The sequence below is a fragment of the Xanthomonas sp. NCPPB 3582 genome, from assembly GCF_041475735.2.
Lineage (GTDB): Bacteria > Pseudomonadota > Gammaproteobacteria > Xanthomonadales > Xanthomonadaceae > Xanthomonas > Xanthomonas codiaei.
The window spans coordinates 2,839,724-2,896,572 of sequence record NZ_CM192968.1; the positions used below are offsets into that span (position 1 = coordinate 2,839,724).

The 56,849-nt window shown below is 66.9% G+C and carries 50 protein-coding genes, 1 other RNA gene and 1 pseudogene (2 of these 52 running past the window's edge); 16 read left to right on the top strand and 36 right to left on the bottom strand.

The features are described 5' to 3' along the window. The 6 genes from rpfC to ACCQ05_RS12000 form a co-directional block, all read right to left on the bottom strand. Window positions 1-174 carry the start of a sensor histidine kinase RpfC gene (gene rpfC, locus ACCQ05_RS11975; RefSeq protein ID WP_372390428.1) on the bottom strand. 2,007 nt of this gene lie to the left of the window's left edge, so the window shows 174 of its 2,181 coding nt (coding positions 1-174); it begins with the start codon at window positions 172-174; its stop codon lies off the left edge, out of view. Between the two features lie 7 nt (window positions 175-181). Continuing rightward, window positions 182-805, bottom strand: a complete 624-nt coding sequence (locus ACCQ05_RS11980; RefSeq protein ID WP_372390430.1) for an RpfH protein — start codon at window positions 803-805, stop codon at window positions 182-184. Window position 806: 1 nt separating this feature from the next. Next, the gene (gene rpfG, locus ACCQ05_RS11985) at window positions 807-1,943 is read right to left on the bottom strand and encodes a cyclic di-GMP phosphodiesterase response regulator RpfG (RefSeq protein WP_372390432.1); all 1,137 of its coding nucleotides are present in this window, start codon (window positions 1,941-1,943) and stop codon (window positions 807-809) included. Window positions 1,944-2,083: 140 nt separating this feature from the next. Continuing rightward, entirely contained in the window at window positions 2,084-3,601 is a 1,518-nt protein-coding gene (lysS, locus tag ACCQ05_RS11990; protein ID WP_372390434.1) for a lysine--tRNA ligase, read from the bottom strand. 195 nt (window positions 3,602-3,796) lie between these two features. Further along, window positions 3,797-4,922 (bottom strand): peptide chain release factor 2 gene (gene prfB / locus ACCQ05_RS11995; RefSeq protein WP_104540895.1). Its coding sequence is split into 2 segments (ribosomal slippage): window positions 3,797-4,846 and window positions 4,848-4,922, totalling 1,125 coding nucleotides; the frame shifts between segments, so codons are not numbered across the junction. Window positions 4,923-5,201: 279 nt separating this feature from the next. Next, window positions 5,202-6,149: a LytTR family DNA-binding domain-containing protein gene (locus tag ACCQ05_RS12000; RefSeq protein ID WP_372390436.1), complete on the bottom strand. Its 948-nt coding sequence runs from the start codon at window positions 6,147-6,149 to the stop codon at window positions 5,202-5,204. A gap of 160 nt (window positions 6,150-6,309) precedes the next feature. On the opposite strand from ACCQ05_RS12000, the pseudogene ACCQ05_RS12005 reads away from it, so the two are divergent. Then, window positions 6,310-7,521, top strand: a pseudogene (locus tag ACCQ05_RS12005) (acyltransferase family protein). A gap of 185 nt (window positions 7,522-7,706) precedes the next feature. Next, window positions 7,707-8,744, top strand: a complete 1,038-nt coding sequence (locus tag ACCQ05_RS12010; protein WP_372390438.1) for a DUF1176 domain-containing protein — start codon at window positions 7,707-7,709, stop codon at window positions 8,742-8,744. Between the two features lie 929 nt (window positions 8,745-9,673). On the opposite strand, the gene recJ is transcribed toward ACCQ05_RS12010, so the two are convergent. The 7 genes from recJ to dapB all read right to left on the bottom strand — a co-directional run bounded on the left by recJ (window position 9,674) and on the right by dapB (window position 18,624). Further along, a complete protein-coding gene (gene recJ, locus ACCQ05_RS12015) occupies window positions 9,674-11,413 on the bottom strand; it encodes a single-stranded-DNA-specific exonuclease RecJ (protein WP_372390440.1) in 1,740 nt (579 codons plus the stop codon). Next, window positions 11,410-12,330 (bottom strand): phosphoglycerate mutase, encoded by a 921-nt coding sequence (locus tag ACCQ05_RS12020; RefSeq protein WP_372390446.1) that lies wholly within the window; start codon window positions 12,328-12,330, stop codon window positions 11,410-11,412. The genes recJ and ACCQ05_RS12020 overlap by 4 nt, the downstream gene beginning before the upstream one ends. Window positions 12,331-12,349: 19 nt before the next feature. Next, entirely contained in the window at window positions 12,350-12,814 is a 465-nt protein-coding gene (gene greA / locus ACCQ05_RS12025; protein WP_208622721.1) for a transcription elongation factor GreA, read from the bottom strand. Window positions 12,815-12,822: 8 nt separating this feature from the next. Then, on the bottom strand, window positions 12,823-16,065 hold the full coding sequence (gene carB, locus ACCQ05_RS12030; RefSeq protein WP_372390448.1) for a carbamoyl-phosphate synthase large subunit: 3,243 nt from the start codon (window positions 16,063-16,065) through the stop codon (window positions 12,823-12,825). A gap of 8 nt (window positions 16,066-16,073) precedes the next feature. After that, window positions 16,074-16,517 (bottom strand): DUF6973 domain-containing protein, encoded by a 444-nt coding sequence (locus ACCQ05_RS12035; protein WP_228961571.1) that lies wholly within the window; start codon window positions 16,515-16,517, stop codon window positions 16,074-16,076. Further along, entirely contained in the window at window positions 16,517-17,671 is a 1,155-nt protein-coding gene (carA, locus tag ACCQ05_RS12040) for a glutamine-hydrolyzing carbamoyl-phosphate synthase small subunit (RefSeq protein WP_228961570.1), read from the bottom strand. Before carA ends, ACCQ05_RS12035 begins: the two co-directional genes overlap by 1 nt. Window positions 17,672-17,907: 236 nt before the next feature. Beyond that, window positions 17,908-18,624, bottom strand: coding sequence for a 4-hydroxy-tetrahydrodipicolinate reductase (gene dapB / locus ACCQ05_RS12045; RefSeq protein ID WP_372390450.1), 717 nt, complete (start codon window positions 18,622-18,624; stop codon window positions 17,908-17,910). 683 nt (window positions 18,625-19,307) lie between these two features. Between dapB and ACCQ05_RS12050 the strand changes: the two genes are divergently transcribed. Beyond that, a non-coding RNA gene (locus ACCQ05_RS12050) (sX9 sRNA) lies at window positions 19,308-19,383 on the top strand. A 29-nt stretch (window positions 19,384-19,412) separates the two neighbouring features. Here the strand turns inward: ACCQ05_RS12050 and ACCQ05_RS12055 are convergent. The 6 genes from ACCQ05_RS12055 to ACCQ05_RS12080 all read right to left on the bottom strand — a co-directional run bounded on the left by ACCQ05_RS12055 (window position 19,413) and on the right by ACCQ05_RS12080 (window position 24,331). Then, window positions 19,413-20,132, bottom strand: a complete 720-nt coding sequence (locus tag ACCQ05_RS12055) for an MOSC domain-containing protein (RefSeq protein ID WP_372390452.1) — start codon at window positions 20,130-20,132, stop codon at window positions 19,413-19,415. After that, entirely contained in the window at window positions 20,129-21,331 is a 1,203-nt protein-coding gene (locus ACCQ05_RS12060; protein ID WP_372390454.1) for an aminotransferase-like domain-containing protein, read from the bottom strand. Before ACCQ05_RS12060 ends, ACCQ05_RS12055 begins: the two co-directional genes overlap by 4 nt. 78 nt (window positions 21,332-21,409) lie before the next feature. Next, window positions 21,410-21,910: a nuclear transport factor 2 family protein gene (locus tag ACCQ05_RS12065; RefSeq protein WP_372394059.1), complete on the bottom strand. Its 501-nt coding sequence runs from the start codon at window positions 21,908-21,910 to the stop codon at window positions 21,410-21,412. Window positions 21,911-21,970: 60 nt separating this feature from the next. Continuing rightward, complete coding sequence (locus ACCQ05_RS12070; protein ID WP_372390456.1) at window positions 21,971-22,225, bottom strand: DUF6587 family protein; 255 nt, start codon at window positions 22,223-22,225, stop codon at window positions 21,971-21,973. A gap of 1 nt (window position 22,226) precedes the next feature. Further along, on the bottom strand, window positions 22,227-24,086 hold the full coding sequence (gene feoB, locus ACCQ05_RS12075; RefSeq protein WP_372390458.1) for a ferrous iron transporter B: 1,860 nt from the start codon (window positions 24,084-24,086) through the stop codon (window positions 22,227-22,229). Beyond that, window positions 24,083-24,331 (bottom strand): FeoA family protein, encoded by a 249-nt coding sequence (locus ACCQ05_RS12080; protein ID WP_228961563.1) that lies wholly within the window; start codon window positions 24,329-24,331, stop codon window positions 24,083-24,085. The genes feoB and ACCQ05_RS12080 overlap by 4 nt, the downstream gene beginning before the upstream one ends. Window positions 24,332-24,445: 114 nt before the next feature. Between ACCQ05_RS12080 and ACCQ05_RS12085 the strand changes: the two genes are divergently transcribed. From ACCQ05_RS12085 to ACCQ05_RS12105, 5 genes are all read left to right on the top strand, one after another. After that, the gene (locus ACCQ05_RS12085; RefSeq protein ID WP_372390460.1) at window positions 24,446-25,243 is read left to right on the top strand and encodes an enoyl-CoA hydratase-related protein; all 798 of its coding nucleotides are present in this window, start codon (window positions 24,446-24,448) and stop codon (window positions 25,241-25,243) included. A gap of 55 nt (window positions 25,244-25,298) precedes the next feature. Then, window positions 25,299-26,195: a hydroxymethylglutaryl-CoA lyase gene (locus ACCQ05_RS12090; RefSeq protein WP_228961561.1), complete on the top strand. Its 897-nt coding sequence runs from the start codon at window positions 25,299-25,301 to the stop codon at window positions 26,193-26,195. A 124-nt stretch (window positions 26,196-26,319) separates the two neighbouring features. Further along, window positions 26,320-27,090 carry an SDR family NAD(P)-dependent oxidoreductase gene (locus ACCQ05_RS12095; protein ID WP_372390463.1) on the top strand — a complete coding sequence of 257 codons (771 nt, stop codon included), beginning with the start codon at window positions 26,320-26,322 and terminating at the stop codon, window positions 27,088-27,090. Window positions 27,091-27,217: 127 nt separating this feature from the next. Then, window positions 27,218-27,784 (top strand): elongation factor P-like protein YeiP, encoded by a 567-nt coding sequence (gene yeiP / locus ACCQ05_RS12100; RefSeq protein ID WP_104540915.1) that lies wholly within the window; start codon window positions 27,218-27,220, stop codon window positions 27,782-27,784. Beyond that, window positions 27,784-28,170: a hypothetical protein gene (locus ACCQ05_RS12105; RefSeq protein ID WP_372390466.1), complete on the top strand. Its 387-nt coding sequence runs from the start codon at window positions 27,784-27,786 to the stop codon at window positions 28,168-28,170. The genes yeiP and ACCQ05_RS12105 overlap by 1 nt, the downstream gene beginning before the upstream one ends. Before the next feature lie 548 nt (window positions 28,171-28,718). Here ACCQ05_RS12105 and ACCQ05_RS12110 read toward each other — a convergent pair. The 3 genes from ACCQ05_RS12110 to ACCQ05_RS12120 are packed head-to-tail and all read right to left on the bottom strand — an operon-like array spanning window position 28,719 to window position 32,336. Continuing rightward, a complete protein-coding gene (locus ACCQ05_RS12110) occupies window positions 28,719-30,593 on the bottom strand; it encodes a DUF7844 domain-containing protein (protein WP_506191522.1) in 1,875 nt (624 codons plus the stop codon). After that, window positions 30,590-30,883: a DUF2388 domain-containing protein gene (locus tag ACCQ05_RS12115; RefSeq protein ID WP_228964782.1), complete on the bottom strand. Its 294-nt coding sequence runs from the start codon at window positions 30,881-30,883 to the stop codon at window positions 30,590-30,592. The genes ACCQ05_RS12110 and ACCQ05_RS12115 overlap by 4 nt, the downstream gene beginning before the upstream one ends. A 34-nt stretch (window positions 30,884-30,917) precedes the next feature. Beyond that, on the bottom strand, window positions 30,918-32,336 hold the full coding sequence (locus ACCQ05_RS12120) for a D-2-hydroxyglutarate dehydrogenase (protein ID WP_228964781.1): 1,419 nt from the start codon (window positions 32,334-32,336) through the stop codon (window positions 30,918-30,920). A gap of 209 nt (window positions 32,337-32,545) precedes the next feature. Between ACCQ05_RS12120 and serA the strand changes: the two genes are divergently transcribed. Then, window positions 32,546-33,787, top strand: coding sequence for a phosphoglycerate dehydrogenase (gene serA, locus ACCQ05_RS12125; protein WP_104540921.1), 1,242 nt, complete (start codon window positions 32,546-32,548; stop codon window positions 33,785-33,787). 254 nt (window positions 33,788-34,041) lie between these two features. Here serA and ACCQ05_RS12130 read toward each other — a convergent pair whose 3' ends face one another. After that, window positions 34,042-34,626, bottom strand: a complete 585-nt coding sequence (locus ACCQ05_RS12130) for an NUDIX hydrolase (protein WP_372390468.1) — start codon at window positions 34,624-34,626, stop codon at window positions 34,042-34,044. Window positions 34,627-34,767: 141 nt separating this feature from the next. On the opposite strand from ACCQ05_RS12130, the gene ACCQ05_RS12135 reads away from it, so the two are divergent. The 6 genes from ACCQ05_RS12135 (at window position 34,768) to ACCQ05_RS12160 (ending at window position 41,628) form a co-directional block, all read left to right on the top strand. Beyond that, the gene (locus ACCQ05_RS12135; RefSeq protein WP_372390471.1) at window positions 34,768-36,240 is read left to right on the top strand and encodes an amino acid permease; all 1,473 of its coding nucleotides are present in this window, start codon (window positions 34,768-34,770) and stop codon (window positions 36,238-36,240) included. Between the two features lie 128 nt (window positions 36,241-36,368). After that, window positions 36,369-37,799, top strand: coding sequence for an amino acid permease (locus ACCQ05_RS12140; protein WP_372390474.1), 1,431 nt, complete (start codon window positions 36,369-36,371; stop codon window positions 37,797-37,799). A 694-nt stretch (window positions 37,800-38,493) separates the two neighbouring features. Then, window positions 38,494-39,147, top strand: a complete 654-nt coding sequence (locus ACCQ05_RS12145; protein WP_104540924.1) for a methylthioribulose 1-phosphate dehydratase — start codon at window positions 38,494-38,496, stop codon at window positions 39,145-39,147. A 34-nt stretch (window positions 39,148-39,181) separates the two neighbouring features. Then, a complete protein-coding gene (locus ACCQ05_RS12150) occupies window positions 39,182-39,748 on the top strand; it encodes a 1,2-dihydroxy-3-keto-5-methylthiopentene dioxygenase (RefSeq protein WP_228963240.1) in 567 nt (188 codons plus the stop codon). A gap of 2 nt (window positions 39,749-39,750) precedes the next feature. Further along, a complete protein-coding gene (gene mtnC / locus ACCQ05_RS12155; protein ID WP_104540925.1) occupies window positions 39,751-40,449 on the top strand; it encodes an acireductone synthase in 699 nt (232 codons plus the stop codon). Window positions 40,450-40,623: 174 nt separating this feature from the next. Beyond that, window positions 40,624-41,628 carry a C13 family peptidase gene (locus tag ACCQ05_RS12160; protein WP_372394063.1) on the top strand — a complete coding sequence of 335 codons (1,005 nt, stop codon included), beginning with the start codon at window positions 40,624-40,626 and terminating at the stop codon, window positions 41,626-41,628. Window positions 41,629-41,949: 321 nt separating this feature from the next. Here the strand turns inward: ACCQ05_RS12160 and ACCQ05_RS12165 are convergent, their stop codons facing one another. From ACCQ05_RS12165 to hisS, 11 genes are all read right to left on the bottom strand, one after another. Then, window positions 41,950-43,536, bottom strand: coding sequence for a calcineurin-like phosphoesterase C-terminal domain-containing protein (locus tag ACCQ05_RS12165; RefSeq protein WP_372390477.1), 1,587 nt, complete (start codon window positions 43,534-43,536; stop codon window positions 41,950-41,952). 390 nt (window positions 43,537-43,926) lie between these two features. After that, window positions 43,927-44,547 carry a bifunctional phosphoribosyl-AMP cyclohydrolase/phosphoribosyl-ATP diphosphatase HisIE gene (hisIE, locus tag ACCQ05_RS12170; protein ID WP_372390480.1) on the bottom strand — a complete coding sequence of 207 codons (621 nt, stop codon included), beginning with the start codon at window positions 44,545-44,547 and terminating at the stop codon, window positions 43,927-43,929. Beyond that, entirely contained in the window at window positions 44,537-45,313 is a 777-nt protein-coding gene (hisF, locus tag ACCQ05_RS12175) for an imidazole glycerol phosphate synthase subunit HisF (RefSeq protein WP_372390483.1), read from the bottom strand. Before hisF ends, hisIE begins: the two co-directional genes overlap by 11 nt. Continuing rightward, complete coding sequence (gene hisA / locus ACCQ05_RS12180) at window positions 45,307-46,041, bottom strand: 1-(5-phosphoribosyl)-5-[(5-phosphoribosylamino)methylideneamino]imidazole-4-carboxamide isomerase (RefSeq protein ID WP_372390485.1); 735 nt, start codon at window positions 46,039-46,041, stop codon at window positions 45,307-45,309. Before hisA ends, hisF begins: the two co-directional genes overlap by 7 nt. Continuing rightward, a complete protein-coding gene (gene hisH / locus ACCQ05_RS12185) occupies window positions 46,038-46,640 on the bottom strand; it encodes an imidazole glycerol phosphate synthase subunit HisH (protein WP_372390488.1) in 603 nt (200 codons plus the stop codon). Before hisH ends, hisA begins: the two co-directional genes overlap by 4 nt. Beyond that, entirely contained in the window at window positions 46,637-47,764 is a 1,128-nt protein-coding gene (hisB, locus tag ACCQ05_RS12190) for a bifunctional histidinol-phosphatase/imidazoleglycerol-phosphate dehydratase HisB (RefSeq protein WP_372390491.1), read from the bottom strand. Before hisB ends, hisH begins: the two co-directional genes overlap by 4 nt. After that, window positions 47,761-48,852 carry a histidinol-phosphate transaminase gene (gene hisC, locus ACCQ05_RS12195; protein WP_372390493.1) on the bottom strand — a complete coding sequence of 364 codons (1,092 nt, stop codon included), beginning with the start codon at window positions 48,850-48,852 and terminating at the stop codon, window positions 47,761-47,763. Before hisC ends, hisB begins: the two co-directional genes overlap by 4 nt. Next, window positions 48,849-50,144 carry a histidinol dehydrogenase gene (gene hisD / locus ACCQ05_RS12200; RefSeq protein WP_372390496.1) on the bottom strand — a complete coding sequence of 432 codons (1,296 nt, stop codon included), beginning with the start codon at window positions 50,142-50,144 and terminating at the stop codon, window positions 48,849-48,851. Before hisD ends, hisC begins: the two co-directional genes overlap by 4 nt. Continuing rightward, a complete protein-coding gene (gene hisG / locus ACCQ05_RS12205; RefSeq protein ID WP_104540935.1) occupies window positions 50,141-51,055 on the bottom strand; it encodes an ATP phosphoribosyltransferase in 915 nt (304 codons plus the stop codon). The genes hisD and hisG overlap by 4 nt, the downstream gene beginning before the upstream one ends. A gap of 9 nt (window positions 51,056-51,064) precedes the next feature. Beyond that, a complete protein-coding gene (locus ACCQ05_RS12210; protein ID WP_372390499.1) occupies window positions 51,065-51,391 on the bottom strand; it encodes a YerC/YecD family TrpR-related protein in 327 nt (108 codons plus the stop codon). A gap of 1,111 nt (window positions 51,392-52,502) precedes the next feature. Beyond that, on the bottom strand, window positions 52,503-53,918 hold the full coding sequence (gene hisS, locus ACCQ05_RS12215; protein ID WP_104540937.1) for a histidine--tRNA ligase: 1,416 nt from the start codon (window positions 53,916-53,918) through the stop codon (window positions 52,503-52,505). A gap of 247 nt (window positions 53,919-54,165) precedes the next feature. Here hisS and ACCQ05_RS12220 point away from each other — a divergent pair, with 247 nt between their 5' ends. Further along, entirely contained in the window at window positions 54,166-54,789 is a 624-nt protein-coding gene (locus ACCQ05_RS12220; protein WP_372394065.1) for a helix-turn-helix domain-containing protein, read from the top strand. 240 nt (window positions 54,790-55,029) lie between these two features. Here ACCQ05_RS12220 and ACCQ05_RS12225 read toward each other — a convergent pair whose 3' ends face one another. Beyond that, entirely contained in the window at window positions 55,030-55,770 is a 741-nt protein-coding gene (locus ACCQ05_RS12225) for a murein L,D-transpeptidase catalytic domain family protein (RefSeq protein ID WP_372390502.1), read from the bottom strand. A gap of 102 nt (window positions 55,771-55,872) precedes the next feature. Next, window positions 55,873-56,849 carry the 3' portion of a threonine synthase gene (gene thrC / locus ACCQ05_RS12230; RefSeq protein WP_372390505.1) on the bottom strand. Its footprint extends 328 nt past the window's final position, so the window shows 977 of its 1,305 coding nt (coding positions 329-1,305); its start codon lies off the right edge, out of view; its stop codon occupies window positions 55,873-55,875.

Sequence of the window (56,849 nt, forward strand, 5' to 3'; positions counted from 1 at the left end):
GCCGACCAGAATCAACCAGGTGGCCATCAAGGTGTCGCCCTGGGTGTGCTGATAGCGCCAGCCCAGGTAGGAGATAAACAGCGTGGTGATGATGATGCGGATGAGATTCTGGGCGTGTTCCGAATCTGCTCGCCCAGACAGGCGCCGTTTCAACCATGGCAATAAAGACTTCATAGACGCCTCAGACGCGCGGCGGCGTCGATGGGGTTGGAATCCTTCCGTGCTGCGATGCAGCGTCGACACCTGTGGGCATCGCCCCGGTCATGGCCCGGTCTCGCTCGCGCAGCGTACGCAACAATGACATAGGAACCACGATCAACGCACCCAGCAGCGCGATCCCCAAGCCAAGCTGGCCATGCCAATAGGTGCTGTTGGCAAGCGTCGTGCCGAAGCTGAGCGTGGCCATGCCCACAGCGGTGTGCAGCGCCTCGCTGCCAAAGCGCAGCCCGTTGCCGATCGTGACCCAGAGCAACACAACGTACAGACAGGCCATCGGCGCGCCTATCCAGGTCATTGCCAGCCCGATCAAGCCGTAGTCGGCGAGCATCCCGAAGGTACGCCTCAGATGGGAGCGCTGCGGACTCGCCACAATCCAGCAAAAGATCAGCAGCGCCGTGGCCTGCGCGATCGCAATCAGGCGCAACAGCTGCTGCAACTGGCGCCCCGAGATGTCCCACCAGGAAGCGCAGACTAGCGTATAGACCAGGATCAACAGAATCATCGCAAGGCGTACCAGCGCCTGACCATGCCCGCTGTCGGGACGCCGAGCGAGTCGATCACGCAGCTGGCCGAATGCCGCCCTCACCTCACACCCCGGGACGCGCCGATGCGGTGGAGAATTCCCCGCAGATCTGATCCAGCTGCGCGCGTCCGCGCAACAGCGCATCCACGCAGCGCGGGTCGAACAGGCGGCCGCGCTGCGCATACAGGTAGGCCAGTGCGGCGTCCATGGTCCATGCTTCCTTGTAGGGGCGCGGCGACAGCAGGGCGTCGAACACGTCGGCCACCGCCACGATGCGCGCCTCCAGCGGAATCGCCTCGCCGACCAGCCCATCGGGATAACCGGTGCCGTCGTAGCGCTCGTGGTGGCGCAGCGCGATCAGTGCGCCGACCTGGATGAAACGGTTCTGGCTGCCGCTGAGCAGTTCGTAGCCGATGCGCGGATGGCGCTTCATCACGCTCATCTCGTCGTCGGTGAGCTTGCCCGGCTTGAGCAGCACCGCATCGGGAATGGCGATCTTGCCCATGTCGTGCAGCGGTGCTGCCATCTCGATGATGCGCACCTCTTCCTCGGACAGGCCCAGTTGCTCGGCGATCAGGCCGGCAACATGCGACATGCGCTCCAGGAAGGCGCTGGTGCCCGAATCGCGGTATTCGATCGCGCGCGCCAGCCGCGACAGGGTTTCGCGCTCGCGCTCCTCGACCTCGTTCATGCTCGCCAGCAGGCGCTGCTCCAGCGACAGCGCGCGTTGCTTGACGCTTTCGCTCTGCTGGCGCAGCTGCAACAGGTTGGCGCAGCGCGCGCGCAGTTCGCGCGGGCGGATCGGCTTGACCAGGAAATCGATCACCCCCGCTTCCAGCGCGGCCTGCCGGATCGGCTCGTCGCCGACGATGGTGATCAGGATGATCGGGATATCGCGGTGGCTGGGCAGCCGACGCAGGCGCCGCGCGAACTCCAGGCCGTCCATGCCGGGCATGCGATAGTCGAGCAGCAACAGGTCCACGCGCCCGGCCTCGCACCAGGCCAGCGCATCCAGCGGGTCGCCGAAGTCATAGACCTTCAGCTCCGGCGCGATGTCCTCGATGACATGGCGCAGCATCGTCCGTGCGGACATCTGGTCATCGACAATGACGATGTTCAATCCCAGATCCGCCTTTTCCGCCCAGCTTCCCCACGTATCCGCCGATACCACGCCGTGCGGACTCCCTGAAACATCCTGCATAGCCGTTGCTCCTCTATCTCGAGAACGGAAAAGCGATGACGTCGACCCCTGTGTCGACTCCCCCGGACGATGCGCTATCCGGGGCTCTGCCCTAGCATATGCAGTATCTGTGCCGTCGGCACGCGGTTCGCACAAAAAAGTCAGGCTTCCGGGCGCATATAGGGAAACAGCAGGACGTCACGGATCGAGGTACTCCCGGTCAGCAGCATCACCAGGCGGTCGATACCGATGCCCAGGCCACCGGTCGGCGCCATCCCGTACTCCAACGCACGGATGTAGTCGGCGTCGTAATGCATGGCTTCGTCGTCGCCACCGTCCTTGGCCTGCACCTGCGCCTGGAAGCGCGCGGCCTGGTCTTCGGGGTCGTTGAGTTCGGAGAAGCCATTGGCCAGCTCCTTGCCATTGATGAAGAGCTCGAAGCGATCGGTATAGCCAGGCTCGGTATCGCTGGACCGCGCCAGCGGCGACACCTCGACCGGGTGGTCGGTGATGAAGGTCGGTTGCACCAGCGTGGGCTCGACGGTGGCTTCGAAGATTTCCAGCAGCAGCTTGCCCCAGCCGTAGGACGGCTTGACCCGGATCTTCAGCCGCTCGCAATGGCGCAGCAGCGCCTCGCGATCGGTGCAGTCGGCCACGCTGATCTGCGGATTGTGGTGCCGAACGGCCTCATCCATGCGCCAGCGCCGGAAAGCCGGCGCCAGATCGATGTCGGCACCGTCCCAGCTCACCTGCGTGGTGCCCAGCACCGACTGCGCGGTGTCGCGGATCACCTGCTCGGTGAGGTCCATGATCTCGTTGTACGTGGCGTAGGCCTCGTAGAGCTCGAGCATGGTGAACTCGGGGTTGTGCCGGGTCGATACGCCCTCGTTGCGGAAGTTGCGGTTGATCTCGTAGACACGCTCGAGCCCGCCAACGACCAGGCGCTTGAGATACAGCTCCGGGGCCACGCGCAGGTAGAGATCCAGGTCCAGCGCGTTGTGGTGGGTGGTGAACGGCTTGGCGGTGGCGCCACCGGGGATGTAATGCATCATCGGCGTTTCCACTTCCAGGAAGCGGCGCGCGTCCAGCCAGGCGCGCATGGCGCGGATGATCTTGGAGCGCTTGATGAAGACCTCGCGCGCTTCCGGGGTCACGATCAGGTCGACGTAGCGCTGGCGGTAACGCTGCTCCACGTCCGACAGCCCGTGCCACTTGTCCGGCAACGGGCGCAGCGACTTGGTCAGCAGCCGCAGCGCGCTGGCCTTGACCGACAGCTCGCCGGTCTTGGTGCGGGTCAGCCCGCCCTCCACCGCCACGATATCGCCCACGTCCCAGCCCTTGAACGCGGTGTAGGCCTCGCCGAGCACATTGCCCTGCAGGAACAGCTGCACGCGCCCGGACTCGTCCTGGATCTGCGCGAAGCTGGCCTTGCCCATCACCCGCTTGGCCATCAGCCGGCCGGCCATGCGCACCGTGCGCCCGGTCGCTTCCAGCGCGTCGGCGGTCCAGGTGTCGGCATCGGCGAATTCGGCCTGCAGGTCGCCGGCGAACTGCTCGCGCACGAAGTCGTTCGGATACGCGATGCCCTGGCCGCGCAATGCGCCCAGTTTCGCGCGGCGCTCGGCGATGAGGCTGTTCTCGTCGACTGGGATCTGCGGCGCGGGGGTCTGCTCGGTCATGGCGGAAATCGGTCTGCTGTGGGGCGGGCGTTGGCCCGGTGGGGATGAAGGCCGGCGATGCCGACCGGGGCCGCCCTGCGACACTGCTGCGGCGGTGTCGCAGATGCTGCGATGGAGCTTGCCGGGGATGGTCAGGCCGTTACCGGCGAGCATCCACCGAGCTGGTGCGCGGAGCGCGCCGCACCAGCGCTACGCTCAGGCATCCAGGCGTTTGGAGCCGGCTGCCAGACCGGCCTTCAGGCTGGCCTCGACGAATTCGTCCAGGTCGCCGTCGAGCACTTTTTGGGTGTCGCTGCGCTCGACGCCGGTGCGCAGGTCCTTGATGCGGCTCTGGTCGAGCACGTAGTTGCGGATCTGGCTGCCCCAGCCGATGTCGGACTTGGTGGCTTCCAGCGCATCCTTCTCGGCGTTGCGCTTCTGCACCTCCAGTTCGTACAACTTGGCGGCCAGCATCTTCATCGCGTTGTCGCGGTTCTGGTGCTGGCTGCGGCCGGTCTGGCAGGCAACCACCGTATTGGTCGGGATATGCGTGATGCGCACCGCCGATTCGGTCTTGTTGACGTGCTGACCACCGGCGCCGGAGGAGCGATACACGTCGGTGCGCAGGTCGGCCGGGTTGATGTCGATCTCGATGTTGTCGTCCACTTCCGGCGACACGAACACCGAGGTGAAGCTGGTATGCCGGCGGTTGTCCGAATCGAACGGCGACTTGCGCACCAGCCGGTGCACGCCGATCTCGGTCTTGAGCCAGCCGTAGGCGTACTCGCCCTCGATGCGCACGGTGGCCGACTTGATGCCCGCCACTTCGCCACCGGAGACTTCCATCAGCTCGGTCTTCCAGCCGCGCGATTCGGCCCAGCGCAGGTACATGCGCAACAGGATTTCGGCCCAGTCCTGCGCCTCGGTGCCACCGGCGCCGGCCTGGATGTCCACGAACGCATTGGCGCCGTCCATCTGCCCGGAGAACATGCGCTGGAATTCCAGCTTTTCCACGTGCGCCTGGTACTTGTCCAGATCGGCGATCACCGCCACGGCGGTGTCCTCGTCCTGCTCGCTATCGGCCAGCTCCAGCAGATCGCCGGCATCGGCCAGGCCGGCCAGCACATCGGCGATGCCCACGACGGTTTTCTCGAGCATGGAGCGCTCGCGCCCCAGCGCCTGGGCACGCTCGGCGTCGTTCCACACGTCCGGGCTCTCCAGCTCCCGGCTGACTTCCTCTAGACGCTCTTTCTTGGCGTCGTAGTCAAAGATACCCCCTGAGCGAGAGCACGCGATCGTTGAGATCGGTGATGCGCTGGCGGATCGGATTGGTTTCGATCATGACGGAATTCCGGCAAACAAGCTGGGTAGTTTAGCAAGCGGGCCGCATGCGCGGAACGCAGGGGTGGCCGCTGCCCGCACGGCACCGTCCCATGCACCGGCCAGCAAGTTACAGACTCCACCTGCGCGCGACGCTGCGCATCGGCTGCCTCGCTTTGAGAGGCCATGCCCGCCGCTGGTATCCAAGGGACACCTGACACGACACGCTGCTGGCGCCTCGACCCTGCACGATCCCGGCTATGCCCCTGCAGAGAACTGCAGGGCCGCGCGCGGGCGCTCGCTAGACCGTCACCGCGTCCGGCCTGGGCGTGCCGGCCACCTGCCCGGCCCGTGCCCGCAGGCCGGCCAGATGGCTGCGACTGCAGGGCAGCACCGTGGCGTCGCGCAGGTGCACGCGCGCGTCGCCGGAATCGGCCGGTTCGATCGCCTGCACCTGGCCCAGATTGACCAGATAGCTGCGGTGGATGCGCACGAAGACGGCTGCATCCAGCCTGGCCTCGATCGCCGCCATGGTGCTGCGCAAGGGATAGTCGTGACCGCGAACGCGTAGATTGACGTAGTTGCCGGAGGCCTGGATCCATTCGATGTCGGCGGTGGCCACCAGAAAATCGCGGCCGAGCTTGCGCACCAGAAAACGTTGCGGGCGATCCAGCGGCTCCACCGGCGGCCCCTCGTCCGGCGCGGCGAGCAGATGCGCCTCGCCCTGACGCCGCCGCGCATACCAGCCCAGCGCGTGCTGCACCGCCACCAGCAGCGCAAAGGTGCGCAGGTCCTTGGACAGTTCGTACCCCCACTGCAGCCAGCCGCCGAAAGCGTAGTGCGTGCCGACCAGTGCATAGACCAGCTTGCGCAGCAGCACCATGCCGGCGACGTGCGCCAGCCACCACCCCAGGGCCGCGGCCAGGTATAGCGGCACACGTCGCAGCCAGGCATCGGCATGCAGCGGCCAGCGTGCGCACAACCACAACACCATCGGCAGCAGCAACAGCGCGGCGGTGGCGCTGCTCAGCTCCCAGCTCAGCAGCTGCCACAGCACGATCGGCTGGCCGTCGCGGCGCGCGGCCAGGCAGGCGGTCCAGACGTTGCCCAGCGCACTCAGGTAAAACACCAGCGACCAGATCACGATGGCCCAGCGCGTGGCGGCACGCCCGGCCCCGTCCCGGGCGATTGGCGGGCGCGACCCGGTCGATTCCATTGCACACGTCCGCAGTTGGCAGGTGCCGATCATAGAGGCCCGCGCAGCAGCGCGAAACCGTCGCCCCGGCCGTCCCCATTCGTCCCTGGATGGGCGCAACTAGTCACTGCGGGCAGTGGTTTCCACCCCTGGCCCCAGCGGCAGCAAGGGCTGGCGGCCAGGATGCGCCCCACTCCTCCAGCAACCGCCGACCATGACCGAACGCCGCCACGATATCGATGCCCTGCGCGTCTTCGCCTTCGCCCTGCTGATCCTCTATCACGTGGGCATGGCCTATGTAGCCGGCTGGGACTTCCATTTAAAGAGTGCCTACACCACCGACTGGCTGCAGCCGCCGATGATTGCGCTCAACCGCTGGCGGATGCCGCTGCTGTTCATGCTCTCCGGCATCGCGATCGGCCTGGCGCGTGCCGAACGTGCGCCCTGGCAGTTCGGCTGGCGGCGCTGCGGGCGCCTGCTGCCGCCCCTGCTGTTCGGCATGTTCGTGGTGGTGTCGGTGCAGGCGTACTGCCAAGGCGTGAGCAACGGCAAGCTGGCTCCCGGCTTCGGCAGTTTCCTGCTGCGCTATTGGCAGGTGCAGCCCTGGCCGGCCGGCAGCTTCGATGGCTGGGAACATGGCATCACCTGGAATCACCTGTAGTATCTGGCCTACCTGCTGCCCTACACCTTGGTGTTGATGGCGATGATTGCGCTGCGCCGCGCCCTGCCGATCGCCCTGCCGCGCCTGCCCGCCTCCATTGCGGTCCCTGCCCTGCTGCTGGTGCCGATGGTGTGGGAAGCCTTCTGCGTGCTGTGGGTGCTGCCACGTCATCCACCGAGCCATGCCCTGGCCGGCGACTGGTTCGTACATGCCGAATCGTTCCCGCTGTTCGTGCTCGGGTATGTGCTGGCCCACAACGCCCGGTTCTGGACGTGGGTGGTGCAGTTGCGCTGGCCGACGCTGGTGGCCGCACTGCTGGCGATCGCCACCGAACTGAGCATTCGTCACCTGGGCCGTACCCTCGATGCGGCCCAGCTCAGCGCGATGCTGGCCAGCGTGCGCTGGTATGTGATCGAACGGCTGGCGCGCGCAGCCTACACCTGGCTGGCCTTGCTGGCGCTGCTGGGGTGGGCACGGCATCGTCTGAACCGCCCGTTCGCCTGGCTGCCGTACTGCACCCAGGCGGTGTTCCCCTGGTACATCCTGCACCAGAGCCTGATCATCCTGGCGCTGTACTGGCTGGCGCCGCTGCGGTTGGGCCCCTGGCGGGAGCCGGCGCTGGTGCTGCTTGCCACCGTGGCCGGTTGCCTGTTGTTGCACGAAACCCTGATCCGCCGTGTGCGCTGGTTGCGGCCGCTGTTCGGCATGCCGATGCGCGTACCGAAGACCCGCACGCGCCAGACCACACCCGCGATGACGATGTAATGGCGCGCGGCACTGTCCTGCGCCGTCGCGCAAACACGTTGGCGTGCGCGACGCTGCGTGGCAGCGGCCCCAAGGCGATGTGCTCCCACACGATGAATGGTGTTCGCCGCCTGTCACCGGCCTGGCTGGACGCATGGCAGAGGGCACCGCAAGATGCCGGCCAGACCTGCGTTGAAGAATCCACGATGCGTCCCGCCCTGCTTGCTGCGGCATTGCTGCTCAGCCCCACGCTCGCGCTGGCCGCAGCGGCCACCAGCGTCGACTTCACCCGTGACGATTGGACCATCGCCTGCGACAACACCCGTACCTGCCGCGCCGCCGGGTATCAGCCGGACGAAGGCGAGCACTTGCCGGTGTCGGTGCTGCTGACCCGCAAGGCCGGTGCCGGTGAGGCGGTCACTGCGGAGCTGATGCTGGGCCAGTACGACGAGGTCAAGCTGCCGGCGTCGCTCAGCCTGCAGCTCGATCAGCGCAACCTCGGCAAGCTGGCGCTGGACGGCAACAGCGGCACCGCCTCGCTCAGCAGCACCCAGGTCGCCGCACTGCTGGCGGCGTTGCCCCGCAGCAACACGATCGTCGCACTCGGCAACGATGGCCGCCGCTGGCAGCTGTCCGACAAGGGCGCGTCGGCGGTGCTGTTGAAGATGGATGAGTTCCAGGGTCGGCTCGGTACGCGCGGCGCGCTGGTGCGCAAGGGCGACCGCGACGAATCCGCCGTGCTGCCGCCGTTACCGGTACCGCAGGTCCGCGAGGCCAGGCTTGTCGCAGCGCAGCCGGGCGATGCGCGCCTGGGCACATTGCCGGCGCTGTATCAGGCGCTGCGTGTCACGCTTCCCGCCGATGAACAGTGCAAGGGACTGGACACCAGCGAAGCCTCCGAACCGCTGACCATCACCCGCCTGAGCAGCGACAAGCTGCTGGTCTCCACCGACTGCTGGATGGGCGCCTACAACGTCGGCGCCGGATACTGGGTGATCAATGCACTCGCGCCGTTCGCCCCAACCCTGGTCACCCTGCTGGGCAGCGACCTGGATGGTTCCACCATCCTGGCCTCGCACAAGGGTCGCGGACTGGGCGATTGCTACAGCCAGGCGAGCTGGACCTGGGATGGCCGACGTTTCGTACAGACCTCCGACTCCACCTCGGGCCTGTGCCGGTTGGTCGCTGCCGGCGGCGCGTGGGAGCTGCCGACCCTGGTCACCGAGGTCAGGCAGTCGCCTTGATCGAAGCGAACACAGTTTCAATAAAGCAAATAGCGACGCGCGGTCCTCGCTCTTCAACAGAAAGCAGCCAACTGTCTAGTGCGGTGCCCTCGCCGATTGCGGGACCGTTGGCGGCATGGATGCCGCCATCGAGCCTCCAGGGACGGATTCACGGCGTGTCCCGCGAGCGGTGAGGGCATCGCACACTCGACGCTGCGCATTTGCTGCAGGGCCCTTGCCCGCCCACCATCGCGGGACACGCCGCAAGTACATCCTTGTAAGCTCCATGGCGGCATCCATGCCGCCAAGGGTCCCGCGACGGTGAGCGGGCAAGGACCAGTCGAGATGGTCGGTGTGCAGGGCTTTCAATAAAGCAAGCAGCGACGCGCGGTTCCCGCTCTTCAACAGAAACCAGCCAACTGTCTAGTGCGGTGCCCTCGCCGATTGCGGGACCGTTGGCGGCATGGATGCCGCCATCGAGCCTCCAGGGACGGATTCACGGCGTGTCCCGCGAGCGGTGAGGGTATCGCACACTCGAGGTTTTCGCGTTTGCTGCAGGGCCCTTGCCCGCCCACCATCGCGGGACACGCTGCAAGTACGTCCTTGTAAGCTCCGTGGCGGCATCCATGCCGCCAAGGGTCCCGCGACGGTGAGCGGGCAAGGACCAGTCGAGATGGTCGGTGTGCAGGGCTTTCAATAAAGCAAGCAGCAAAGCGCGGTCCTCGCTCTTCAACAGCAACCAGCCAACTAGCCAGTGCGGTGCCCTTGCCGATTGCGGGACCGTTGGCGGCATGGATGCCGCCATCGAGCCTCCAGGGACGGATTCACGGCGTGTCCCGCGAGCGGTGAGGGCATCGCACCCTCCAGGTCTTCGCGTTTGCTGCAGGGCCCTTGCCCGCTAACCATCGCGGGACACGCTGCAAGTCCTTCCTTCTAAGCTCTGACTCAGATCAACCCGTGCCTGTTGCCGGCTCGCAATGCTCGACGATCAACTGCACCGCGGTGCCGCCGCGATAGTCGTCGCTGACCAGTCGATAGGCCAGCCGCACCATGCGTGCCGGTTCGCTGCCGCGCCAGCCATTGAAGTGGATGGCATTGAGCGGTTCGGCGCGGCCGAGGCAACGCAGCGTCAGCTTGAGGTGGCGTTCCTTGAGCACGCGATGTTGCAGCACCTCGAACTTCCCATCGAACAGCGGCTCGGGAAAGCCCTGCCCCCATGGACCGGCCACGCGCAGCGCTTCGGCGTGCACGTGATCGAGTTCGTGCGCGGCCAGTTCGCCATCGCTATGCAACTCGGCGTGCAGCAGCGAGGCATCCACCATCGTCTGTACCTGCGATCGAAACGCCTGCTCGAAGGTCGGTAACGCGTCACGCTCGATGCTCAGCCCGGCCGCCATCGCATGGCCGCCGAACTTCTGGATCACGCCGGGATGCCGGGCATCCACCGCTGCCAGCACGTCGCGGATATGCAGGCCCGGAATCGAACGCGCCGAACCGCGCAACTGGCTGCTGCCCGGCTCGGCCGGAGCCAACGCGATCACCGGGCGATGCAGGCGATCCTTGAGCTTGGAAGCGACCAGACCGATCACCCCGGGGTGCCAGTCCGGATCGAACAGGCAGGCGGCGATCGGCAAGGCGCCGTCGGCATCCAGCACCACCTTGGTCACCGCCTGCTCGGCATCGTCGGTCATCAATTGCTGCACGGCGCGGCGTTCGGCGTTGATCTCTTCCAGGGTGCCGGCGATCTCGCGTGCGCGGTTCCAGTCTTCGCTGAGCAGCAACTCGATGCCCAGCGCCATGTCTTCAAGCCGGCCGGCCGCGTTCAAGCGCGGGCCAAGCGCGAATCCGATATCGCTGGCGCTCAGTCGCGCCACATCGCGGCCACTGGCGTCGATCAGGGCGCGTAGGCCGATGCAGCCGCGCCCCTCGCGCAGCCGGCGCAGGCCGGCCGACACTAGCGCACGGTTGTTGGTATCCAGCGGCACCAGGTCGGCCACCGTCCCCACCGCCACCAGATCCAGCAGCACCGACAGATCCGGCTCGCTGCGGCCGGCGAACGCACCACGCGCACGCAATACGCTGCGCAAGGCCAGCAGCACGTAAAAGATCACGCCCACGCCGGCCAGCGATTTGCTGGGAAAAGCGTCGACGGCCAGGTTCGGGTCCACGATCGCATCGGCCGGCGGCAACATCTCGCCCGGCAGATGGTGGTCGGTGACCAGTACCGTCCAGCCGCGCGCCTTGGCCGCGGCCACGCCGGCATGGCAGGCGATGCCGTGATCGACGGTGACCAGTACATCCGGCTGCAACACGGCCAGCTCGTCCACCAGCGCCGGCGACAGCCCGTAACCATGCACCATGCGGTTGGGCACGGCGTGATGCACATCCAGCGCGCCGAGCATGCGCAGGCCGCGCACGCCCACGGCGCAGGCGGTAGCGCCGTCGCAATCGAAATCGCCCACCACCAGGATGCGAAGCTGCTGCGCAATCGCATCGGCCAGCAGGCTCGCTGCCACGGTGCTGTTGTGCAGCAGCTCCGGCGATAGCAACTGCCCCAACCGTGGCTGCGCGCCTTGCGCATCGGTCACGCCGCGTGCGGCATAGATACGGCGCAGCAGCGGCAACATGGCATCGGGCCAGCTTCCGGCCGGCCCTGGCGGGCGCCGGACGATCCGTGGACTGCCCGTCATTGCGCCAGCTGCAACCGCGGCGACCGCCAGAACCGCCAGCGTTGCGTGCGTGCCAGCGACAGCGTTTCGCCGTCCTGGAAATCCAGCACCAGCCGATCCAGCTCGCCGCGTGTCATCGCCGCCAGCAACGGTGCCACTGCATCGTCGCCGAATTGCTGCAACGAGCGCAGATGGCGCAGATCCACCAGCGCATCCACGCGTTGTTCGCCCTGCGCATCGGCACCGGCGGCCAATGCCAGCGCTCGCAGCAGCGACTCGCGGCTACGTACCTGGCGATGCGGCGATGTCACGGCCTGCGGCAGCACGCCGCCGCCCCAGAACCACAGCGAGTTGATCGCCGGTTTGCCGCTGGCCACGCGCCCCTCGTTCCAGGGATGCTGGTGCAGCATCACCTGCGCCTCGGTCAGCAGCGCGCGCCAGCGCCGACCAAGATCGCCAGCGGGCAGATGGTCGAACAGGTCGTCGCCGATCGCAACCTCCGGCGGCACGAACTCGGGCAGCCTAGCATCGGGCGAGAGCCGCAGGTACCAGCGCGACGGCGTGGGGGCATCGAGCAGGAACCCGGCATCGCCAAACATCGGCTTGAGGATCGGCAGCAGCATCGCCAGGTCTTCGGCGGTGGCACCGAGCGCCTCGCCATAGCCCATCAGCCGCGCGCCCTGCATGTCTGGCACCACGTAGGCCGGGTCGGCGCGCACCCAGGTGGCGCCGGCCGCATCGCCAGCATCCAGCTGCCGGGTCAACGCCGCCACCGGCCAGTGCGACGGGGTCAGGGTGAAGTGGCGCTGCAACTGCGCCACCTCGCCTGCCTCGGCAGCGTGCTGGTCGGCGCGCGCCAGCGCACGCGTCACCACCGCATCGTCCAGGCTTCCGGGCAGGCGGCGTTTTTCCGGCAGCAGCAGCGTTGCGGTGGTCATCGCTCAGGCGTGCCTGCGATCAATCCAGGTACGCGACACTGACCACTTCGTACTCGCGCTGGCCAGCCGGCGCGTCGATGGTCACCGCATCGCCTTCCAGCTTGCCGATCAGCGCGCGTGCCAGCGGCGAGGAAATCGCAATCAGGCCCATCTTGATGTCCGCTTCCAGGTCGCCGACGATCTGGTAGCGCTTTTCCTCGTCGGTTTCGACGTCGGCCAGCGTCACCGTGGCGCCGAACACGATCTTGCTGCCGGCACCCAGCTTGGTGATGTCGATGATCTCGGCATGCGAGAGCTCGCCTTCCAGCTGCTTGATGCGGCCTTCGATGAAGCTCTGCTGCTCACGCGCGGCGTGGTACTCGGCGTTTTCCTTCAGATCGCCGTGCGCGCGCGCCTCGGCGATCGCGGCGATCACCGCCGGACGCTTGACCGATTTCAGCTGTTCCAGTTCCTCGCGCAAACGTTGCGCGCCCTTGGATGTCATGGGTGCTCTCATGCCTGAAGCTCCTTGTGCAGTTCCTGCAGCGACCAGACAGGGCCGGTGCCGCGGAATTCCAGCGAATGCACCAGCGCCTTGGCGCCGGCGACAGTGGTCGAATAGGTCACGCGATGCTGCAATGCTTCACGCCGGATCGAGAACGAGTCGGAGATGGCGGCGCGGCCTTCGGTGGTATTGACGATATACACGATCTCGCCGTTCTTGATCGAATCGACGATGTGCGGGCGGCCTTCGGCCACCTTGTTGACGATCTCGCAGTTCAGGCCGTTCTGCTGCAACCAGGCACCGGTCCCGCGGGTGGCCACCAGGGTGTAGCCACGCTCCACCAGCGCCTGTGCCACCGGCAATACGCGCTGCTTGTCCGGGTCGCGCACCGACACGAAGGCCTTGCCCACCGGCGGCGCCTTGATGCCACCAGCTTCCTGCGCACGCGCGAACGCGGCGCTGAAGCTGCGGCCCACGCCCATCACCTCGCCGGTGGAACGCATTTCCGGCCCCAGGATCGGGTCCACGCCCTGGAATTTGGCGAACGGGAAGATCGCCTCCTTCACCGAGTAGTAGTCCGGCACGATTTCCTTGGTGGCACCCTGCTCGGCCAGCGTCTTGCCGGCCATGCAGCGGGCGGCGATCTTGGCCAGCGGCATGCCGATGGCCTTCGATACGAACGGCACGGTGCGCGAGGCGCGCGGGTTCACTTCCAGCAGATACACGATGTCATCGCCCGCATCGTTGACCTGCACCGCGAACTGGGTGTTCATCAGGCCGACCACGTTGAGGCCTTCGGCAAGCATCACCACCTGGCGGCGCAGTTCGGCCTGGGTCTTGGGCGAGAGCGAATACGGCGGCAGCGAGCAGGACGAATCGCCCGAATGCACGCCGGCCTCTTCGATATGTTCCATCACCCCGCCGATCAGCACCTTGCCGTCCTTGTCGGCAATGATGTCCACGTCCACTTCCACCGCGTTGTCCAGGAAGCGGTCCAGCAGCACCGGCGAGTCGTTGGAAACCTTCACCGCATCGCGCACGTAGCGCGCCAGATCCGATTCGCCGTAGACGATTTCCATCGCGCGGCCGCCGAGCACGTAGCTCGGGCGCACCACCAGCGGGTAGCCGATCTCGCGCGCCAGCACCAGGGCTTCTTCCGGGTTGCGCGCGATCCGGTTCGGCGGCTGCTTCAGGCCCAGCGTGTCGACCAGCTGCTGGAAACGCTCGCGGTCTTCGGCCAGGTCGATCGAGTCCGGGCTGGTGCCGATCACCGGAACGCCGTTGGCTTCCAGCGCACGCGCCAGCTTCAACGGGGTCTGGCCGCCGTACTGCACGATCACGCCCTTGGGCTGTTCCAGCTCGACGATCTCCAGCACGTCTTCCAACGTCAGCGGCTCGAAGTACAGGCGGTCGGAGGTGTCGTAGTCGGTGGAGACGGTTTCCGGGTTGCAGTTGACCATGATGGTTTCAAAACCATCGTCGCGCAGCGCCAGTGCCGCGTGCACGCAGCAGTAGTCGAACTCGATGCCCTGGCCGATGCGGTTGGGGCCGCCGCCGAGGATCATGATCTTGTCGCGCGTGGTCGGCAGCGCCTCGCATTCTTCCTCGTAGGTCGAATACAGGTAGGCGGTGCTGGTGGCGAACTCGGCCGCGCACGAGTCCACGCGCTTGTACACCGGGCGCACCTTGAGCGCGCGGCGCAGCGTACGCACCGATTCCTCGTTGCTGCCGATCAGCTGCGCCAGACGCGCATCGGAGAAGCCGGCGCGCTTGAGCGTGCGCAGACGCGGCGCATCCAGTGCCGGCATGCCATCGTCGGCCAGTTGCTGTTCGTGGCTGATCAGTTCTTCGATCTGGTCCAGGAACCACGGGTCGATGAACGACAGCGCGTAGACCTCGTCCACCGTCATGCCAGCGCGGAAGGCATCGGCCACGTAGAACAAGCGCTCCGGACCCGGCGCCTTGAGCTCGCGCTTGAGCACGGCGATGTCGTCTTCGCTGCTCAGGTCCAGCCCGGTCGGATCCAGGCCGATCTTGCCGGTCTCCAGGCCGCGCAGCGCTTTCTGCAGCGACTCCTGGAAGGTGCGGCCCATCGCCATCACCTCGCCTACCGACTTCATCTGGGTGGTCAGGCGTGCATCGGCCTGCGGGAATTTTTCGAACGCAAAGCGCGGAATCTTAGTCACTACGTAGTCGATCGACGGCTCGAACGAGGCCGGGGTCAGCCCGCCGGTGATTTCGTTGCGCAATTCGTCCAGCGTGTAGCCCACCGCCAGCTTGGCGGCGACCTTGGCGATCGGGAAACCGGTGGCCTTGGAGGCCAGCGCCGAGGAACGCGACACGCGCGGATTCATCTCGATCACCACCACCCGGCCGGTGGTCGGGCTGATGCCGAACTGCACGTTGGAGCCGCCGGTATCCACGCCGATCTTGCGCAGCACCGCGATCGAGGCATCGCGCAGGCGCTGGTATTCCTTGTCGGTGAGGGTCTGCGCCGGGGCCACGGTGATCGAGTCGCCGGTGTGCACGCCCATCGGATCGAGATTTTCGATCGCGCAGACGATGATGCAGTTGTCGGCGGTATCGCGCACCACCTCCATCTCGAATTCCTTCCAGCCCAGCACCGATTCTTCCACCAGCACTTCGGTGGTCGGCGACAGCTCCAGGCCGCGGCCGACGATCTCGATCAGCTCTTCGCGGTTATAGGCGATGCCGCCGCCGCTACCGCCCAGGGTGAAGCTGGGACGGATGATGGTCGGGTAGCCGACGCGGGTCTGGATATCCAGCGCTTCTTCCAGCGTGTGCGCCACTTCGGCCTTGGGGCATTCCAGGCCGATCTCGCCCATCGCCACGCGGAACAGCTCGCGATCTTCGGCCATGCGGATAGCTTCGCGCTTGGCGCCGATCAGCTCGACGTTGTACTTCTCCAGCACGCCGTGGTCGGCAAGATCCAGCGCGCAGTTCAGCGCGGTCTGACCGCCCATGGTCGGCAGCAGCGCATCGGGCCGTTCCTTGGCGATGATCTTTTCGACCGTCTGCCAGTTGATCGGCTCGATGTACACGGCGTCGGCCATGTTCGGGTCGGTCATGATGGTGGCCGGGTTGCTGTTGACCAGCACCACGCGGTAGCCCTCGTCGCGCAACGCCTTGCACGCCTGCGCGCCGGAGTAGTCGAACTCGCAGGCCTGGCCGATGACGATCGGGCCAGCGCCGATGATGAGGATGGTTTTAAGGTCGGTGCGCTTTGGCATGGGGGTCCTCAGTAAAGTCGGTCCTGCCACGCTGCAGGAGCGCGCCAGGTGATCTGGTCGGGCGATCGGGCATCGATCGCACCATGGTCGACCGCGGCGCGAACCTCTCGCTGCATCGCGGCCCAGCTTGGAGCGGCCGCGCCGATACGCGCGCCGATCGCATTGTTGTGGGCATCCATCGCCCGGCTGGCATTGCCCTGCCCGCCGCGCTCCATCATCGCCGTGACCAGATCCACGCAGCGCGGGGACAAGGTGTAGGCGACGATGGCGCTTGCAAGGCTGTGTCGATAGGCATCGGCCGGCCCGTTGCGTCCGCCTGCCAGGCCGGCGCCGAGCCACTGCGCATACACCGCAATCAGCACGAACGCCGGATAGGCAGCAAGCACCAGCGCCGCCAACACGATCACACGCCAGCGGCGCGATCGCGACGGCAGGGCCAGCGCTGCCTTCATCAGGCCTTGGCCGCCATCAGCGCCGTGAACCGATCGAACAACGGCCCCACATCGCGCGGGCCCGGCGATGCTTCCGGATGGCCCTGGAACGAGAACGCCGGCGCGTCGGTCAGCGCGATGCCCTGATTGGTGCCGTCGAACAGCGAGCGATGGGTGACCCGCACATTGGCCGGCAGCGTGCTTTCGTCCACCGCAAAGCCATGGTTCTGCGAGGTGATCATCACCCGCCCGCCGTCCAGATCCTGCACCGGGTGATTGGCGCCATGGTGGCCGGTGGTCATCTTCAGCGTCTTCGCGCCAGCGGCCAGTGCCAGCAGCTGATGGCCCAGGCAGATGCCGAAGGTCGGCACCTTCTTCGCCACCAACTCCTTGATCGCTGCGATGGCGTAGTCGCAAGGTTCCGGATCGCCGGGGCCGTTGGACAGGAACACACCGTCCGGGTTCATCGCCAGCACCTCGGCTACCGGGGTCTGCGCCGGCACCACGGTGACATCGCAGCCGCGCTCGGCGAGCATGCGCAGGATGTTGATCTTGACGCCATAGTCGTAGGCAACGACCTTGAATGTTTGCCCTTGTGCGGACTTTCCATCATTCAACGCACCGAGACCCAGGAAGGTATTGGAATTCAAATCCAGCGAGCCTTCCTGCCAGGTGTAGCTGGCCTCGGTCGAGACCACCTTGGCCAGGTCCATGCCCTTCAGGCCGGGGAACTTGCGCGCGGCTTCCAGTGCCTTTTCCACGTCGATTTCGCCAGCCATCAGCGCACCGTTCTGCGCGCCCTTTTCGCGCAGCAGACGGGTCAGCTTGCGGGTATCGATGCCGGAAATGGCCACCACGCCGCGTGCCTGCAGCCATTCCGGCAGGGCCACCTGGCTGCGCCAGCTACTGGGACGGCGCGGCACATCGCGCACGATCAGGCCGGCAGCCCAGATCTTGCGGGCCTCGTCGTCCTGGTCGGTGAAACCGGTATTGCCGATATGCGGATAGGTCAGCGTGACCATCTGGCGGGCGTAGGAGGGATCGGTCAGGACTTCCTGATAACCGGTCATGGCGGTGTTGAACACCACTTCGCCGACGGAAAGCCCGTTGGCGCCTACGGATTCGCCCTCGAACACGGTGCCGTCTTCGAGGACAAGGATTGCGGGTTGGGTCACGTGGGGTCTCGCTCTGGCTGCCTGGGACTCCGATGCGCTTCCGGCCAAATTCCGGTTGCAGCAAAGCGCGGACGCGGTGCTGGGGACCGGTCCGACGCTGGTTCGGGCAAGCGAGAATTGTAATGGCAAGTGCCCGGCCTTGCCAGCCTGACGAGCGAGACCAGCGCCTGCACGGCGGCGCTCCCGCATGAATGCGCGGCCACGCACGGCGTGCGTTCACACGCGGTTGCGCTGCGCTATAGCACCAGGTCGCGCACCCGATAGCTGCCGGCAGGCCGGCCGATCAGGCGCTTGGCCGCATGCAGCGCACCACGCGCGAAGATGTCGCGGTTGGTGGCGCGATGCACCAGCTCCACCCGCTCGCCCAGCCCAGTGAACTGCACCGTATGCTCGCCGACGATATCGCCGGCACGCAGGCTGGCAAAGCGCGGCTGCGCGCCGCTGCCGGTGGCGGCTTCGCCCAGGGTCAGCGCGGTGCCCGATGGCGCGTCCTGCTTGTGCACGTGATGCGCTTCGACGATGTCGCAATCCCAGCCCGGCAGGGTACCGGCGGCACGTTCGACCAGCTCGGTCAGCACCGCCACGCCCAGGCTGAAGTTGGAGGCCCACACCAGCGGGATCTGTTGCGCGGCCTCCAGCAATGCCGAGCGCTGCGCCTCGTCCAGGCCGGTCGTACCGGACACCAGCGGTTTGCCGCGCTGCGCGCACAACGCCAGGATCGGCGCAAAGCCCTGCGGCAGGCTGAAATCGATCGCCACATCGAAGGCGGGCGCGCCGCCCAGCTCGCTGGCGGCGAAGAACGGCACGCCGTCCACCACCCGCTGCGCAGGCGAACGCCCCACCACTGCCCCGACAACCTGCAAGGCCTCGTCATCGGCCGCCAGGCGCAGCAAGGCCTTGCCCATCCGCCCGGAGGCACCGTGGATCAACACTTTTATAGGAGACGTTGTCATGCCCGCAGGCTAGCGAGGCTGCGGGGGTTGTACAAGGTGCTGGGATTCGGGATTCGGGAGTCGGGAGTCGGGAGTCGGGAGTCGGGAGTCGGGAGTCGGAGAGCATGAAGCCCGAGGCCGCGAGTAGATGCAGGAACTTTTCGGGAGTTGGCTGGGGGCTCGGGCTGACTGCGGGATGATTACTCGTCACTTGCGTTTGCGGTTGATCAGTCGCTTGGCAATCGAGGGTCGCGCGTTTGCACTGTGCATGCATGCGCTGGGCTGGCAGCGGTGCAAAGTATGGCGATGTGCTGTAAGCGCGCATTGCGCGCCGCTGCAGAGCACGCCTGCAAGAGAGCACTGCGGGCGCTGGCTGGAGTGCCTGCGCCGTGTCGGCGCGGCAGCGTGCGGGGCTACGTTGTTGCGATGGTGGTTCGGTGTGCGGTGGGCTGGTGGTTTGGCGCCAGCCCACCAAAAAGCTGCATCAACCAGGACAATCAGCGCGGGCGCTGCAAGCATCGCTCCCTGAAGCGGGCTACAGAACGCGGCGAGCAGTCGTCGGGTGGGTGTGGACGGCGCGCAGCATTCGAAGCGGAGAAGTGGCCTGCCGATTGCGGGCACCGCCATGCCCGCATGGCTGCTAAGAGCAGCTAGCAGAACGACTGCGCGGCCGTCAGGCGGGCGCGGTCGGCGCTTGGTGCGGCATGTACCACTCGTACACTGCGCTTCCTCCGCGCCGTCCTCATCCACCTGACGACCGCTCGCTACGTTTTGGTAGCCGCTCCAAGCAACCGTGTTGTCAGCTGCCCTCAATCTTCCACGCCATCCAGGCGTTTGCTCCAGCTCTCGACCTGACTGCGTTGCAGGCGGCGTTCGAACAGGGTGCGCCATGACGGCACCAATGGCAGCGTCAGCACCTCGGCGATGGCGGTTTCGTCCACCGCGCGTGCGTAGAGCAGTTGTTGCAGGCGCGACAGCGACCAGTGTGGATTCGGACGTGCCTGCAAGGCCAGGACGTCGCCTGCAGCCACGACACCGGGTTGTAGCACGCGGTAGTACCAGCCGGTACGGCCGGTGTCCTGCACCCGGCGCGCCATGTCGCGCACGCCGAAGCGGTCAGAGAGTTTCCAGCATGGCTGGCGCACTTGCGACACCTCCACCACCGCCGTGCCCAACGCGAAGCGATCGCCCAGGCAAATGTCGGCTTCGGTCAGCCCGACGGTGCTCAGGTTCTCGCCGAAGGCACCGGCGTTCTCCAGCAAGGCATGCGCACCGAGTTCGCTGCGCCAGGCGGCATAGTGGTCGCGCGGATAATGGTGGATGGCCTTGTCCGGCCCGCCATGCACGCGGCGGTCGCCCTGCTCGTCGCCGTCCAGCCCGTCGATACCCACCCGCACTGGTCCGGGCACCGCACGCTTGTCGATGGCGCTGCGCGAGCCAGGGCGGCTGAAATCGCGCGCCACGCCAATGGCCACGCTATCGATCGGCGTGGACGATGGCGTCTGCGCGGTCATTGCGGATGCCGTCATGCACCCTGCCCCGGCAGCTCGGCCAATGCCTCGCGCAACACTTCGCCCAGCACCTGGATGCCGGCATCGATCTTTTCGGCCGGCACGGTCACGAACGACAGGCGCAAGGTGTTGGCCTGCGGCAAGGTGGCAAAGAACGGCGCACCCGGCACAAAGGCCACGTTGCGTGCGATGGCGCGCGCCAGCAGCGCCGTGCCGTCCAGTCCCGGGGGCAGGCTGACCCACAGGAACATCCCGCCTTCGGGGCGGTTCCATTGCACCTGTTCCGGGAAGTGCAGGTCCAGCGCTTCCAGCATCAGGCTGCACTGGCGTGCGTAGAGCGCGCGAATCTGCGGGATATGGGTGTCGAGAAAATCGTCCTGCAGGGTCTGGTACACCACGCGCTGGGTGAACGATGGCGTATGCAGATCGGCTGCCTGCTTGGCCTGGATCAGCTTGCCAAGCACCGCCTCCGGCGCCACCACGTAACCCAGTCGCAGGCCCGGCGCGAGCACCTTGGAGAACGAACCCATGTAGATGACGCCTTCGGGGTTCATCGACAATAGGCTCGGCAGCGGCTCACCGCTGTAATACAGCTCGCCATACGGATCGTCTTCGACAATCGGCACGCCCGCCTGCGCGGCACGCTCCACCAGCGCCTGGCGCCGGGCCAGCGGCAGACGGCGGCCGGTGGGATTCTGGAAGTTGGGCAGGCAATACAGAAACCGCGCATCGGCCAGCAGGGCCGGATCCAGCGCGTCCACCACCACGCCCTCCTCGTCCGAGGGCATGCCGACGAAGCTGGGCTGGAACAGCGAAAACGCCTGCAGTGCGCCCAGGTAGCTAGGCGTCTCCACCAGCACCTTGCTGCCTTCGTCGATGAACACTTTGCCCAACAGGTCAAGGCCCTGCTGCGAGCCGGTGGTGATCAGCACCTGGCTGGGCCGGATGCTGGCGCCATCGCGGCTCAGGCGCGCAGCCACCCACTCGCGCAGCGGCGCATAGCCTTCGGTCGGGCCGTATTGCAACGCCGCCTGCGGCGCATCGCGCAAGACCTGGTCGCTGGCCGCGCGCATGCGCTCCACCGGAAAGGTGGCCGGCGATGGCAGGCCACCAGCGAAGGAAATGACCTCCGGGCGCTCGGTCACCTTGAGAATTTCGCGAATCGCCGAACTGGTCAGCGCCTGCGCACGTCGGGAAATCTGGAAGGAAGTGGTCATGGCACAAGCATACCCAACGACAGTTGCGTGGATGCTGTGCACTGCAGCGTGAAACGCGCCGCCATTGCGGGCACCAGGCTATTGGTAAGCCGGCCCAACCCAGGCGGAGCCCTCGCTGCGCGTAATCAGCGTTTTCCAGCGCTTGCGGATCAGCTTGTCACGCGAGCGGAAGGTCATGCGCATGCCCGGCAGGCCGAGCGTGGCGCGCGTCTCCACCAGCGCCGACTGTTCGTCGGGCGCAATCTCGATCTTGGTGATCGTCTGCTTGTAGTCGATCAGTTCTTCCGGCTCTGCCAAATGCCGCATCTGGCTCAGCACCTGCGCCCATTCGCCGTTGGATTTGCAGTACTTGGCGCGGTTGGTGGTCTCGCGCTTCTGGTGAGAATCCATGCGGTACAGGACCACCATTTCGAATTCCGGCGCCGTCATCTTGCACAGGGCCTCGCCATCCTGGCCCATCATCGCCTTGTCCTGGGCGGCGTAGAAATCGCGCACCTGCTTTTCGTCCAGCGAGTTACCGCCGTAGTTGTACAGCCCGGCCACCGCGGCCAGGATCGCCAGCAACACCAGCAAACGCATTCCCATCCCCCTGTCATGCCGCGTCCTGCGGCCGCGCAAGTGTAGCCGAGGTTGCGCGCGTCAGTGCTTGCGTGACGGCGTCGGGCCGCAACTGTCGCAACCGCCGCAGGACGCGCCACCCTGCGTGGCCGGCGGTGCGATGCGGCGGCCGAGCACGTGCATCCAGGCCGGCAGGCCGGCGCGCAGCAGAGCGAGCGCAAGCGCCCCGCGCAAGCGGCGCACCGTGCCGGGAAACTGCTTCTTCATCACCACCCACAGGCTGAGCAGCACCGCGACGGCGATGACCAGGTATTGCAGGGTGAGCGGCAGGTCCACCTCAGCCAGCCCCGAGCGCGACCGCCAGCTGGTAGGTCACCAGCGAGGCCAGGTAGGCCAGCGCGAACAGGTACACCGCGCTGACGGTCATCTGCTTCCACGAATTGGTTTCGCGCTTGATCGTGGCCAGCGTGGAGATGCACATCGGTGCATAGATGTACCAGACCAGCAGCGACAGCGCGGTGGCCAGCGACCAGCCATCGCTGATCAGCGGCGACAGGGCCTGTGCGGCGGCATCGTCATCGGCGGCCGACAGCGCATACACCGTGGCCAGCGAGGCCACCGCCACTTCGCGCGCGGCCAGGCCGGGAATCAGCGCGATGCAGATCTGCCAGTTGAAGCCCAGCGGTGCGAAGAACACCGCCATCGCGTGGCCGATGCGGCCGGCGAAGCTGTAGTCGATCGCCGGCAGGGTGGCATTGGCTGGCGCCGCCGGGAACGAGAGCAGGAACCACAGCAGGATGGTCAGCGCCAGGATGATGCCGCCCACGCGCTTGAGGAAGATCCAGGCGCGCTCCCACAACCCCAGCGCCAGGTCGCGCAGGTGCGGCACACGGTAGGACGGCAGCTCCAGCATCAGCGGATGCTCGCTCTTGTCGCGGCGCCACTTCTTCATCGTCCACGACACCAGCAATGCACTGACGATGGCGGCGGCATACAGACCGAACAGCACCAGCCCCTGCTGGTTGAAGATGCCCCAGACGGTCTTCTGCGGAATGAAGGCGCCGATCAGCAGCGCGTACACCGGCAGGCGCGCCGAACACGTCATCAGCGGCGCGACCATGATGGTGGCCAGCCGGTCGCGCGGGTCCTGGATGCTGCGGGTGGACATGATGCCCGGCACCGCACATGCAAAACTCGACAGCAACGGAATGAACGAGCGCCCGGACAAGCCGGCCGCCGCCATCATGCGATCGAGCAGGAAGGCGGCGCGCGGCAGGTAGCCGGATTCTTCCAGCGCCAGGATGAAGGCGAACAGGATCAGGATCTGCGGCAGGAAGATGATCACCCCGCCCAGGCCGGCGATGATGCCGTCCTTGAGCAGGCTGTTGAGCGGGCCTTCCGGCATGGCGGTTCCCACCCATTCGCCCAGCGCAGCGGTGCCGGCATCGATCAGGTCCATCACCGGCGTGGCCCAGGCATACACCGCCTGGAAGATCAGGAACATCACCACCGCCAGCGTCACCAGCCCCCAGACCGGATGCAGCAGCCAGCGGTCCAGCGCGTCGTCCACCCGCGAGGTGCGCGTGGGCATGGTCACCGCCGCGCTCAGGATCTGCCGCACCTGCGCGTGGTAGTTGCCATCGGCCGGGGGCGTGGCGGTCGGCGCGGCCAGGCTGGCCGCCTGCGTATCGAGCCGCTCCACCAGGGCCTTGGCGCCACCGCGCCGCACCGCCACGGTTTCCACCACCGGCACACCCAGCGCCTGTTCCAGCGCCGGCAGGTCGATGACGATGCCGCGCCGCTGCGCGGCATCGACCATGTTCAATGCCACGATCATCGGCCGGCCCAGTTCGCGCAGCTCCAGCGCAAAGCGCAGGTGCAGGCGCAGATTGGTCGCATCCATCACGCAGACCAGCACGTCCGGTGCCGGTTCGCCGGGGTAGAAGCCGCGGCACAGGTCGCGGGTGATCGCCTCGTCCAGGCTGGCCGGCTGCAGGCTGTAGGCACCGGGCAGATCCAGCACGGCGAAATCGCGTCCGGACGGCGCGCGGAAGTGTCCTTCCTTGCGCTCGACGGTGACGCCGGTGTAGTTGGCCACCTTCTGGCGGCTGCCGGTGAGTTGATTGAACAGTGCGGTCTTGCCGCTGTTGGGATTGCCCACCAGCGCCAGACGCAAGGGAGCCGCTGCCGCGCTCATGCAGGTGCTCCGTCCTGCCGCACCTGCACCCGTGCCGCCTCGCTGCGGCGCAGGGCAAAGCGCGTATAGCCCACCTGCACCAGCAGCGGCTCACGGCCGACAGGCCCCACCGCCAGCACCGTCACGTCCTCGCCCGCCACGAAACCCAGCTCGCGCAACCGCCGTGCGATGGTGTCGTTGGGCTGACGGTCCTGCACGGATTCCACGGTGGCGACACGATGCAATGGCATATCCGACAACGTCACAAAGACGGCCTGATTGTTAGGAATGGTTCTCAATTCTAGCATCGACGCACCGCGTCATGGCTCCGGCGAGCGGTGCCGTTATCATGGTTCGCATCCCATTCATGGACGTAGGCAATGCAGGACACCGGCTTGATCGTCGAGGACCAGGGAGTGGTCCGCACCTTGCGCCTGCACCGCCCCGCGGTGCACAACGCCTTCGATGCGACCTTGATCGCAGCCCTCACCACCGCCCTGCAACAGGCCGGCAGTGCAGCGCAGATCCGCGTGGTGGTGTTGACCGGTGCCGGTGACGCGTTTTCCGCGGGCGCCGACCTGACCTGGATGCGCGGCATGGCCAGTGCCAGCGAAACAGAGAATGCCGCCGATGCATTGGCGCTGGCGCGACTGATGCGCACGCTGGACGAACTGCCCAAGCCCACCATCGCCCGCGTCAATGGCGCGGCCTTCGGTGGTGGCGTCGGCCTGGTGGCCTGCTGCGATATCGCCATCGGCTGCGTCGAGGCGCGCTTCGGCCTGACCGAGAGCAAATTGGGGCTGCTGCCGGCGGTGATCTCGCCCTATGTCGTCGCCGCCATCGGTGCGCGCCAGGCACGACGCTGGTTCGCCACTGCCGAGATCTTCGACGCCGGCACCGCGCAGGCGCTGGGCTTGCTGCACCAGCTGGTTGCGGCCGATCAACTGGACACGGCAGTGGAGCGCCAGGTCCGCCTGTTGCTGGCGGCTGCGCCACTGGCCGCCAGCACGGCCAAATCCCTGGTGCGCTCGGTCATGCCGGCCGCCGACCGCGACGCCATCGATGCCGCCAACGCGGCCTGGATCGCCCGCCTGCGCGTCTCGCCCGAAGGCCAGGAGGGCCTGGGGGCGTTCCTGGACAAGCGCGCTCCCGCCTGGGTGCCGGAGAGCGTGGCGTGAGCGCGTTCGACCATGTCGACCTCGCCTGCAGCAACCTGCACGGCGACCGGACCGAATGAGCGACTTCGTCCGCATCGTCGAGGTGGGCCCGCGCGATGGGCTGCAGAACGAGGCGCAACCGATCGCCACCGCCGACAAGATCGCGCTGATCGACCAGTTGTCGGCCACTGGCTTGCGCACCATCGAAGCCACCAGCTTCGTCAGCCCTCGCTGGGTGCCGCAACTGGCCGACGCCGCCGAGGTGTTCGCCGGCATCACGCAAGCGCCTGGCATCGCCTACCCGGTGCTGGTGCCGAACCTGCAGGGCTATACCCGCGCGCAGGCCGCCGGGGCGCGCGAGGTGGCGGTCTTCACGGCCGCGTCGGAGACGTTCAACCGCACCAACACCAATGCCGGCATCGATGAGTCGATCGAGCGGTTTCGCCCGATCCTGGAGCAGGCCGCCCTCGATGGCGTGCGTGTGCGCGGCTATGTCTCCACCGTGCTCGGCTGCCCCTACCAGGGCGAGGTGCCGGTGGCCGACGTGGTGGATGTGGCGCAACGGCTGTACGCGCTGGGCTGCTATGAGATCTCGCTGGGCGACACCATCGGGGTCGGCACGCCGCGCAAGGCGCAGCAGATGCTGGCCGCGGTGGCGCAGCAGGTGCCGATGCAGGCCCTGGCCGTGCATTTCCACGATACCTATGGCCAGGCGCTGGCCAATATCGCCGCCTGCCTAGAGGAAGGCGTGCGCGTGGTCGATGCCGCCGTCTCCGGCGCCGGCGGGTGCCCGTACGCAAAGGGCGCCAGCGGCAACGTCGCCAGCGAAGACGTGGTGTACCTGCTGCATGGCCTGGGCATGTCCACCGGCATCGACCTGCCCGCCCTCGCCCGCACCGGCCGCTGGCTGGCGCAACTGCTCGGGCGCGACACCGGCAGCAAGGTGGGCAAGGCACTGGCGGCGGCCGGCTGAGGTTCGCCAGGCCGTTACACCACCACGATCGCGCAAGGGCTTCGGCTAGAATTGCCGGCCCCGCGCCAACCCGTTCGCGAGCCGACCTGTGTCGGCCCGCACCGCTTCTTCAAGGATTCCATCCATGCAGCCAACTCCTGTCCTCGCGGTGATCACCGGTGGCGTGTCCGGGCTCGGCCTGGCAGTGGCGCAGCGCATCGTTGCCGATGGCGGCAAGGTGGCCCTGTTCGACGTCAATGCCGACAAGGCCGACGCGGCGCTTGCGCTGCTGGGTGCCGGCAACGCGCACTACTTCGCCACCGATGTGACCGATGAAGCGCAGGTGGCGGCCAACATCGCGCAGGCCGCACAGGCATTGGGCGGACTGAATCTGGTGGTGAACTGCGCCGGCATCCTGGGCGCTGGCCGCGTGCTGGGCAAGGAAGCGCCGATGCCGCTGGCGACCTTCCGCAACACCGTGCTGGTCAATCTGGTCGGCAGCTTCAATGTCGCCAAGGCCGCGGCCGATGTCATGCAACACAACGCCGCCGGCGAGGATGGCGAACGCGGGGTGATCATCCACACCGCCTCGGTGGCCGCCTACGAGGGCCAGATCGGCCAGGCCGCGTACGCCGCCAGCAAGGGCGGCGTGGTCGGCATGACCCTGCCGATGGCGCGCGAGCTGGCCCGCTTCGGCATTCGCGTGATGACGATCGCCCCCGGCGTGTTCTGGACGCCGATGGTCGATGGCATGCCCGAAGCGGTACAGCAATCGCTGGCCGCGGCGATCCCGTTCCCCTCGCGCCTGGGCCGACCCGACGAATACGCCGACACCGTCGCCTTCATTCTGCGCAATCGCTATCTCAACGGCGAAGTGATCCGCCTGGACGGCGGCGTGCGGTTGGCATCCAAGTAGTCGGGATTGGGGATTCGGGATTGGGGATTGGTCACAGCAAGAACGCCGTACCCTCCCCGCCTCCTGCAATCCTGTTTTCGCCAATCCCAAATCCCCAATCCCTAATCCCCAATCTCCGACTCAACCCATGAAAGCCAACGACATCAAGAAAGGCAACGTCGTCGAATACAACGGCGGCATTTATCAGATCCGCGACATCGAGCGCAGCTCGCCGCAGGGGCGCGGCGGCAACGTGCGTTTCCGCTTCATCATGTACAGCGTGCCCGGCGGCGCAAAGCTGGATGCCAGCTTCGATGCCGACGACAACCTGCCGGAAGTCGAGCTGCTGCGCCGCCAGTCCACGTTCTCGTACAAGGACGGTGAGGCGTTCGTGTTCATGGACGACGAAGACTTCACTCCCTACACGCTGGATGCGGATGTGATCGGCAACGATGCCGGCTACATCACCGATGGCCTGACCGGCATCTACGTGCAGGTGATCGACGACCAGCCGGTGGCGGTGCAACTGCCGCAGACGGTGACGCTGGAAGTGGTGGAAACCCCGCCCGAGCTCAAGGGCGGCACCGCCACCAAGCGCCCGAAGCCGGCCAAGCTCAATACCGGCATGGAAATCATGGTGCCCGAGTACATCAGCAACGGCGAACGCGTGCTGGTCAACACCACCACCGGCGAGTTCGCCGGCCGCGCCGACTGATGCGGCGCCTGCTCGCAGCCCTGTCGCTGGGGCTGCTGGCTGCCTGCACCGCCAAACCGGCACCGACGCTCGCGTCGGCGCCGGCTGCGGCAACCTGCACCGATCCCAAGGTGGAGGAAGAATGGCTGCAGCACCCGGCCGGCCTGTGCGGCATGCCCGCCGACGTGCGTGCGCTGGTGGACGACTACGACACCTGCGTGCATTTCTCTGGCGAAGAACCCTACGACGCCGATCGCCGCCACGAGATCGAAGTGGCAGTTGCGCAATTCTGCACACCAGCGCCGGCACGTCTGGCCAAGCTGATGCAGCAGTACCGCAACGATGCGCACATCAGCCAATGGCTGCGCCAGTATGCGATGCAAGCGGATCTGCAACCCGCCGGCTGAGGTATCCCCTCACCCCTCGGGACATTGGTCCTCTTTGCGGGGAAAGGTGGCGCGTGGCGCCGGATGACGGTAAGGACGAAGCCTCGTGCAGTTGGACCTACACGATAGCTTCGCCCCATACCCTCGCCCCAACCCCCGCTCTGCGCCCCGGCCCGCGCTCGCAGCGCGGGCGCTCCAAGGCACGCGCGCCAGTGGCGCGCAACCCGTGCCTTCTCGCCCCGGCGGGAGAGGGGCTTGCCGCTGCGGGCGAACGAAGGACTGCAGTTCTTCCTTCTCCCGCCGGGGCATTGCCCTCCTTCATGGAGGGGAAGGTGCTCCGTAGGGGCGGATCAGGGGCGCCGCAGAGAACTGTCAGCGGCCGCGATGATAAACGCGTCGCCACGCGTCGTCAGAATCACCGACGCACTATTCCCCCCCGCTCCGCGTCCCGGTCCGCGCTTGCGACGCAGGCGCTCCAAGGCTCGCGCGCCACTGGCGCGCAAGCGGTGCCTTCTCACCCCCCGTGGGAGAGGCGCTCGTGCTGCGCTCCCTTCGCGTTGCCCGGTTGGCTATTGCACCTGCACAGGCATGCGCATGTCCGGCTGCACGTTGTCGGCGTCCGCATCGCCGCGCGCGAGCACTCGCAGGCGCGTGCGCAAACGCGCCACATTCGCCTCGCCCCGCTCCAATCCACTGCGCAGATTGGCCGGCAAGTGCTGGCGGCCCAGACGCTGCAGCTGCTTCCAGCCACCGACCAGCATATCGCTGTCCTGCGCCACGCGCGCGCTCAGTTGCTGTTGCTCGTCTGGCTGAGGCAAGCCGTATCCAGTGCGTCCCAACAGGATCGCGGGACGACTGAGTTGCGCTTCGCGCGCGAACAATGACTGCAGCTGCCCCTGCACTGTTTCGCGCCCCACCACGCCCGCTTGCAGCAGGCGTTTGAGGGCATCGCGCGCCAGCAACTCCTGGCGCCGCAACGCGGCCTGCTCCAGCAACAAGGCCGCTGCGGTTTCGCGCAGGCCGCCACGATCGAACCACTGCGCACGTGCATCCGGTTGCGCGTCCAGCCATTGCTCAACGCTGGTCTGCGGCACCGGCAGCCCGCGCCGGAGCACATCGAACATGGCCTGGTAATGCGCCGCCGCCGACTCGAAGTAATAGCCCTGCCGCATGGCCTGGGCACGATCCTCCAGCATGCTCATGTCGGCAATGCCGGCGCGCTGCAGGCGCTGGCGCACACCGCGCGGAGTGATTGACGACAGGCCGGCGGCGGCCAGACGCGGCACGCCGTCGTGCAGCAGCTTGTAGGTTTCCACCGCACAGTTGTTGCTGATGAAGTAATAGCGCCCGTCGTAACTCCAGTGCACCTGCGCCGCACGCGTCAGCAGCGCGGCGATCTCCGCCGGTGTCAACGCCAACGGCACCGACGACAGCGCGCGCAGTTCCACCTTGGTGTATTCGTCCACCACCTGGTTCAACGGCAGCACGAACAGGCGCGAGGGATACGAGCCAGTGAGCCCGCGCCAGCTGGAAATCTGCACATCGCCAACGAAGGCGCGGAACGACAGCACGCGGTGGTACTGCAGGTCCAGCCGGCACGCCGGCCCGGGCGCACGGCCGGGCGCGCAGATCACCAGCCGCAGCATGCTGTGGCCCCAGCGGCTCATCGGCTGTTCGTTACCTTCGGCGAGCAGGTAGTCCATCGCGTAGACGCGCGCCGGGTCCAGCGTCAGCAAGGACATCGCACCGGCATCGTTGTCGGCCTGCAGATATGGCAGCGCGGGCGCGCATGACGCGGCAGCCTGCGGCGGACCCAGCTGTTGCGAGAACCACGCCGCCAGTGCAGGACGCCGGCAGGCGTAGTCCGGGTCCAGTACGAAATATTCCAGATTGACCGCGACGAACTCGGCCGGGCTGTGCCGCTCGTAGTCGTCGGGGCTGCGGTCGCTGAAGCGGTTGGCGCCACGTCCGATGCGCCAGGGACGCACCTGCCAGCCGGCCAGGTCGCGCAACCGCGGATCGCGCGACAAGGCGCTGCCACTGCTACGGTCGAGCACATGCGCCAACTCGTGCACCAAGGCCGCCATGGCGGCGCGCGTGGGCGGTGATGCGACATCGCGGCGCGCACTGGCCGGCTGCGCGCGCCATGCCTGCAACAAGGCGCGATCAAGCAGAATGCGCTGGCCGATGGCACGGCCATGCACCTGGGCCGGTAAATCGTCGCGCCACTGCAAGGTGATCGGCGCCCTCAGACGCTCGGCCAAGCGCAACGGCAGGCGCTGGGCCACCTGCTGCGCCAGCGCATCGCTGGCCGCGCGGTCGGCCGGGTCCGATACCGACGCCACGATGTCGATCCGCGAGACCGGCGCGGCGGCGGCGTCAAGCTGTGCGGCCGCGACGATCGCCGCGGCCAACCACCACCCGCCGCGTCGGCGTGGACTCACTGCGCCAGGATGGACTGCGCCAGTTCCAGGTCGCTGGCCAGGCGCGCTGCATCGCTGCGCGTGCGCAGTTGCAGCAGCGCCGCTTCCAGACGTGCGCCCCGGATGGCGCCGTTGCTGGCGACGAAGCCGGCCGCGTCTTCGCGCGCATCGGCCACTACCTTGTCGTCGCCGGAGCTGCTGCTGTTGGACGAGCCGGCCGACGAGGCGCCGGCCGAGGTGCCAGCCAGGCTGGAAGCAAACGCCGCCAGCGGCAGCAGGGTCAATGCACAAAACACAAGTGGGCGCATCATCGGCGTGTCGTTTCCATGTGAAGGTCCGGAGAGACTAACCGGCGTGCGCGCCGGCGGGCGCATTGTCCATCTCGAACAGCTTGCCGGGATTCAGCAAAAGATGGGGGTCGAGCACATGTTTGATGCCACGCATCAATGCGATCTCCGCGCCGGAGCGAGTGCTCCACAGGTACGGCTTCTTGACCAACCCGATGCCGTGCTCGGCCGAGATGCTGCCACCGAAGCGCTGCAGCGCCTGCGCCAGCAGCTTGGTGACCTGGTCGCAGGCCGCCACGAACTCGGCCTGGCTGGTGGCATCGGGCTTGAGCACATTGATGTGCAGGTTGCCATCGCCGATATGGCCGAACCACACCACGTCGAAATGCGGATAGGCCTCGCCGAGCAAGGCCTGGGTTTCGGCCAGGAATGCCGGCATGGCCGAGATCCGCACCGACACATCGTTCTTGTAGGGCGTATAGCGTGCCACCGCCTCGGTGATGCCCTCGCGCAGGCGCCACAGCTGCGCGGCCTGCGCATCGCTCTGGCTGATCACACCATCGCTGACCCAGCCCTGCTCCATGCAGGTCTCGAACGCCGCCATCGCGGCCGCTTCCTGCGCTTGATCGCCCACCGCGAATTCGGTGACCACGTAATACGGATGCACCTCGGCAAAAGGCGCCTGCGCGCCATGCGCCAGCACGTGTTCCAGCGCGCGGTCGGTGAAGAATTCGAAGGCCTCCAGGCGCAGCTGCGCGCGGAAGGCGGCGAACACCTGCATCAGCACATCGAACGAGGGCAGCGCCAGCAGCATCACATTGCTGGGCGGCGGCGGATCGGTCAGCCGCAAGGTCGCCTCGACCACAATGCCGAGCGTGCCCTCGGAGCCGATCAGCAGGTGGCGAAAATCGTAGCCGCTGGAATTTTTCACCAGCGCGTTGTTGAGCTCCAGCAGCTCGCCGGCGCCGGTCACCACCTTCAGGCCGGCGACCCACTCGCGGGTATTGCCATAGCGGATCACCCGGATCCCGCCGGCATTGGTGGCGATGTTGCCGCCGATCGAGCACGAACCGCGCGCGGCAAAGTCCACCGGATAGATCAGGCCATGTTCGCGTGCGGCGTTGTGCACCGCTTCCAGCGGCATGCCGGCCTGCACGGTGAGCGTGCGATCCACCGCGTTGAAGTCCAGCGGCTTGTTCAGACGTTCCAGACTCAGCACCAGCTCGCCGTTGGCCGCCACCGCACCACCGGACAACCCGGTACGGCCGCCCGAGGGCACCACCGCCACGCCTTGCGCGTTGGCCCAGCGCATCACCGCCTGCACTTCATCGACCGATCCCGGTAGCGCGATGGCCAGCGGGTCGGGTGTCCAGCGGCGCGTCCAGTCGCGGCCGTAATGTTCCAGGTCGGCCGGCTCGGTCTTCAAACGCAACGCCGGCACGGCCTGTTGCAACGAAAGAATGCGGGGATCGGTCATGGCACGCGGCGCTGCGGATAGGAACCGCACAGCGTGCCAGCGTGCGCCGGCCTCGTCCAGCCGCACCGCAGGCCGGCACCGATGCGTTGGATTCAGCTGAAACCGTTGCGGCACAAGGGCTGCGGGAGGGCGAACCGTGCGTTGCGAGCGCCCCATCGTGCACCTCATCTGGCATAGTTGCCGACCCGATTGCTGCATTGCGCTCCCCCATGTCGCCGAAGAAAACCTCGTTTCCCAAGCAGGACATCCGCGTGCTGTTGCTGGAAGGCATCAGCCCGACCGCAGTGGATGTGTTCCGCGCCGCCGGTTATTCGCAAATCGAATTGCATGCCAAGTCGTTGCCGGAAGACGAGTTGATCGCCCGCATCGCCGACGCGCACATCGTCGGCATCCGCTCGCGCACGCAGCTGAGCGCGCAGGTGCTGGCGCACGCCAAGCGCCTGATCGCGGTGGGCTGCTTCTGCATCGGCACCAACCAGGTGGATCTGGACGCGGCCGAGCTGGCCGGCATTCCGGTGTTCAACGCGCCCTACTCCAATACCCGCAGCGTGGCCGAACTGGTCATCGCCGAAGCGATCCTGTTGCTGCGCGGCATCCCGCAGAAGAATGCCGAGTGCCATCGCGGCGGCTGGTCGAAATCGGCCGCCGGCAGCCACGAAACACGCGGCAAGGTGCTGGGCATCGTCGGCTACGGGCATATCGGCACCCAGGTCGGCGTGCTGGCCGAAGCGTTAGGGATGCAGGTGATCTTCCACGACATCGAGACCAAGCTGTCGCTGGGCAATGCACGCGCTGCCATCGACCTGGACGACCTGCTGGCGCGCTCGGACGTGGTCACCTTGCACGTGCCGGAAACCCCGTCGACCAAGGACATGATCGGCGCGGCCGAAATCGCCCGCATGAAGCCCGGCGCGCACCTGATCAACGCCTCGCGCGGCACCGTCATCGACATCGACGCGCTGGATGCGGCGCTCACCTCCGGCCAGATCGGCGGCGCGGCGGTGGACGTGTTCCCGATCGAGCCCAAGGGCAATGGCGATGCGTTCGAATCGAAGTTGACCGCGCACGACAACGTGATCCTGACCCCGCACGTGGGCGGCAGCACGCTGGAAGCGCAGGACAATATCGGGATTGAAGTCGCCGCCAAGCTGGTGCGCTACAGCGACAACGGCAGCACCCTGTCGGCGGTGAATTTCCCGGAAGTGACGCTTCCCGAGCATGCCGATAGCCTGCGCCTGCTGCACATCCACCGCAACGTGCCGGGTGTGCTGTCCAGGATCAACGAACTGTTCTCGCGCCACAACGTCAACATCGACGGCCAGTTCCTGCGTACTGACCCCAAGGTCGGCTACGTGGTGATCGACGTCAGCGCCAGCGAGGCGCAGGCCGCCGCGTTGAAGGACGGGCTGGCGTTGATCGAAGGGACCTTGCGGACGCGGGTCTTGTATTGATCTGTTGGTGCAAGAGCGCCCTCATCCGGCGCGTTGCGCCACCTTCTCCCGCAAGCGGGAGAAGGCAGAGCAGGTCGTCCGGTGCTCAGGTGCGGCAGAGTGGTGCACGAGCACCCTCATCCGGCGCGTTGCGCCACCTTCTCCCGCAAGCGGGAGAAGGCAATACGGGTCATCCGGTGCTCACTTGCTCCCTTCTCCCGCTTGCGGGAGAAGGTGCCCGCAGGGCGGATGAGGGCGCACTCCCCCAGCACCCATCACACGCTTCGAGCCAGCCACTTCTCGGCCATGCGCCGCAGCGACGGATCCAGCTGCGGCTCGGCAAGCAGCTCGGCAATCGGGCGCCAGGCCAGGGCCAGCGATTCCTCGCTGACTTCGAAGTCTTCGTCCGCGCCAGCCACCACCACGTAGCGCGCATCGTAGTGCCAGTGGCCTGCCACCTCGCCGCGTGCCGGGATCCAGTGACGGTCCAGATCGAATAGATCCGCATCCGCCAGCCTCAGACCGGGCAAACCGGATTCTTCTTCCGCTTCGCGCAGCGCGACCTGGGCCAGGTCGCGGTCGCCATCGGCGTGCCCGCCCAGTTGCAGCCAGCGCTGCAGCTTGCGGTGATGGGTCAACAGGGTGCGACTGCCATCGGCGCTGACCACCCAGGCCGAGCCAGTGAAATGACCTTCGACACGCTCGCGCACGAATGGATCGGTGGCATCGTCCAGCAACTGTGCGAACTGCTCGGCCACCACGGCCTCGTCCGGCCAGCGCGTGCGGTAGGCAGCCAGTTGCTGCCGCAGGGTTGCATCCACCATCTGTCGTTCTCGGTTGCGCGTGGGCCAGGCCACCATTATCGCCATTCATGCTGCGTACGCGCTTGTCGTGAGCGTGTAGCTTTGGCAAGGTAGGCCGCTTGCCTGTCCGCTCGGGACGCGGCGCACACCTTCGCCCGGGCGCCAGCGCCTTGGCTTTGCCACTTGGGGATGTACCGAATGCTGAAGTCTCTGTTGAGGGTCAAACCGATCGAGCCCGCTGGACACGTCGATGCGGGCGAGCCGGTCGAAGGCAGCCTGCAGGGCGAAGCCACGCTGCAACGGACCCTCACCGCCAAGCACCTGATCATGCTCGGCATCGGCGCGGTGATCGGCGCCGGCATCTTCGTGCTGACCGGCCAGGCCGCGGCCAACCATGCCGGCCCGGCGGTGATGCTGTCCTTCGTCTTTGCCGGCATCGCCTGTGCCTTCGCCGGCCTGTGCTACGCCGAATTCGCCGCGATGATGCCGGTCTCCGGCAGCGCCTACTCGTATTCATACGCCACGCTGGGCGAAGGCATTGCCTGGTTCATCGGCTGGTGCCTGGTGCTGGAATATCTGTTCGCCGGCTCCAGCGTCGCGGTGGGCTGGTCGGCCTACCTGATCAGCTTCCTGACCGGCACGCTGGGGCTGCCGTTTCCGGCAGAGCTGGCTGGCGCGCCATTGACCTGGGACGGGCACGGCTTCGTCAGCTCCGGCAACATCATCAATTTGCCAGCGGTACTGATCGTCGCTGCAGTGAGCATGCTGTGCTACGTCGGCGTCACCCAGTCGGCGTTCGCCAATGCGATCGTGGTGGCGATCAAGGTGGTGGTGATCTGCCTGTTCGTCGGCTTCGGCATCGCCTATATCGACCCGGCCAACTGGCACCCCTTCATCCCGGAAAACACTGGCCCTGGCCAGTTCGGCTGGGACGGGGTGTTTCGCGCGGCGTCCATCGTGTTCTTCTCCTATATCGGTTTCGACGCGGTCTCGACCTCGGCCGGCGAAACCAAGGATCCGCAGAAGAACATGCCGATCGGCATCCTGGTGTCGCTGGCGATCTGCACGGTGATCTACATCATCGTCTGTGCGGTGCTGACCGGGCTGCTGCCCTACAGCCAGCTCGGCACTGCCAAGCCGGTGGCCACCGCGCTGGAAGCGCACCCGCAGCTGACCTGGCTCAAGACCGCGGTGGAGATCGGCGCGATCGCCGGCCTTTCCTCGGTGGTGCTGGTGATGCTGATGGCGCAACCGCGCATCTTCTACACCATGTCCAAGGACGGGTTGATGCCCAGGCTGTTCGGCAAGGTGCACCCGAAATTCCACACGCCCTACGTCGGCACCCTGTTCGTCGGCGTGGTTGCCGCGCTGCTGGCCGGCATGATCCCGTTGAACGTGCTGGGCGAACTGGTCTCGATGGGCACCCTGCTCGCCTTTGCCACTGTCTGCGCCGGCGTCCTGGTGCTGCGCTTCACCAAGCCCGAGCTGCCGCGCCCGTTCCGGGTGCCGTTGGCCATGGTGATCTGCCCATTGGGCGCACTGGCCTGCCTGTTCCTGTTCTTCCAGGCCTTCCAGGAGCACTGGAAGGTATTCGTCGGCTGGACCGTCATCGGCCTGTGCATCTATTTCGGTTACGGCATCCACCATAGCCGGCTGGCACGCAAGGCTTGACCGCAAGTCCTCGGCAACAGCCCGCACCGCCGCGTGCGGGAATCTGACACCGCGAGTCCCTCGCAACAACCCGCACATCTCGAACCCGCCCGCACCGCCATGTGCAGGGAGTCAACAGGAACCGCTGCATGTTCAAGCAACTCTGGGCCACCAAACACCCGCACGCCAGCCATGAGGCGGCCGACGGTCTGGGCCTGCAACGCGCGCTCGGTCCCTGGGGGCTGACCGCCCTGGGCATCGGCGCGGTGATCGGCGGCGGCATCTTCGTCATCACCGGCCAGGCTGCGGCCGATCACGCCGGCCCGGCGATCATGCTGTCGTTCGTGCTGGCCGCAGTGTGCTGCGCGTTCTGCGCGATGGCCTACGCCGAATTCGCGGCGATGGTACCGGTGTCCGGCAGCGCCTACACCTATACCTACGCCACCTTCGGCGAACTGGCGGCCTGGTTCATCGGCTGGATGCTGGTGCTGGAATACGGCGTCTCGGCCTCGGCGGTGGCGGTCAGCTGGACCGGCTATTTCCTGAGCCTGCTGGAACACTTCGACATCCATCTGCCGGCCGCCCTGGTCAGCGCGCCGCTGGACGGCAAGCTGCAACCCACCGGCGCGATCGCCAACCTGCCGGCCGCCGGCATCGTGCTGTTGCTGACCTGGCTGTGCTACGTGGGCATCCGCAAGTCCTCGGCGATGAACATGGCGATGGTGATCCTCAAGACGGGACTGATCATCCTGGTGATCGCGGCCGGCTGGAAATACGTGGATACCGCCAACTGGCACCCCTTCATCCCGGCCAACGAAGGTCCGGGCAAGTACGGCATGGAAGGCGTGCTGCGCGGCGCGGCGATGGTGTTCTTCGCCTATATCGGTTTCGAGGCGGTCTCGGTGGCGGCACAGGAATCGCACCGACCGCAGCGCGACCTGCCGATCGGCATGATGCTGTCGCTGGTGGTCTGCACCGTGCTGTACATCGCCATGGCCGCGGTGATGACCGGCCTGGTGCCCTACACCCTGCTGGGCACCGACGAGCCGGTGGTGACCGCCGTGGCCGCGCACCCGCAGCTGGCCTGGCTGCGCGTGGTGGTGGAAGTGGGCGCGCTGATCGGGCTGTCATCGGTGGTGCTGGTGATGATCATCGGCCAGCCGCGCATCTTCATGATCATTGCCCGCGATGGCCTGCTGCCCGCGATCTTCACCCGCATCCATCCCAAGTACCGCACGCCGCATGTCAATACCGTCATCACCGGCATCGGCATCGCGTTGCTGGCGGCGTTGTTCCCGCTGGACGTGCTGGGCGAGCTGACTTCGATGGGCACGCTGATCGCCTTCGCCGCCGTCTGCGCCGGTGTGCTGATCCTGCGCCACACCCATCCGGAACTGCCGCGTCCGTTCCGCATTCCGTTCGTCTGGCCGATCTGCATCGCCGGCGTGCTGAGCTGCCTGGCGCTGCTGTCGGCGATGACCCTGCACAACTGGATGCTGATGGGGCTGTGGACGCTGGTCGGGTTGGCGATCTATTTCGGCTACGGCTACCGCCACAGCCGCCTGCGCGACGGTCGCTGAGCAAACGCGCGAGCCATCAGTGGCTGACGCGAACACTGCGCGTCGGTATACGAATTGCAGATAGTCCGGGCCCTGGTTGCAAAGCGGTCGATCTGCGGTTTTCCTGCAGGCGCGCGGATCTGCCGCCTGGCTTGAGGGTGACGATCTGTCGCTTGAATGCAGGCCCCTTGCCCGCTCACTGTCGCCGGACACGCCGCGGGTCCGTCCCTTCAGGTTTTTATGCGGCATCCATGCCGAACAAGGTCCCGCGACGGTGGGCAGGCAAGGACCGGTCGAGATGGTCGGTGCGCATCGTTGGGCGCGTTGCGTGATGCATGTTGTCAGATGCTGGCACGCCGGTTCGACGCCCGACACATGTGCGACAGGCGGCTTTCCATGCCGCCACCGACCACAGTCTGGCTCGGTGTCCTCGCCGATTGCGGGACCGTTGGCGGCATGGATGCCGCCACCGAGCCCCCATGGACGGGTTAACGGCGTGTCCCGCAAGCGGTGAGGGCGCCGAGCCCCCGCCCGACTCAGCAGTTGACCCGAACTTCTGACTGCATCCAACCAGAGACGGCTTACACCACCACTGCGCTCACTACCAGACGCGCGCTCGCCACATTCTGTCAGCGACTCGTGATCCGAGCCTTTCAGGAACACACGCTGCTGCGCTGCACCTGACCGTAATCCGGTGGGGCAGTAGAATACGTCCATGAATGCGACCACTGCCCCCCTGCCCTATAGCGCCGCCCGTCTGCACGAGCTGGCGCAGTTGCTGATCGGCAATATCCGCGAGCTGGCCCAGGCCGGCTGGACGCCGGCCACCAGCAGCAATTTTTCCCATCGCCTGGACGAACAGCACGCTGCAATCACCGTCTCCGGACGCGACAAGGGCCGCCTGGTCGAAGAAGACATCATGGTGGTGGATTTCGATGGCCAGGCCGTCGGCCGCCCGCTGCGCCCGTCGGCCGAAACCCTGCTGCACACCCAGCTGTATCGTCGGTTTCCGGAGATCGGTTGCGTGCTGCATACCCACTCGCCGGTGCAGACGATCGCGTCCCGCCTGTATGCAGGCAGCGGCGTGATCCGCCTGGAAGGCTACGAATTGCTCAAGGCCTTCGACGGCAATACCACCCACGACACCGCGGTGGACGTGCCGGTGTTCGCCAACACCCAGGACATGCAAGTACTCGCAACGCAGGTCGACGCCCTGCTGGACAAACGCAGCATGTGGGGGTATCTCATCGAAGGACACGGCCTGTATGCCTGGGGCCGCAACATGGCCGAGGCACGCCGCCATCTGGAGGCATTCGAATTCCTGCTGCACTGCGAACTCGAACTGCTGAAATTGCGCGGCCCGCGCTGAGTTCTGCCCGTCCCCCTTCGTGAGCCAGACCGCCATGAGCCGACTGCGTATCTTCGCCGACACCAATCCCGCCACCCCGCACTTCGACAGCCGCGATGGCGATGCGATCGCCACCGAACTGAAGAAGATCGGCGTGACCTTCGAGCGCTGGCATGCCAGCAAGCCGGTCGAACCCGGCGCCACGCCCGAGCAGGTGATGGACGCCTATCGCGCCGACATCGACCGCATCAGCGCCGAGCGCGGTTTCAAGACCGTGGACGTGGTCAGCATCGCGCCGGACAACCCCAAGCGCGAGGAAATGCGCGCCAAGTTCCTGGACGAGCACTTCCACAAGGAAGACGAAGTACGGTTCTTCGTCGCCGGCTCGGGCCTGTTCACCCTGCACGTACAGGACAAGGTCTACGAGATCGAGTGCGTCAAGGACGACCTGATCGCCGTACCCGACAGCACCCTGCACTGGTTCGACATGGGGCCGGAGCCGCACTTCGTGGCGATCCGCTTCTTCACCGAGCCCGACGGCTGGGTCGGCCACTTCACCGGTACCGAAATCGCCAAACAATTCCCCCGCTACGCCCCCGAGAAACCTCACAAGGCCAGCTGACGATGACACGACCGCAAGCGATCCTCACCGATATCGAAGGTACGACCAGCAGCATCTCGTTCGTCAAGGACGTGCTGTTTCCGTATGCACGTCGTGCCATGCCCGCCTATGTGCGCGAGCACGGCAATCACCCGCAGGTGCGTCACTGGCTCAACCAGGTGGCCGACGAGATCGGCGAGGACGTGCCGGACGAGGTGTTGATCGCCACGCTGCAGACCTGGATCGACGAGGACCGCAAGCACACCGCGCTCAAGGCCTTGCAGGGGCTGATCTGGGGCGATGGTTACAAGACCGCCGATTTCACCGCGCACATCTATGCCGACGCGGCGATCCAGCTGCAGGCCTGGCATGCGCAAGGCATTCCGCTGTACGTGTACTCGTCCGGCTCGGTGCCGGCGCAGAAGCTGTTCTTCGCCCATAGCGATGCCGGGGATCTGAGCGGGCTGGTCACCGACTGGTTCGATACCGAAGTCGGCCCCAAGCGCGAGAGCGCCAGCTACCGCCGCATCGCCGAACGCATCGGCGTGCCTGCCACCGAGATCCTGTTCCTGTCGGACGTGATCGAGGAACTGGATGCGGCCAAGCGCACCGGCATGCGCACCGCGCTGCTGGATCGCCGCGAAGACTACCCCACGCCGCGCTCGGCCGAGGACGTCGGCAGCCATCAGCGGGTGGAGAGTTTTTCGCAGCTGGTGTTCTGAGCCAGCGCAGTGAGTGAAGGCATCCGGTTGCCGCACAGCGGCCGGGTGTTCTTCCAGGCGCAGCATGTCGGTACCGCTGGTACGCGTCTTCGAGAGGCCTCGGCGTTGTTCTCATCGCTTTCCCCCTGGTTGCCCGCAGCGGCCGCGATCCGGCGGGCGCCGGCATTGCTGGCCATGGTCGTTCTGCTGGGCGGTTGCCATCCCGATGCCGGTGCAGCCTTGCCGGCACCGGCCGCGCAACAAACCGCAGAACCCGACCCGGTCGATCAGGCCGCGCTGGCCAAGGCACTGTCCGCGCTACAACCGCAGCGCCCCGGCGTGACCGACCTGTACGTGGTCGGCTTTGCCGGCGATGCCAGCGACGATGTGTTCCGCAACGAAACGCTCTACCTCAAGCAGTTGTTCGAGCAGCGCTTCGACGCCCGCGGGCGGGTGGTCGCCCTGGTCAACAACCCCGACAACCTGGGCGAACAGCCGTACGCACCGCTGGCGACCTACGACAATCTCTACGACACGCTCGCGGCGGTCGGCAAGCGCATGGATCGCAAGGAAGACGCGCTGCTGCTGTTCGTCACCACCCACGGCACCGAAGACCACACCCTGTATGTGCAGGTGGACGGGAACGAAGAAGACTTCATCAGCCCGCAGGATCTGCGCACCGCGTTGGACGATGCCGGGATCGACCACCGCATCATCGTGCTGTCGGCCTGCTATTCCGGCGGTTTCATCCCTGCGTTGCGCTCGCCGGACACGCTGATACTGACCGCGGCGCGCGCCGACCGCCCCTCGTTCGGCTGCGGCAACACCTCCAACGCTACCTATTTCGGCCAGGCCTGGCTGATCGATGCGATGAACCAGAGCGACGATCCGCTGGCGGCCTTCACCATAGCCAAGGCCGAGATCACCGCGCGCGAAAAGCAGGACGGTGAACTGCCCTCGTTGCCGCAGCAGTCGCTCGGCAAGCGCATCGCGCCAGTGCTGGCCCGCTGGCGGGCGGGGCTTATGCCGGGACCGGCGGTTGCCTACCCCTATCCGCCGGTAGCGCCTGCGGTCGATGCGGGGGCGGATCTGGACGACAGCGGCGACCCTGCGCCCGCGCCCGAGCGCGCCAACGACCGGTCACCTGCGCCAAAGACGTCAGCATCCGGCACCCGCTCGCCTGCTACGCCTACGCCGTAACAGGCTGAGACTAATTCTCATTTCGTCAGCGCGTGCGCGGCCTCGCTACACTCGCCCAGCCAGCCAGCCAGCGCCACGCCAGCCAGCACCGATCCTGCCAGCGCGCCATCGCCTGCCAGCCCGGATCCTCAAAACGCCTCCTTCGTGGAGGCGTTTGTGTTTCGGGCATCACGCGATGCTGTCCGCTCCGTTCAGAGCAGGCACAAGGACTGCCCAGCCGCCAGGCAGCGCGGCCGGTGCGCCGAATCGGCATGGACCACCCGGACAGCGCGGCCTCCATACCCGTGGCGACGACTGCTCGCTACCTTCCATTCGCCACGCTCAAGGTTCGGCGCGCTGCAGGCGATACACCGTGCGTGCGCTGTACTCGCCAGTTGGCAGCCGCGCACGCACCTCCACGGTGTGCTCCCCCAGCTCCAGCGTGGTTGGCAGTGCGCCGCGCCACAGGTGGGTGGAAGGCGTGGCCTCGGGCGAGCGGTCGTAGCCGCGCAGCGCCTCGGCGACATCGTCGCGCGCATTCTCGGCCAACACGCGCGGATCGGCGCGCTCCTGCCGCTTCATCGGCTGCCAGGGGCCATCGTCGATCCGCATGTCCACCGGAGTATCGTCCTGGCCCATGAACACATTGGCGTAGATGCCCCATGCCGCATATGCGCCCTGCCGCAACACCTTGGGCGCATGCAACAGCAGCTGCGCATCGTCGGGAGCACGCGCCGCGTGATAGGCCAGCGTGTAGTCGCCACCGGGAGCGACCTTCAGCACCGCGTAGCCATTTGGCGTGCCGTCGCTCATGGTCGCATCGGGAATGCCATCGGCATCCTTCACGCCCGACCAGAACGCACCGCAGGCAGCGCCCACGTTGTACTCGCGCAACGCACGCACGCCCGTCCACCCTTCATCGGCGCCATGCAGCACCTGCCGCTGCGTGTGGCTGTGCCCGCTCAGCACCAGCACGTGCGGAAACTCCTTGAGCAGCGCGAACAGGCGTCGGCGATCGGCATGCCGGAAGGTCTCCTGCCCCGGCGCCGCATCGAACAGCGGAATGTGCATGCCCAGCACGACCAACCGCGCGCGCGGCAGCTGCGCCAGATAGGCTTGCAGGAATGCGAATTGATCCTCGCGCAGGCCGCCGACATACGCCGGCTTGGCACCTGGCGTGTAGATCACATCGTCCAGGAACACGAAGCTGGCGTTGGCCTCTTCCACCGCGTAGGTGTCCGGGCCGTAGACCGCGCGCCAGCTGTCCAGCGAATGCAGATCGTCGCCGGCATCGAAGTTGAGGTCGTGGTTGCCCGGCACATGGAACCAGGGCACGCCAAGCTGCGCGGTAACGCGGTTCAAGGCCGGATACAGGCTCAGATCGTCGCTGACGATATCGCCCAAGGTGGTTCCCAGCCGGGCCTGCACCTTGCCCACGATGGGCGCGACGATATCGCGACGGTAATAGTCCACATCGGCCAAGGTCGCAGTCTGGCTGTCGGCGAAGACCAGCATCTCAAAGCCGCCGTTCTGCGCGGCGGCGCGCGGGCTCAGCGCGAAATTCCAGTTGCGCGTGCTACTGCCGGTAGCGGCGATGCCGTTGTACTTGCGCCTGGGCGAGCCCTTGGGCGCGTAGTGGCGCCAGAACCCGGGCAGGCCGTCGGACTTGGCAACGAAGCTGCGGTCGCCCGGCTTGATCACGAACACCGTCTGCCCCTCGCGCACCGGCAGCCGGTAGTGTCCCTGCGCGTCGGTGCGCACCAGTTGCTGCCCGTTGGAGACGGTCACATCGGCAAGACCGGGCTCATCACCGCCACGCCCCGGTATACCGTCGCGCTCTTCGAAGACCACGCCTTCGACAACGACATCGCGCGCATGCGCGGTGCCTGCGAGCAGTCCAAGGAACAGGAGGGCAAGACGAAGCGGCATGGAGAGTCCAAGCGGTGACCAGCCGCGATTGTAGCCGGGCTGGGTTGGGTTACCGCAGGACTGGTCACGCCGTCGCCACCCGTGGCGCGCATGCGTATCAGAAGCAGGTGCGCAGGAGCAGGCGCGAGCGCGCCACAACTGCGCCGAAGCCCCCTTGCGAACGAACCCGCCCGAGCGGCGAAGCAGTTCGGGACCGCTTTGCGTAGGAGCGCGCCCGAGCGCGACGAGGCTTTATCGACAAAGCCCGTGGCGCCTGGGCGCGCTCCTGCAGGGTGCGATGCCCGCCAATCGTTGTTCGAGTCACCACGGCCAGGTAGCGCAACGAGGCCTCATCGACAAAGCCCGCTGCGCCTGGGCGCGCATCCTATGCATGCGATACCTGCACGACGATTATCGATGGCGCGATTCCAGCAGCGCCACCGCATCGCCCAGGCCAAGCCCGCGGGCGCGCAGCAGAACGATCAGGTGGTACAGCAGGTCGGCCGACTCGCCCAGCAATTCGGCATCGCCCTGCACCACGCCGGCCAGTGCGGTTTCCACGCCTTCCTCGCCCACTTTCTGCGCGATGCGGCGAATGCCTTGCTCGAACAGTGTGGTGGTGTAACTGCCTTGCGGGCGCTCTCGCTCGCGCGTGGCGATCAACGCATCCAGGCTGCCAAGAAATTGCGCGGGAGCACCCGGAAAACAGCTGGCCCGGCCCAGATGGCAGGTGGGACCGTGCGGGCGCGCCAGCACCAGCAGCGTGTCGGCATCGCAATCTGCCTCGATGGAAACCACGCGCAGCACGTTGCCCGAGCTCTCGCCCTTGGTCCACAGACGCTGCTTGCTGCGGCTGAAGAAGGTGACTTCGCCGCGCTGCTGCGTGACCGCCAGGGCTTCGGCATTCATATAGCCCAGCATCAACACGCGCAGGTTGTCGGCGTCCTGCACCACCACCGGCAGCAAGCCATCGCCCTTGCCCCAATCCAGCCCGTCCAGCGCGCCGGCGGTCGCCGCCTTATCACTGTCCATCACGTACCTCGATCTGTTGCGCGCGCAGAAACTGCTTGAGTTGCGGAATCGGAATCGCGCCGCTATGGAACACGCTGGCGGCCAGGGCGCCATCCACGTCGGCCTGGTCGAAGACATCGGCAAAGTGCTGCATCTGCCCGGCGCCGCCGGACGCGATCAACGGCACCCGGCACAGCGCACGCACCTGACGCAGCTGCGCGATGTCGTAACCGCGGCGTACACCATCATTGTCCATGCAGTTGAGCACGATCTCGCCGGCACCCAGGCGCTGCGCTTCGGCCACCCAGTCCAGCGTGCGCATCGGCAGCGCCTGGGTCTTGCTGGGGTCGCCGGTGTAGCGGCGCACGCGCCACTGCCCATCCGCCTCGCGGATCGAATCGATGCCGACGACCACGCACTGCACGCCGAAGGCATCGGCCAGTTCGGAGATCAGTTGCGGGCGGCCCAGCGCCGGCGAATTGATGGAGATCTTGTCGGCACCGGCATGTAGCACCGCACGCGCGGTTTCCACATCGCCAATGCCGCCGGCTACGCAGAACGGGATATCGATCAGCCGCGCCACCCGCTCCACCCAGGTGTAGTCGACCGAGCGCCCTTCCGGGCTGGCGCCGATGTCGTAGAACACCAGCTCATCGGCACCCTGCGCACGGTAGCGCAGCGCCAGTTCGACGATGTCGCCCATGTCGATGTGGTCGCGAAACTTGACGCCCTTGACCACGCGCCCATCGCGCACGTCCAGGCACGGAATGATGCGCCGGCTCAACATGCCAATGCCTCGTCCAGATCCAGGTGACCTTCCAGCAAGGCCTTGCCCAGCACGATGCCGGCGCAGCCGGACGCCTTGGCCGCTGCCACGTCGGCGAGATTGCGCGCCCCGCCGGAGACCTGTACCTGCAGCTGCGGCGCCAGCGCCCGCAGATGCGCATACAACGCCATGTTCGGCCCGGACAGCATGCCGTCGCGCGCGATGTCGGTGCACAGCAGGTGCTGCAGGCCGGCCTGCGCGTAACGCACCGCCAGTTGATCCAGGGTGGCCTCGGCCGCCTCGGTCCAGCCATGCACCGGCAACTGCCACACACCGGCGGCATCCTGGCGGGTGTCCAGCGCAATGGTCAGCCGCTCGGCACCGAATTCCTGCAACCAGCCGATCACGGTCTCGGCCTCGCGCACCGCCAATGAGCCGATCACCACGCGCGCCGCACCTGCGTCGAGGATGCGCGCCACATCCTCGCGCGAACGCACGCCGCCGCCGGTCTGCACCTGCAGGCCGGTCTGCCGCGCGATCTCGCCCAGCAGCGACGCCAGGGTATAGCCGCCGGCCTTGGCCGCATCCAGATCGACCAGATGCATCCATTGCGCGCCGGCATCGGCGAAGGCCTGCGCGCGCGGCAGCACATCCTCGCCGTAGCGGGTTTCGCGCGCGTAATCGCCTTGCAGCAGGCGCACCACGCGGCCATCACGGATATCCAGCGCGGGGTAGACAGTGAAACTCATGGGAAACTCATCTCGAGAAAGTTGCGCAGGATGCGTGCGCCGGTGTCTGCCGAACGCTCGGGGTGGAACTGGGCGCCGCAACGCAGGCCCTGCTGCACCACGGCAGTGAACAGGCCGCCGTGGTCGCACGCGGCCACGGTATCGGCGGTCACCGGCGCCGCATAGCCATGTACGAAATACGCACTGGCGCGTTCCGGCAGGCCGGCCAGCAGCGCGGACTCGCGCAGCGGCAGCAGCTGATTCCAGCCCATGTGCGGCACGCGGATGCCCAAGGCCGGCGTCATGTGGCGCACGATACCGGGCAGCAGCCCAAGGCAGTCGACATCGCCCTCTTCGGAATGCTCGAACAGCAGCTGCATCCCCAGGCAGATGCCGATCAGCGGCACCTGCAGCTGCTGCAATGGCTCGACCAGTCCTTGCGCATGCAGGCGCGACATCGCTTCCGGCGCCGCACCGACGCCCGGCAGGATCACCCGCTGCGCACCCTGCAACCCCGCTGCATCGCGCACCAGCCGTGCTTCCACGCCCAGCCGCTCCAGCGCATAACGCACCGAGCCCAGGTTGGCGCCACCGGCATCGATCAGCGCAACATCGGTCATAGCGCGCCCTTGGTGGACGGCAAGGCGGTGCCTTCGCGGCGGATCGCCTGGCGCAGCGCACGCGCCAGCGCCTTGAAGCAGGCTTCCACCTTGTGGTGGTCGTTGTCGCCACGCACGGTCAGGTGCAGGTTCAATCCGGACGCATCGCAGATCGAACGGAAGAAATGCGGCACCAGTTCGGTCGGCATGTTGCCCACCCGCTCGCGCTTGAACTCGCCATCGAACACGAAGTACGGCCGGCCGCTGAAATCCAGCGCGGCGCTGGCGATGGTCTCGTCCATCGGCAAGGTAAAGCCATGCTGCGCGCCTTCGCCTGCGGCCAGCCACGGGCTCTCCGGCGGATCGAAGCCATAGCGACCGATGCCGCGCTTGCTGCCCAGCGCCTCGCGCAGCGCCTGACCCAGCGCCAGCCCGGTGTCTTCGATGGTGTGGTGCTCGTCGATGTGCAGATCACCGTCGGCACGGATGTCCAGCGCAAAGCCGCCGTGCTTGCCGATCTGCTCCAGCATGTGATCGAAGAACGGCAGGCCGGTGGCGGTCTGCGGCTCGGCCACGCGGTCCAGGTCCAGCTCGACGCGAATCCGCGTCTCCTTGGTATCGCGCTGGACCACCGCGCGCCGCGGCGCGTCGGCCAGTTCGTGCGCGATGGACGGCCAGTCCCACTCGCCACCGAATTCGGCGGTGCGTAGCTGGAAGCCGCGGATATTGAGGTTCTGCGCGAACTGGATGTCGGTGACGCGGTCGCCCACCATCGCCGAGCGCGCCCAGTCGATGCTGCGGTCCTGCAGGTACGGCAGCATCAGGCCGACGCCCGGCTTGCGCGTGGGCGCATTGTCGGCCGGCCAGCTGCAGTCGATCAGCACCTCGCGGAACTCGATGCCCTGGCTGGCGAAGATCTGCAGCATCAGGTTGTTGGGGCCATCGAATGACGCACGCGGATAGCTTTCGCTGCCCAGCCCATCCTGATTGGTGACGATGACGAACTGGTAACCGGCATCGCGCAGCTTGAGCATCGCCGGGATGACGTTGTCGACGAAGCGCAGCTTTTCATACGCATCGATCTGGTAATCGGCCGGCTCGGCGATCAGCGTGCCATCGCGGTCGACGAAGAGAATCGGGGTCATGCTGCAGCCTCCTGCTTGCGCCGCAGCGCACCGAGCACGCGCTCGTTCTGTTCCACCGTGCCCAGGGTGATGCGCAACGCATCGGACAGGCGCGGCACCGCGCGTTGGTCGCGCACCACCACACCGGCCTCCAGCAGGGCCTGGAACGCGGCTTCTGCGTCGTCGAAGCGCACCAGCAGGAAATTGCCCTGCGATGCATAGACCCGGCGCACGCCAGGCAGTTGCGCCAGGACCAGACGGACGCGCTCGCGCTCGCTGCGCACCTCGGCAATGCGCCGGCGGGTGACCTCCAGTGCCGGCGCGGACAGCGCCTGCACTGCCATCGCCGCGCACGGCGTGGGCACCGGGTACGGCGCCTGGCAGCGGCGCAGCAAGGCGATCAATTCGGCATTGGCGATCAGGCTGCCGATGCGCGCGGCCGCCAGCGCGTGGGCCTTGGACAAGGTGCGCAGCACGGCCAGGTTGTCGTAGCGCTCCAGCAGGCCGACCGCCGATGGCACATCGGAAAACTCGCCATAGGCTTCATCGACCACTACCAGCGCCTTGCCTTGCAGCGCCTGCAAGGCGATTTCAACATCCTGCAGCGCGATCGCCGAGCCGGCGGGGTTGGATGGCGAGCACAGGAACACCAGCTTGGCCTTCGTCGCCAGCGCCGCTTCCACGATGGCCGGAATATCGGCATGGAAACCATCGCTGCCATCGACCAGTGGCACCTCGACCAGGGGTGCATTCTGCAGCCGCGCGCACACCGCATACATGCCGAACACCGGCGGAGTGACCACCACCGCATCGCGCTCGGGCACGCACAGGCCGCGCACCAGCAGATCGATCGCCTCGTCGCTGCCGCGGCCGATCAACAGCTGTTCCGGCGCACAGCCATACAGCGCCGCCAAGGCATCGCGCAGCCCGCCGGGTTGCGGGTCGGGATAGCGGCGCGTGCTGCCCTGCGGGTCGGCAGGATTGCCCCAGGCCGATTCGTTGGCGTTGAGCCAGACATCGCCCTGCACGGCGGTGGTGCGTGCGGACGAGTAGCCGGCAAACGTGCGCAGATCCTCGCGCACCAGTTCCAGGATCGAAGACGCGCTCATGCGGCTACTCCCATGCGTACTGCCACGGCATTGGCATGCGCATCCAGGCCTTCGGCACGGGCCAGGATCAACGCACACTCACCGATGCCGTCGATACCGGCCTTGCTGGCGGCCTGCACGCTGAGCATGTTCTGGAAGCTGGCCACGCTCACCCCGCTGTAAGCCCGCGCCGCGCCGCTGGTCGGCAGCACGTGGTTGGTGCCGCTGCAATAGTCACCCAGCGCCTCAGGCGTGTAATCGCCCAGAAACACCGAGCCGGCCGCCTCGACCTGGGCCAGCCACGCACGCGGCTCGCGCAGCGCAAGAATCAGATGTTCCGGTGCGTAACGGTTACTGATGGCAAAGGCCTCGTCCAGCGACTGCACCTGGATCAGCCGCGACTGCGCCAGCGCCTGGCGCGCGATATCGGCGCGCGAAAGCTGCGCCAACTGCGTGTCCAGTTCCACCTGCACCGCTGCGATCAGCGTATCGCTATCGGAGAGCAGCAGCACCTGCGAGTCCGGGCCGTGTTCGGCCTGCGACAGCAGGTCGGCGGCTACGAAGGCCGGTTGCGCACCGGCGTCGGCAATCACCAGCACCTCCGACGGACCGGCCGGCATATCGATCGCCGCCGCACCCGACTGCGCCACCTGCTGCTTGGCCTCGGTGACATAGCTATTGCCCGGCCCGAACAACTTGTCGCAGCTCGGCACCGACTCGGTGCCATAGGCCATCGCCGCGATTGCCTGCGCACCACCCAGCTTGAACACCCGGCGCACGCCGGTGAGCTGCGCGGCCACCAGCACCGCCGGATCCACGCTGCCATCCCTGCGCGGCGGCGTGCACAGCACGACCTCGCGGCAGCCGGCCAGGCGCGCGGGAACGCCGAGCATCAACGCAGTCGACGGCAACGGCGCGCTCCCGGCCGGTACATACAGGCCCACCCGGCCGATCGGCCGCACGATCTTTTCGCAGACCACGCCCGGCGCGGTTTCCACCGCATAACCTTCGCTCATGCCGGCGCGGTGGAAGCTGTCGATGCGCGCCACCGCGTCCTGCATGGCCTGACGCAGTTCCGGTGCAACTGCCGCTTCGGCGGCAGCAAACTCGGCTTCGCCGACGATAAAGCTTTCCAGCGATACGCCGTCGAAGCGCGCGGTGATCTCGCGCAATGCGGCATCGCCGCGGGCGCGCACATCGGCAATCAGTGCAGCCACCGCATCGCGCGTCTGCGTGGCCACGGTCTGCACCGGGCGAGTCAGCGCAGCGGTGCGCGCAGCGCTGTCGAGTTGTGACCAATCGAGAATCTTCATGCCAGCGAGCGCTCCACCGTCAACACCATCAAGCCTTGCGCACCTGCGCGTTCGAGTTCTTCCAGACGTTGCCAGGTCACCGCGCCATGGCACATGGTCTGCAGGCGCAGCGCGCCGTTGCCGTCGTCGGGCAGTTGCACCAGCGGTTCGGCATCGGGCAGCAGGCGCCGCAGCGCATCCACATGGGTCTGCTCGGCGCGGAACATCAGCAGCTTGCTGTCGCGCAGCTTGAGCACGCCGTCCATGCGCCGCAGCAGCATCGCCAGCAGTGCGGCGCGCGCGTCGGCCGGTTCGCGTACCGCGCCGGCCAGCACGGCTTCGCTCTCCATCACCAGCTCCACCGGCTTGAGCTGGTTAGCGGCCAGCGTAGCGCCGCTGGAGACCAGGTCGCAGATCAGATCGGCGGTGCCCAGGCGCGGGGCGATTTCCACGGAACCGGATAGTTCCACCACCGTCGCGTCGATGCCCTGCCGTTCCAGCCAGTCGGCCAGGATCGCCGGGTAGCTGGTGGCGATGCGCTTGCCCGCCAGCTGCGCCACGCCCTGCCAGTCCCATTCTTCCGGCACGGCCAGCATCAGCCGGCACTGGCCGAAACCGACCCCGCGCACGGCATGATATGCGGCCGGCAAGCCAGCGCGACGACGCGCCGACGCCTGCTCGTCCAGCTCGTTCTGGCCCACGATTCCCAAGTCGCAAACGCCATCGGCGATCAGGCCGGGAATGTCGTCGTCGCGCACCAGCAGCAAGTCCACCGGCAGCGATTCGCCGTAGCAGAACAGTTTGTCGCGGCTCTGCCGCCAGCTCAGCCCGCAGGCGGCCAGCAGGCTGCGCGCCGGCTCGGCCAGGCGGCCGTTTTTCTGGATGGCAATACGCAACCGGTCACGTGCCGGCGCTGCCGTGGAAGCACTCATGGTGTTCTCTCAGTGGGATTCGACGGGGCGCGACGACTGCCCGCGCAGGGCCTCGGCGTAGCCGCCGGCGCCATGGTCCAGGGTGCGCGCAACGCGCCCGATGGTGGTGACGCTGACTTGGGTCAGCTCGTGGATCTCGCGATACGGCACGCCCTTGATCAGCAAGGGCACCACCCGCCAGCGGTCGGCCATGGCCTCCAGCTCGGCGGGCGTGCACAGGTCGCGCAGGAATGCTTCGACCGCGCCGGGCGAGCGCAGGCAGGCCAGGGCCTCGGACAGCATCTGCAGCGAAGCGGCAACATCGGTGGATTCGCGGGGCGCGGGACGTTGTTTCATTGCGTTAATGTAATAGCGTGTTAGTACATTAACGCAAGGCGCCGCGATTGTCACCATTGCGCGTGGTATTGGAATCGCTTGCTGGGGCAGCCCTCATCCGGCGCTGCGCGCCACCTTCTCCCGCCAGCGGGAGAAGAAAGCAAAGCATGGCGCCTCAAGGCTTCTCGCAGCCGAAATACTGCTGCCCTTCCCCCGCCCGCGGGGGAAGGAAGCAAAGCACGGTGCCTCAAGGCGTCTCGCAGCCGAAATACTGCTGCCCTTCCCCCGCCTGCGGGGGAAGGTGCCCGAAGGGCGGATGGGGGCCAGACCTTGTGCGACACGACCCACCGTTCCAAAACGGATTACTCGCCCGCTACTGGCACATCCAGCACGAGGAGATGTCTTGTGAAACGCTGCGCCTCACCTCCCCGCTGAGCTGCAGGCGGCTCCAAAGCCCCTCATCCGGCGCTGCGCGCCACCTTCTCCCGCCAGCGGGAGAAGGAAGCAAAGCACGGCGCCCCCAAGGGCTATCAGACCCGACACGCTACCGACCTTCCCCCGCCCGCGGGGGAAGGTGCCCGAAGGGCGGATGCGGGCGAGACCTTTGCAGCACGACCCACCGTTCCAAAACGGATTGCTCACCCGCTACTGGCACGTCCAGCACGAGGAGATGTCTTGTGAAGCGCTGCGCCTCATCTCCCCGCTGAGCTGCATGCGGCTCCAAAGTCCCTCATCCGGCGCTGCGCGCCACCTTCTCCCGCCAGCGGGAGAAGGTCGCGAAGCACGGCGCCCCCAAAGGGCTCTCGGACCCGACACGCCACCGCCCTTCCCCCGCCCGCGGGGGAAGGTGCCCGAAGGGCGGATGGGGGCGCGGCCCGTGCAGACCGGCCCATCACTTCAATGCCGGGGACATGCACCGCCAATCGCAGAACCAACACAACCCAGCATTGGTCCAGGCACGCTCGCTTCGGCGTCGTCACAAAGAACAACAAGGCCCGTAGCAGAAGACGCTCACGTTAACGCCCAGCTGCGATGCGTCACTGCTCTTGCACAGCCAAGCAAGCCACCGATCCCGCACGGTAGACAACAGCCGCGACCCGGCAATCGAAAAACCAGCAACGGCCACGCTGCCTTACGGCATCACCTTGGCCTGCTCCAGTTCCACCTGCAGCGTGCTCGCCAGCTCGTCGCGGGCCACCTCGAACTGCTGTTCGCGCACCAGGTCCTTTACCGCCACCACGCCACGCGCCAACTCGTCGTCGCCGGCCAGCACCACGAAGCGGATGCCGGCACGCGCGGCGTACTGGAACTGCTTGCCGATCTTCTTCGGCTCCATCTGCACTTCGGTGTTGATGCCACCGATACGCAGGCGGCGCGCGATATCCAGCGCATCGTCCAGGCGCGTTTCGTCCATCAGCGCCACCATCGCCTGCACGCTGCTTTCGGCGATGCCCTGGATCAGGCCGGCCTCGCGCAGCTGCCAGAACAGCCGCGTCAGGCCGATCGAAATGCCCACACCCGGCAATTTCGATTTGGTGTAGTGGCTGGCCAGGCTCTCGTAACGGCCACCCGAGCAGATCGAGCCGATCTGCGGGTGGTCGGTGAGCGTGGTTTCGTAGACGGTGCCGGTGTAGTAGTCCAGCCCGCGCGCGATCGAGAAATTCAGGCAGTACGCCGTTTCCGGCACGCCCAGCGCCTTGACCAGCTCCAGCACTTTGCGCAAGTCGTCCGCGCCAGCATGCAAATCGTCATTGCCACCGCTGCGCGACTGCACCTCGTTGACCACCCAATCGATCTTTTCCAACGCATCGGCGTGAGAAACCGAACGGATTTTGGCGAAATCCAGGATGCGCTGCACGGCGTCCTCGGCCAGGCCGAAGTCCGGCCCCACCAAGGTGGCACGCACGTCCTCGGCGCTGCGCTTGTCGAGCTTGTCGACCTCGCGCAGCACCAGGGCCTGTTGCTCGGCATCGACCACACCCTGCGCATGGAAGAACCCACGCAGCAGCTTGCGGTTGTTCAGCTGTACCTTGAAGTCGCCGATACCCAGCTCGGCGAACACCGCGTGGATCACCGCCAGCACTTCGGCGTCGTAGCGGATGCTCAGCGCGTCCTTGCCGATCACGTCGATGTCGCACTGGTAGAACTCGCGGAAGCGCCCGCGCTGCGCACGCTCGCCGCGATACACGCGCTGCATCTGGTAGCGGCGGAACGGGAAGCTCAACTCATGCTCGTGCTCGGCCACGTAACGCGCCAGCGGCACGGTCAGGTCGAAGCGCAGCGCCAGCTCTGGCAGGCCAGCGCCCTCGTCGGCCGCCGCAGCGGCATTGGCCAGCGCACCGGTGGACTGCACGAAATACACCTGGCGCTCGGTCTCGCCGCCGGATTTGGTCAGCAGCACATCGGACAGCTCGAACACCGGGGTTTCGACCGGCAGGAACCCGAACCGCTCGTAGTTGCGGCGGATGACGTCCAGCATGCGCTGGAACGCGATCTGCTCGCGTGGCAGCAATTCCATGATGCCGGGCGGCGTACGGGGCTTGATCACGAGCGAAACTCCTGCAGGACGACGGGGCGAGCCGGCAATTCTACCGGCTGGGCGGCCGTGCTGACCGCATGGCGTATCATGCACGCGCGTTCCTGGCAGTGCGTAACCCATGTACCGGCAGCTTTCAGACCCCAGCGTGACCTGCCCTGCGCCCAGCGCGACAGCCGGCACCGACGCGCGCAATTCCGATTGCGCACTGTGCGCGGTCCGCGGGCGGGCGATCTGCGCCGCGCTGTCGCCGCTGGAAATGGACGCGCTCGACCAGGCCACCAGCGCCTCGGTGCATGCGCCCGGCAGCACCCTGGTGCGGGCCGGCGAGCCGCGCCACCACGTCTATACCGTCACCTCCGGCGCCTTGCGTCTGGTGCGTACGCTGGCCGACGGCCGCCGCCAGATCACCGGTTTCGTGCTGCCTGGCGACTACGTGGGACTGACCGAGACCCCGCAGCACCGGCACGATATCGAAGCCATCGTCCAAACCCGCGTGTGCCGCACGCCGATGGCGCAGATGCGCCAGTTGCGCGAGCGCTACCCGCACCTGGAACGCAAGCTGCTGCAGCGTGCCAGCATGGAGCTGGCCGCCGCCCAGGACACCGGCCTGCTGCTGGCACGATTGCAGCCGGGCGAGCGGCTGGCGCATTTCCTGCTGCGGCTGGCCGCGCGCTCCACCCAACCCGGCACCGCTGGCGACACCGTGGCGCTGCCGATGAGCCGCAGCGACATCGCCGACCATCTCGGCCTGACCGTGGAAACAGTGAGCCGCACCTTCACCAAGCTCAGGCAGCAGCAGCTGATCGCGCTGCCGCAGCTGCATCTGGTACAGATCCTCGACTACGCCGCGTTGCGCAGCCTTGCCGGCGAGACCGCCTGACCGCCGATTCGGTCACCCCTCGCGGTCCCGCACCCGAAGCCGCTGGCGCAGCAAAGGCGACGGGCGACAACCGTGCGCGACGATCCGGCCGTTGCACCGAACCGGGCATCCGAGCGCGCGGTCTGGACCGTGGCCGCCGCCAGTCGACCCATCTGCTGGTCGCGATGAGAGGCTGCCGATGCGTCGCGCACACGATCGCAGAGGCCACGACACCGGCATCCACGGACGGCGCCAACCGCCTCAGCGCCCCCCGGCCGACGCCACCGCCGCGCCGCAGCCGCCATGCAATAGCTGCGATTGCCGCAGCCATGTGCGATCCGGGTAGTAGGCGAACACGAACGCACCGTCGCGCAAGGTGTCGATCAGTTGCCTGGCCACGGCCGGGCGCACCGCCGGGCAGCCCAGGCTGCGCCCCAGCCGGCCCTGGCTGCGGATGATGGCCTCGCTCACATAGGGCGCACCATGGATGACGATGGCGCGGTCGCGCGCATGGTCGTTGAAGCCCGGCTCCAGGCCCTCGAGCCGCAGCGAATAGCCGTTCTGCCCGGTGTAGGACTCCTGCGCGGTGAAGGCGCCCAGGCTGGACTGGAAACTGCCATCGGTGTTGGAAAACGTCGCGGCCAGGTTTTCGCCGGTATTGCGCCCATGCGCCACCCATTCCTTGAACAGCAACCGCTGCTGCGCCAGATCGAACACCCATAGCCGCCGCTCGGTGGACGGCCGGCTGTAGTCGATCACGCTGAGCACGCGCTCGTCGTGCACCTGCCGCCGCTGCCGCGCGCATTGCAAGGCCTCGGTCGCCAGCGCCAGCACCTTGCGATCCAGCGCCGGGGCCTGGCGCGCCAGCGCGTCGATCAATCCCGCACGCGGCGCGCCCAGCGGCGACACCGGGGACGCGGTCATGGCATCGGCCGCCAGGGCCGCTCCGGCCGTTGCCCACCCGCACAGGGCGGCGGCAACGGCGATCACTCGATAAGACATGCAGCAACCCGCATCGAACGCGGCGCCACGCCGGGGCCGCACCGGTCTAGAAATAGCCGCATGCGCGTCACTTTCCAACCCCGGGCGGCTGAACGCGTTCGGTCAGGCGGCGTCGGCAAGCAGTCGCTGCCGCAGCGCGGCGTACTCCGGCGCCAGGGCCTCGGCGTGCGCAGGGCGCTGCAGCAGCGCCGCCAATGCGGGCGGAACGCCCACCGGCGCGCCGATCAGCGGCTCCACCACCCCTTCGAACTTGGCCGGGTGCGCGGTGGCGGCTACCGCCCAGTCGCCGGTCACGCCTTCCGGCCCTTCTGCGCGCAGCTGTTCCAGCACATGCACCGCGGTGGCAGTGTGCGGGCAATGCACCTCGCCATAGCGCGCATGGCGCTGCCCGATGGTGTGGCTGATCGCCGCATCGTCCACCGACAAGGCGCGGAAGGCCTCGCGCAGCGCCGCATCGTCGCCCTGGTACAACCAACGCAGACGTTCGAAGTTGCTCGGCGCACCGACGTCCATCGCATTGGCGAGTGTCGCCACGCTGGGCTGCGGTGCGTAGTCGTCGCCGGCAAAATAGTCCGGCAGCACGTGGTTGGCGTTGGAGGCCAGCGCGATGCTGCCCAGCGGCACGCCCAGCGCACGCGCCAGGATCGCCGCCAGCCCGTTGCCCAGATTGCCGGTGGGCACCACCAGGTTCAGCGCGCTGCCGGATGCGGCGTGATGCTGCAGGGCTGCGTGCGCGTAATAGCTCATCTGCGGCAGCAGCCGGCCCAGGCTGATGCTGTTGGCCGAACTCAGCGGCACCTGCGCCTGCAACGACGCATCGTTCAGGGCCTGCTTGACCATCGCCTGGCAGTCGTCGAACGAACCGGCCACGCGCAGGGCCTGGATGTTGTCGCCGAAGCAGCCCAACTGATGCGCCTGCCGTGGCGAGACGCGCCCATCCGGATACAGCACCACCACACGCAGCCCAGGCTGGCGATGGAAGGCCGCCGCCACCGCCGCACCGGTGTCGCCGGAGGTGGCGACCAGGATGGTGAGCGGACGGTCTTCGGCCCGGCGCAGGCGGGTCAGGCAGGCCGCGA

Bases quoted from the DNA above. Each gene is read 5' to 3' on its own strand.
- recJ (WP_372390440.1), bottom strand. From the start codon at position 11,413: ATGACGGGCAGTCCACGGATCGTCCGGCGCCCGCCAGGGCCGGCCGGA.
- ACCQ05_RS12165 (WP_372390477.1), bottom strand. From the start codon at position 43,536: ATGCCGCTTCGTCTTGCCCTCCTGTTCCTTGGACTGCTCGCAGGCACC.
- ACCQ05_RS12090 (WP_228961561.1), top strand. From the start codon at position 25,299: ATGAGCGACTTCGTCCGCATCGTCGAGGTGGGCCCGCGCGATGGGCTG.
- ACCQ05_RS12160 (WP_372394063.1), top strand. From the start codon at position 40,624: ATGGTCGTTCTGCTGGGCGGTTGCCATCCCGATGCCGGTGCAGCCTTG.
- hisH (WP_372390488.1), bottom strand. From the start codon at position 46,640: ATGACCGATGTTGCGCTGATCGATGCCGGTGGCGCCAACCTGGGCTCG.
- ACCQ05_RS12220 (WP_372394065.1), top strand. From the start codon at position 54,166: ATGGACGCGCTCGACCAGGCCACCAGCGCCTCGGTGCATGCGCCCGGC.
- yeiP (WP_104540915.1), top strand. From the start codon at position 27,218: ATGAAAGCCAACGACATCAAGAAAGGCAACGTCGTCGAATACAACGGC.
- ACCQ05_RS12085 (WP_372390460.1), top strand. From the start codon at position 24,446: ATGCAGGACACCGGCTTGATCGTCGAGGACCAGGGAGTGGTCCGCACC.
- feoB (WP_372390458.1), bottom strand. From the start codon at position 24,086: ATGAGCGCGGCAGCGGCTCCCTTGCGTCTGGCGCTGGTGGGCAATCCC.
- ACCQ05_RS12020 (WP_372390446.1), bottom strand. From the start codon at position 12,330: ATGACCACCGCAACGCTGCTGCTGCCGGAAAAACGCCGCCTGCCCGGA.
- dapB (WP_372390450.1), bottom strand. From the start codon at position 18,624: ATGACAACGTCTCCTATAAAAGTGTTGATCCACGGTGCCTCCGGGCGG.
- hisD (WP_372390496.1), bottom strand. From the start codon at position 50,144: ATGAAGATTCTCGATTGGTCACAACTCGACAGCGCTGCGCGCACCGCT.
- ACCQ05_RS12135 (WP_372390471.1), top strand. From the start codon at position 34,768: ATGCTGAAGTCTCTGTTGAGGGTCAAACCGATCGAGCCCGCTGGACAC.
- ACCQ05_RS12120 (WP_228964781.1), bottom strand. From the start codon at position 32,336: ATGACCGATCCCCGCATTCTTTCGTTGCAACAGGCCGTGCCGGCGTTG.
- ACCQ05_RS12000 (WP_372390436.1), bottom strand. From the start codon at position 6,149: ATGATCGGCACCTGCCAACTGCGGACGTGTGCAATGGAATCGACCGGG.
- ACCQ05_RS12035 (WP_228961571.1), bottom strand. From the start codon at position 16,517: ATGAAGGCAGCGCTGGCCCTGCCGTCGCGATCGCGCCGCTGGCGTGTG.
- hisA (WP_372390485.1), bottom strand. From the start codon at position 46,041: ATGAGTTTCACTGTCTACCCCGCGCTGGATATCCGTGATGGCCGCGTG.
- ACCQ05_RS12150 (WP_228963240.1), top strand. From the start codon at position 39,182: ATGAGCCGACTGCGTATCTTCGCCGACACCAATCCCGCCACCCCGCAC.
- ACCQ05_RS12010 (WP_372390438.1), top strand. From the start codon at position 7,707: ATGCGTCCCGCCCTGCTTGCTGCGGCATTGCTGCTCAGCCCCACGCTC.
- hisB (WP_372390491.1), bottom strand. From the start codon at position 47,764: ATGACCCCGATTCTCTTCGTCGACCGCGATGGCACGCTGATCGCCGAG.
- ACCQ05_RS12105 (WP_372390466.1), top strand. From the start codon at position 27,784: ATGCGGCGCCTGCTCGCAGCCCTGTCGCTGGGGCTGCTGGCTGCCTGC.
- hisC (WP_372390493.1), bottom strand. From the start codon at position 48,852: ATGAGCGCGTCTTCGATCCTGGAACTGGTGCGCGAGGATCTGCGCACG.
- ACCQ05_RS12065 (WP_372394059.1), bottom strand. From the start codon at position 21,910: ATGCGTTTGCTGGTGTTGCTGGCGATCCTGGCCGCGGTGGCCGGGCTG.
- hisF (WP_372390483.1), bottom strand. From the start codon at position 45,313: ATGTTGAGCCGGCGCATCATTCCGTGCCTGGACGTGCGCGATGGGCGC.
- ACCQ05_RS12130 (WP_372390468.1), bottom strand. From the start codon at position 34,626: ATGGTGGCCTGGCCCACGCGCAACCGAGAACGACAGATGGTGGATGCA.
- ACCQ05_RS12055 (WP_372390452.1), bottom strand. From the start codon at position 20,132: ATGACGGCATCCGCAATGACCGCGCAGACGCCATCGTCCACGCCGATC.
- ACCQ05_RS12095 (WP_372390463.1), top strand. From the start codon at position 26,320: ATGCAGCCAACTCCTGTCCTCGCGGTGATCACCGGTGGCGTGTCCGGG.
- lysS (WP_372390434.1), bottom strand. From the start codon at position 3,601: ATGACCGAGCAGACCCCCGCGCCGCAGATCCCAGTCGACGAGAACAGC.
- hisIE (WP_372390480.1), bottom strand. From the start codon at position 44,547: ATGGACAGTGATAAGGCGGCGACCGCCGGCGCGCTGGACGGGCTGGAT.
- ACCQ05_RS12210 (WP_372390499.1), bottom strand. From the start codon at position 51,391: ATGAAACAACGTCCCGCGCCCCGCGAATCCACCGATGTTGCCGCTTCG.
- hisG (WP_104540935.1), bottom strand. From the start codon at position 51,055: ATGAGTGCTTCCACGGCAGCGCCGGCACGTGACCGGTTGCGTATTGCC.
- serA (WP_104540921.1), top strand. From the start codon at position 32,546: ATGTCGCCGAAGAAAACCTCGTTTCCCAAGCAGGACATCCGCGTGCTG.
- mtnC (WP_104540925.1), top strand. From the start codon at position 39,751: ATGACACGACCGCAAGCGATCCTCACCGATATCGAAGGTACGACCAGC.
- ACCQ05_RS12060 (WP_372390454.1), bottom strand. From the start codon at position 21,331: ATGACCACTTCCTTCCAGATTTCCCGACGTGCGCAGGCGCTGACCAGT.
- ACCQ05_RS12140 (WP_372390474.1), top strand. From the start codon at position 36,369: ATGTTCAAGCAACTCTGGGCCACCAAACACCCGCACGCCAGCCATGAG.
- greA (WP_208622721.1), bottom strand. From the start codon at position 12,814: ATGACATCCAAGGGCGCGCAACGTTTGCGCGAGGAACTGGAACAGCTG.
- carB (WP_372390448.1), bottom strand. From the start codon at position 16,065: ATGCCAAAGCGCACCGACCTTAAAACCATCCTCATCATCGGCGCTGGC.
- ACCQ05_RS12115 (WP_228964782.1), bottom strand. From the start codon at position 30,883: ATGATGCGCCCACTTGTGTTTTGTGCATTGACCCTGCTGCCGCTGGCG.
- rpfG (WP_372390432.1), bottom strand. From the start codon at position 1,943: ATGCAGGATGTTTCAGGGAGTCCGCACGGCGTGGTATCGGCGGATACG.
- ACCQ05_RS12225 (WP_372390502.1), bottom strand. From the start codon at position 55,770: ATGTCTTATCGAGTGATCGCCGTTGCCGCCGCCCTGTGCGGGTGGGCA.
- ACCQ05_RS12145 (WP_104540924.1), top strand. From the start codon at position 38,494: ATGAATGCGACCACTGCCCCCCTGCCCTATAGCGCCGCCCGTCTGCAC.